At 45.7% G+C, this 57,671-nt stretch carries 60 protein-coding genes, 1 riboswitch and 1 other annotated feature (1 of these 62 cut by a window edge); of the genes, 43 read left to right on the plus strand and 17 right to left on the minus strand.

The window, feature by feature from the left end; translation table 11 throughout:
- From C0638_RS12730 to yunB, 12 genes are all read left to right on the plus strand, one after another.
- A protein-coding gene (locus tag C0638_RS12730) for a bifunctional transcriptional activator/DNA repair enzyme AdaA (protein ID WP_058710770.1) crosses the window boundary here: on the plus strand, window positions 1-343 show its 3' portion. Its footprint begins 263 nt before the window's first position; only the last 343 of its 606 coding nucleotides appear in the window; the start codon falls outside the window, past its left edge; the stop codon is at window positions 341-343.
- Window positions 324-857: a methylated-DNA--[protein]-cysteine S-methyltransferase gene (locus C0638_RS12735; protein WP_058710771.1), complete on the plus strand. Its 534-nt coding sequence runs from the start codon at window positions 324-326 to the stop codon at window positions 855-857. The genes C0638_RS12730 and C0638_RS12735 overlap by 20 nt, the downstream gene beginning before the upstream one ends.
- Before the next feature lie 14 nt (window positions 858-871).
- Complete coding sequence (locus C0638_RS12740) at window positions 872-1,687, plus strand: SPL family radical SAM protein (protein WP_058710772.1); 816 nt, start codon at window positions 872-874, stop codon at window positions 1,685-1,687.
- A gap of 61 nt (window positions 1,688-1,748) precedes the next feature.
- Window positions 1,749-2,366, plus strand: coding sequence for a DNA-3-methyladenine glycosylase family protein (locus C0638_RS12745; RefSeq protein WP_058710773.1), 618 nt, complete (start codon window positions 1,749-1,751; stop codon window positions 2,364-2,366).
- 19 nt (window positions 2,367-2,385) lie between these two features.
- Window positions 2,386-3,075, plus strand: coding sequence for a DNA alkylation repair protein (locus C0638_RS12750; protein ID WP_058710774.1), 690 nt, complete (start codon window positions 2,386-2,388; stop codon window positions 3,073-3,075).
- Window positions 3,076-3,145: 70 nt separating this feature from the next.
- Window positions 3,146-4,741 (plus strand): response regulator transcription factor, encoded by a 1,596-nt coding sequence (locus C0638_RS12755; RefSeq protein WP_058710775.1) that lies wholly within the window; start codon window positions 3,146-3,148, stop codon window positions 4,739-4,741.
- A 23-nt stretch (window positions 4,742-4,764) separates the two neighbouring features.
- The gene (locus tag C0638_RS12760) at window positions 4,765-6,621 is read left to right on the plus strand and encodes a sensor histidine kinase (RefSeq protein ID WP_058710776.1); all 1,857 of its coding nucleotides are present in this window, start codon (window positions 4,765-4,767) and stop codon (window positions 6,619-6,621) included.
- A gap of 98 nt (window positions 6,622-6,719) precedes the next feature.
- Window positions 6,720-8,081, plus strand: a complete 1,362-nt coding sequence (locus C0638_RS12765; RefSeq protein ID WP_058710777.1) for an ABC transporter substrate-binding protein — start codon at window positions 6,720-6,722, stop codon at window positions 8,079-8,081.
- A gap of 32 nt (window positions 8,082-8,113) precedes the next feature.
- Window positions 8,114-9,016, plus strand: a complete 903-nt coding sequence (locus C0638_RS12770; RefSeq protein WP_058710778.1) for a carbohydrate ABC transporter permease — start codon at window positions 8,114-8,116, stop codon at window positions 9,014-9,016.
- A 2-nt stretch (window positions 9,017-9,018) separates the two neighbouring features.
- On the plus strand, window positions 9,019-9,855 hold the full coding sequence (locus C0638_RS12775; protein ID WP_058710779.1) for a carbohydrate ABC transporter permease: 837 nt from the start codon (window positions 9,019-9,021) through the stop codon (window positions 9,853-9,855).
- An 83-nt stretch (window positions 9,856-9,938) separates the two neighbouring features.
- A complete protein-coding gene (locus C0638_RS12780; protein ID WP_058710780.1) occupies window positions 9,939-10,871 on the plus strand; it encodes an aldo/keto reductase in 933 nt (310 codons plus the stop codon).
- A gap of 196 nt (window positions 10,872-11,067) precedes the next feature.
- Entirely contained in the window at window positions 11,068-11,817 is a 750-nt protein-coding gene (gene yunB / locus C0638_RS12785) for a sporulation protein YunB (RefSeq protein ID WP_013372947.1), read from the plus strand.
- 46 nt (window positions 11,818-11,863) lie between these two features.
- Here the strand turns inward: yunB and C0638_RS12790 are convergent, their stop codons facing one another.
- Window positions 11,864-12,970 carry a M23 family metallopeptidase gene (locus tag C0638_RS12790; protein ID WP_102163522.1) on the minus strand — a complete coding sequence of 369 codons (1,107 nt, stop codon included), beginning with the start codon at window positions 12,968-12,970 and terminating at the stop codon, window positions 11,864-11,866.
- A gap of 243 nt (window positions 12,971-13,213) precedes the next feature.
- Here C0638_RS12790 and lipA point away from each other — a divergent pair, with 243 nt between their 5' ends.
- Both lipA and C0638_RS12800 read left to right on the plus strand, forming a co-directional pair.
- Complete coding sequence (gene lipA / locus C0638_RS12795) at window positions 13,214-14,116, plus strand: lipoyl synthase (RefSeq protein ID WP_016324696.1); 903 nt, start codon at window positions 13,214-13,216, stop codon at window positions 14,114-14,116.
- Window positions 14,117-14,140: 24 nt separating this feature from the next.
- Entirely contained in the window at window positions 14,141-15,004 is an 864-nt protein-coding gene (locus C0638_RS12800) for a YutD family protein (RefSeq protein WP_013372944.1), read from the plus strand.
- Between the two features lie 134 nt (window positions 15,005-15,138).
- Here C0638_RS12800 and C0638_RS12805 read toward each other — a convergent pair whose 3' ends face one another.
- Both C0638_RS12805 and ylbJ read right to left on the minus strand, forming a co-directional pair.
- Window positions 15,139-15,942 (minus strand): NAD kinase, encoded by an 804-nt coding sequence (locus tag C0638_RS12805; protein ID WP_013372943.1) that lies wholly within the window; start codon window positions 15,940-15,942, stop codon window positions 15,139-15,141.
- A gap of 66 nt (window positions 15,943-16,008) precedes the next feature.
- Entirely contained in the window at window positions 16,009-17,307 is a 1,299-nt protein-coding gene (gene ylbJ / locus C0638_RS12810; protein WP_090738322.1) for a sporulation integral membrane protein YlbJ, read from the minus strand.
- 388 nt (window positions 17,308-17,695) lie between these two features.
- On the opposite strand from ylbJ, the gene C0638_RS12815 reads away from it, so the two are divergent.
- Window positions 17,696-18,073, plus strand: a complete 378-nt coding sequence (locus tag C0638_RS12815) for a globin domain-containing protein (protein WP_013372940.1) — start codon at window positions 17,696-17,698, stop codon at window positions 18,071-18,073.
- A gap of 42 nt (window positions 18,074-18,115) precedes the next feature.
- Window positions 18,116-18,826 carry a DUF2225 domain-containing protein gene (locus C0638_RS12820; protein ID WP_017427265.1) on the plus strand — a complete coding sequence of 237 codons (711 nt, stop codon included), beginning with the start codon at window positions 18,116-18,118 and terminating at the stop codon, window positions 18,824-18,826.
- Between the two features lie 92 nt (window positions 18,827-18,918).
- Here the strand turns inward: C0638_RS12820 and C0638_RS12825 are convergent, their stop codons facing one another.
- On the minus strand, window positions 18,919-19,155 hold the full coding sequence (locus tag C0638_RS12825) for a hypothetical protein (RefSeq protein ID WP_013372938.1): 237 nt from the start codon (window positions 19,153-19,155) through the stop codon (window positions 18,919-18,921).
- Window positions 19,152-19,322, minus strand: a complete 171-nt coding sequence (locus tag C0638_RS12830) for a YycC family protein (RefSeq protein ID WP_080683342.1) — start codon at window positions 19,320-19,322, stop codon at window positions 19,152-19,154. The genes C0638_RS12825 and C0638_RS12830 overlap by 4 nt, the downstream gene beginning before the upstream one ends.
- A gap of 98 nt (window positions 19,323-19,420) precedes the next feature.
- On the opposite strand from C0638_RS12830, the gene C0638_RS12835 reads away from it, so the two are divergent.
- Window positions 19,421-21,208, plus strand: coding sequence for a M3 family oligoendopeptidase (locus C0638_RS12835; protein WP_058710784.1), 1,788 nt, complete (start codon window positions 19,421-19,423; stop codon window positions 21,206-21,208).
- Window positions 21,209-21,466: 258 nt separating this feature from the next.
- Complete coding sequence (locus C0638_RS12840; protein ID WP_013372935.1) at window positions 21,467-21,868, plus strand: hypothetical protein; 402 nt, start codon at window positions 21,467-21,469, stop codon at window positions 21,866-21,868.
- A gap of 124 nt (window positions 21,869-21,992) precedes the next feature.
- Here the strand turns inward: C0638_RS12840 and C0638_RS12845 are convergent, their stop codons facing one another.
- Entirely contained in the window at window positions 21,993-22,229 is a 237-nt protein-coding gene (locus C0638_RS12845; protein ID WP_013372934.1) for an alpha/beta-type small acid-soluble spore protein, read from the minus strand.
- Between the two features lie 90 nt (window positions 22,230-22,319).
- Window positions 22,320-23,285, minus strand: a complete 966-nt coding sequence (locus tag C0638_RS12850; RefSeq protein ID WP_058710785.1) for an aldose 1-epimerase — start codon at window positions 23,283-23,285, stop codon at window positions 22,320-22,322.
- 141 nt (window positions 23,286-23,426) lie between these two features.
- Window positions 23,427-23,684: a binding site (T-box leader), on the plus strand.
- Between the two features lie 55 nt (window positions 23,685-23,739).
- Here C0638_RS12850 and trpS point away from each other — a divergent pair.
- The gene (gene trpS / locus C0638_RS12855; protein WP_058710786.1) at window positions 23,740-24,729 is read left to right on the plus strand and encodes a tryptophan--tRNA ligase; all 990 of its coding nucleotides are present in this window, start codon (window positions 23,740-23,742) and stop codon (window positions 24,727-24,729) included.
- A 43-nt stretch (window positions 24,730-24,772) separates the two neighbouring features.
- Here the strand turns inward: trpS and C0638_RS25355 are convergent, their stop codons facing one another.
- Window positions 24,773-24,940, minus strand: a complete 168-nt coding sequence (locus C0638_RS25355) for a hypothetical protein (protein ID WP_016324694.1) — start codon at window positions 24,938-24,940, stop codon at window positions 24,773-24,775.
- A gap of 120 nt (window positions 24,941-25,060) precedes the next feature.
- Here C0638_RS25355 and C0638_RS12860 point away from each other — a divergent pair, with 120 nt between their 5' ends.
- Entirely contained in the window at window positions 25,061-25,282 is a 222-nt protein-coding gene (locus C0638_RS12860) for an alpha/beta-type small acid-soluble spore protein (protein WP_013311857.1), read from the plus strand.
- A 251-nt stretch (window positions 25,283-25,533) separates the two neighbouring features.
- On the opposite strand, the gene C0638_RS12870 is transcribed toward C0638_RS12860, so the two are convergent.
- Window positions 25,534-26,517 (minus strand): metal-dependent hydrolase, encoded by a 984-nt coding sequence (locus C0638_RS12870; protein WP_025674151.1) that lies wholly within the window; start codon window positions 26,515-26,517, stop codon window positions 25,534-25,536.
- Window positions 26,518-26,720: 203 nt separating this feature from the next.
- Between C0638_RS12870 and cyoE the strand changes: the two genes are divergently transcribed.
- Entirely contained in the window at window positions 26,721-27,665 is a 945-nt protein-coding gene (gene cyoE / locus C0638_RS12875) for a heme o synthase (protein WP_013372928.1), read from the plus strand.
- 90 nt (window positions 27,666-27,755) lie between these two features.
- Here cyoE and C0638_RS12880 read toward each other — a convergent pair whose 3' ends face one another.
- Both C0638_RS12880 and C0638_RS12885 read right to left on the minus strand, forming a co-directional pair.
- Window positions 27,756-28,097: a toprim domain-containing protein gene (locus C0638_RS12880; protein ID WP_040102932.1), complete on the minus strand. Its 342-nt coding sequence runs from the start codon at window positions 28,095-28,097 to the stop codon at window positions 27,756-27,758.
- A gap of 415 nt (window positions 28,098-28,512) precedes the next feature.
- The gene (locus C0638_RS12885; protein ID WP_040102933.1) at window positions 28,513-29,682 is read right to left on the minus strand and encodes an MFS transporter; all 1,170 of its coding nucleotides are present in this window, start codon (window positions 29,680-29,682) and stop codon (window positions 28,513-28,515) included.
- A gap of 223 nt (window positions 29,683-29,905) precedes the next feature.
- Between C0638_RS12885 and C0638_RS12890 the strand changes: the two genes are divergently transcribed.
- The 7 genes from C0638_RS12890 to C0638_RS12920 all read left to right on the plus strand — a co-directional run bounded on the left by C0638_RS12890 (window position 29,906) and on the right by C0638_RS12920 (window position 39,049).
- Window positions 29,906-30,388 (plus strand): hypothetical protein, encoded by a 483-nt coding sequence (locus C0638_RS12890; RefSeq protein ID WP_040102934.1) that lies wholly within the window; start codon window positions 29,906-29,908, stop codon window positions 30,386-30,388.
- A 16-nt stretch (window positions 30,389-30,404) separates the two neighbouring features.
- Complete coding sequence (locus tag C0638_RS12895) at window positions 30,405-31,556, plus strand: transglutaminase domain-containing protein (protein ID WP_040102935.1); 1,152 nt, start codon at window positions 30,405-30,407, stop codon at window positions 31,554-31,556.
- Between the two features lie 20 nt (window positions 31,557-31,576).
- Window positions 31,577-33,658 (plus strand): peptidoglycan D,D-transpeptidase FtsI family protein, encoded by a 2,082-nt coding sequence (locus tag C0638_RS12900; RefSeq protein ID WP_102163524.1) that lies wholly within the window; start codon window positions 31,577-31,579, stop codon window positions 33,656-33,658.
- 183 nt (window positions 33,659-33,841) lie between these two features.
- Window positions 33,842-35,920 (plus strand): peptidoglycan D,D-transpeptidase FtsI family protein, encoded by a 2,079-nt coding sequence (locus C0638_RS12905; RefSeq protein ID WP_102163526.1) that lies wholly within the window; start codon window positions 33,842-33,844, stop codon window positions 35,918-35,920.
- 81 nt (window positions 35,921-36,001) lie between these two features.
- Window positions 36,002-36,751 carry a Cof-type HAD-IIB family hydrolase gene (locus C0638_RS12910; protein WP_013372921.1) on the plus strand — a complete coding sequence of 250 codons (750 nt, stop codon included), beginning with the start codon at window positions 36,002-36,004 and terminating at the stop codon, window positions 36,749-36,751.
- A 50-nt stretch (window positions 36,752-36,801) separates the two neighbouring features.
- Entirely contained in the window at window positions 36,802-37,281 is a 480-nt protein-coding gene (locus C0638_RS12915) for a DUF456 domain-containing protein (RefSeq protein ID WP_013372920.1), read from the plus strand.
- Between the two features lie 133 nt (window positions 37,282-37,414).
- Window positions 37,415-39,049, plus strand: a complete 1,635-nt coding sequence (locus tag C0638_RS12920) for a putative polysaccharide biosynthesis protein (protein WP_102163528.1) — start codon at window positions 37,415-37,417, stop codon at window positions 39,047-39,049.
- An 18-nt stretch (window positions 39,050-39,067) separates the two neighbouring features.
- Here the strand turns inward: C0638_RS12920 and C0638_RS12925 are convergent, their stop codons facing one another.
- Complete coding sequence (locus C0638_RS12925) at window positions 39,068-40,357, minus strand: DUF2515 family protein (RefSeq protein WP_013372918.1); 1,290 nt, start codon at window positions 40,355-40,357, stop codon at window positions 39,068-39,070.
- A 235-nt stretch (window positions 40,358-40,592) separates the two neighbouring features.
- On the opposite strand from C0638_RS12925, the gene C0638_RS12930 reads away from it, so the two are divergent.
- The 8 genes from C0638_RS12930 to C0638_RS12965 all read left to right on the plus strand — a co-directional run bounded on the left by C0638_RS12930 (window position 40,593) and on the right by C0638_RS12965 (window position 48,671).
- Window positions 40,593-40,937: a thioredoxin family protein gene (locus tag C0638_RS12930; RefSeq protein WP_102163530.1), complete on the plus strand. Its 345-nt coding sequence runs from the start codon at window positions 40,593-40,595 to the stop codon at window positions 40,935-40,937.
- Between the two features lie 215 nt (window positions 40,938-41,152).
- Window positions 41,153-42,085, plus strand: a complete 933-nt coding sequence (locus tag C0638_RS12935) for a COX15/CtaA family protein (RefSeq protein WP_013372916.1) — start codon at window positions 41,153-41,155, stop codon at window positions 42,083-42,085.
- 130 nt (window positions 42,086-42,215) lie between these two features.
- Window positions 42,216-43,982, plus strand: a complete 1,767-nt coding sequence (locus C0638_RS12940; RefSeq protein WP_102163532.1) for a UbiD family decarboxylase — start codon at window positions 42,216-42,218, stop codon at window positions 43,980-43,982.
- 54 nt (window positions 43,983-44,036) lie between these two features.
- Complete coding sequence (locus C0638_RS12945) at window positions 44,037-44,756, plus strand: Cthe_2314 family HEPN domain-containing protein (RefSeq protein ID WP_102163534.1); 720 nt, start codon at window positions 44,037-44,039, stop codon at window positions 44,754-44,756.
- A 128-nt stretch (window positions 44,757-44,884) separates the two neighbouring features.
- A riboswitch (SAM riboswitch) is annotated at window positions 44,885-45,023 on the plus strand.
- Between the two features lie 136 nt (window positions 45,024-45,159).
- On the plus strand, window positions 45,160-46,191 hold the full coding sequence (locus tag C0638_RS12950; RefSeq protein ID WP_013372913.1) for a methionine ABC transporter ATP-binding protein: 1,032 nt from the start codon (window positions 45,160-45,162) through the stop codon (window positions 46,189-46,191).
- Window positions 46,178-46,846: a methionine ABC transporter permease gene (locus C0638_RS12955; protein WP_013311839.1), complete on the plus strand. Its 669-nt coding sequence runs from the start codon at window positions 46,178-46,180 to the stop codon at window positions 46,844-46,846. The genes C0638_RS12950 and C0638_RS12955 overlap by 14 nt, the downstream gene beginning before the upstream one ends.
- Window positions 46,847-46,920: 74 nt before the next feature.
- Window positions 46,921-47,763, plus strand: coding sequence for a MetQ/NlpA family ABC transporter substrate-binding protein (locus C0638_RS12960; protein WP_013372912.1), 843 nt, complete (start codon window positions 46,921-46,923; stop codon window positions 47,761-47,763).
- Window positions 47,764-47,906: 143 nt separating this feature from the next.
- Entirely contained in the window at window positions 47,907-48,671 is a 765-nt protein-coding gene (locus C0638_RS12965) for an SDR family oxidoreductase (RefSeq protein ID WP_025674135.1), read from the plus strand.
- Between the two features lie 90 nt (window positions 48,672-48,761).
- Here the strand turns inward: C0638_RS12965 and C0638_RS12970 are convergent, their stop codons facing one another.
- Window positions 48,762-49,007 carry a NifU family protein gene (locus tag C0638_RS12970; protein WP_013372910.1) on the minus strand — a complete coding sequence of 82 codons (246 nt, stop codon included), beginning with the start codon at window positions 49,005-49,007 and terminating at the stop codon, window positions 48,762-48,764.
- Between the two features lie 88 nt (window positions 49,008-49,095).
- On the opposite strand from C0638_RS12970, the gene C0638_RS12975 reads away from it, so the two are divergent.
- Window positions 49,096-49,353, plus strand: a complete 258-nt coding sequence (locus C0638_RS12975; protein WP_013372909.1) for a YuzB family protein — start codon at window positions 49,096-49,098, stop codon at window positions 49,351-49,353.
- Between the two features lie 113 nt (window positions 49,354-49,466).
- Here C0638_RS12975 and C0638_RS12980 read toward each other — a convergent pair whose 3' ends face one another.
- Complete coding sequence (locus tag C0638_RS12980; RefSeq protein ID WP_102163536.1) at window positions 49,467-50,534, minus strand: NAD(P)/FAD-dependent oxidoreductase; 1,068 nt, start codon at window positions 50,532-50,534, stop codon at window positions 49,467-49,469.
- Window positions 50,535-50,739: 205 nt separating this feature from the next.
- On the minus strand, window positions 50,740-51,846 hold the full coding sequence (gene mqnE, locus C0638_RS12985) for an aminofutalosine synthase MqnE (RefSeq protein ID WP_102163538.1): 1,107 nt from the start codon (window positions 51,844-51,846) through the stop codon (window positions 50,740-50,742).
- 372 nt (window positions 51,847-52,218) lie between these two features.
- Here mqnE and C0638_RS12990 point away from each other — a divergent pair, with 372 nt between their 5' ends.
- Complete coding sequence (locus tag C0638_RS12990; RefSeq protein WP_013372906.1) at window positions 52,219-52,578, plus strand: HesB/IscA family protein; 360 nt, start codon at window positions 52,219-52,221, stop codon at window positions 52,576-52,578.
- Window positions 52,579-52,772: 194 nt separating this feature from the next.
- Window positions 52,773-53,540, plus strand: coding sequence for an S-layer homology domain-containing protein (locus tag C0638_RS12995; RefSeq protein ID WP_058712378.1), 768 nt, complete (start codon window positions 52,773-52,775; stop codon window positions 53,538-53,540).
- A gap of 155 nt (window positions 53,541-53,695) precedes the next feature.
- Here C0638_RS12995 and C0638_RS13000 read toward each other — a convergent pair whose 3' ends face one another.
- Both C0638_RS13000 and C0638_RS13005 read right to left on the minus strand, forming a co-directional pair.
- Window positions 53,696-54,061 (minus strand): nuclear transport factor 2 family protein, encoded by a 366-nt coding sequence (locus tag C0638_RS13000; RefSeq protein ID WP_058712379.1) that lies wholly within the window; start codon window positions 54,059-54,061, stop codon window positions 53,696-53,698.
- An 80-nt stretch (window positions 54,062-54,141) separates the two neighbouring features.
- The gene (locus C0638_RS13005) at window positions 54,142-55,020 is read right to left on the minus strand and encodes a LysR family transcriptional regulator (protein WP_025674128.1); all 879 of its coding nucleotides are present in this window, start codon (window positions 55,018-55,020) and stop codon (window positions 54,142-54,144) included.
- Between the two features lie 148 nt (window positions 55,021-55,168).
- Between C0638_RS13005 and C0638_RS13010 the strand changes: the two genes are divergently transcribed.
- From C0638_RS13010 to C0638_RS13025, 4 genes are all read left to right on the plus strand, one after another.
- Window positions 55,169-56,098: a DMT family transporter gene (locus C0638_RS13010; RefSeq protein ID WP_058712380.1), complete on the plus strand. Its 930-nt coding sequence runs from the start codon at window positions 55,169-55,171 to the stop codon at window positions 56,096-56,098.
- Between the two features lie 84 nt (window positions 56,099-56,182).
- On the plus strand, window positions 56,183-56,797 hold the full coding sequence (locus C0638_RS13015) for a hypothetical protein (RefSeq protein WP_058712381.1): 615 nt from the start codon (window positions 56,183-56,185) through the stop codon (window positions 56,795-56,797).
- Window positions 56,798-56,878: 81 nt separating this feature from the next.
- A complete protein-coding gene (locus tag C0638_RS13020; protein ID WP_013372900.1) occupies window positions 56,879-57,205 on the plus strand; it encodes a hypothetical protein in 327 nt (108 codons plus the stop codon).
- A gap of 18 nt (window positions 57,206-57,223) precedes the next feature.
- Window positions 57,224-57,514 (plus strand): hypothetical protein, encoded by a 291-nt coding sequence (locus C0638_RS13025; RefSeq protein ID WP_058712382.1) that lies wholly within the window; start codon window positions 57,224-57,226, stop codon window positions 57,512-57,514.
- Window positions 57,515-57,671 lie beyond the last annotated feature (157 nt).

Below are 57,671 nucleotides of genomic sequence, written 5' to 3' on the forward strand. Positions count from 1 at the left end.
TGCAGAATACGTAGATTCGAACTATATGAAGGACTTAACATTGCACGTCCTGGCAGAGATAAGTCATGGAAGCCCGTATCATTTACATCGTACCTTCAAGCGAATCATGCATGTAACTCCGATGGAATATATACAGCGTACTAGGTTGGAACAAGCGAAGAAGCTGCTTATTTGCTCACATCAATCTGTTGCGGAAGTGGGGGAGAACGTAGGTCTGTCCAATATCCCTTACTTTATTACGTTGTTTAAAAAGAATACAGGTTACACCCCGTTGCAGTATCGCCAACTCGAATCCAAAGCAACTCAAAAAGGAGGTACACAGCATGGTACATCAAATGAATAAAACGATCTATTGGTCATTATTGACGCACGAGGATTGGAATTTATATATTGCAGCTACATCGGAAGGATTATGTTATGTCGGTTCGCTTAATCAGCCTATAGAGGAATTGATGGCATGGGCAGGAAGTCGATTTCCCGGCAGTCCTTTAGTTGAAGAGGATATCGTTTTACAGCTCTATGCCAAGGAGTTGATTGAATATTTCCAAGGGGAGCGCACACATTTTACATTCCCTTTTGACTTTCATGGAACTGCATTTCAAATGGCTGTATGGAACGCGCTGTGTAATATTCCGTATGGGGAGACACAATCCTATTCAGACATTGCCAACGCTATTCAAAAGCCGAACTCTGTTCGTGCGGTAGGTACTGCCATCGGTGCTAATCCGATTTTGGTCACCATCCCTTGTCACCGGGTCATTGGTAAGAATGGAGCTTTGACCGGGTATCGTGGGGGGCTGGACATGAAGGTGAAGCTTTTGCAGCTTGAAAAAAATCGCACACACAAATCAATATAGTAGTGAGGTTAGGTATGAAAAATGAGTATTACAAATCTCCCAAGACTCTTTTGAATAAAGGAACCGGCTTCTTGTCAGGGTATACACACTCGTTGAACCCATATACCGGCTGTACCTTTGGTTGCTCGTATTGTTATGTACGCCAATTGCCAGTCTCTACGTTTCGTAAGGAAGCCTGGGGAACATGGGTTGATATTAAAAAAGAAGCGGCAGATATTCTTCGCAAGGAACTTCGCAGGGCCAAATCCAAAGGTAAAGTCACAATTTTTATGTCGTCAAGCACAGATCCTTATCAGCCGGCCGAGTACAAAGAAGAGGTGACCCGATCTCTGCTGGAAGTGATGGTGAAAGATCCGCCAGATTTTCTCTTTGTACAGACGCGTAGTCCGCTTGTACGACGAGATGTTGATTTATTGCTCCAATTGAAGGAATGTGTACGTGTGAGTATCACGGTAGAAACAGACCGTGAGGATATACGCAAACATTTCACCCCGGAAGCTCCTCCCATCCAGGCTCGTCTCCAAACGCTGCAACTTTTAAAAGAGGCAGGTGTACCGACGCAAGCTACTATTGCTCCGATGCTGCCAAGCAGTGAGCATTTTGCAGACAAGCTTGTGCCTCTGGTCAACCGTGTCTGTATAGATGATTATTTTATGGGAGACGGCAGCGGGGGAAGGCGGACGCGTAGCTTGAACATTGGTGCGCTGTACGAGTCATTGGGGCTGGAGGAATGGTATCACCCTGCTGCGTATAAGGCGGTTTATGAGCGTTTTCTTCATGTTTTTCCGAAAGAACAGCTCTATGTGAGCAAAGAAGGCTTTGAACCTTGATATAAAAGCAACCTATGCCATTAAATGAAGAGTGTACCATACAAGGGGGGCGAGCGAACAAATGGAAACGGTCATGACCAAAAACTTTGACTATGGAGAAAAGGAAATCAACTACCTGAAAACGGTAGATACCGTACTTGGTGCCGCTATAACGCAAATGGGCAAGGTAGAACGCGTAATCATTCCCGACCTGTTTGCGGCGCTTGTTCATGCGATTGTGGGGCAGCTTATTTCGGCCAAGGCGGTTCAGACCATATGGACAAGGATGCATGAGAAATTAGGCGCGATCACTCCGCAAAATATAGCCGTTCAGACGGCTCAGGAAATTCAAAGCTGTGGCATAACCATGAAAAAAGCAGCATGTATCCTGAATATAGCCCAAACGATCGAGCAGGGATTGTTGGATTTACAGGAATTATATGAGCTTTCTGATACACAGGTGATCCAGAAATTATCCTCGCTACAAGGGATAGGCCCTTGGACAGCTGAAATGATGCTGATTAATTGCATGGAACGACCGGACGTCGTCAGTTGGGGCGATATGGCTATTCGGCGGGGAATGATGAAGTTGTACCATTTAGATACACTGACCAAGCAGCAATTTGAGGAGTATCGCCGAGCGTATTCACCTTATGGTTCAGTGGCCTCCATTTATTTGTGGAGCATTTCATTTCGTTAACAAACAGGGAGTGGAAAATATGGAGAAGACCATCAGAGAGCAGATACTGTCACAAGTGGATACGGATTTTCAGAAATTTACGGCTGCATTGCTGCCAACGATTAATAATGTGCTGGGTGTGCGTCTGCCGGTGCTGCGTAAGCTGGCTCAAGATATTGCCAAAGGAGATTGGCGACTTTATCTGGAGACCGCCGAAAGTGAGCACTTTGAAGAAGTGATGCTGCAAGGTATGGTGATTGGTTCTGTAAAAACAGATATTGAGGAAGTTTTGAGTTATACCGCCAAGTTTGTTCCTAAAATTGATAATTGGTCCGTATGCGATAGTTTCTGTGCCGGATTGAAAATCACGAAACAACATAAAGAAAGAGTATGGGATTTTATTCAGCCCTATCTGTTCTCTAAGAAAGAATATGAAATTCGGTTTGGGGTGGTTATGCTGCTGAATTTTTATATTGAAGAACAGTATATTAACCGGGTGCTTACTTTGCTAGATCAGACCCATCGAGAAGATTATTATGTACAAATGGCGGTAGCATGGGCAATATCAATCTGTTATATCAAGCTGCCTGAGGTAACGATGGCGTATTTAAGTCATAATGCATTAGACGATTTTACTTTCAACAAGGCTCTGCAAAAAATCACAGAATCATACCGGGTGGATCAGGCAACGAAAACGACCATTCGTAGTATGAAACGAAAAAGAAAATAGGATGGGTCCCCGCCTGTAAGTGTTATACTGAAAAAAACATACGTGTATAAGATCGACAGGAGGGGAGTCAGTGAATTCGATCCCGCTGGGAGTGCTGGTTGTAGATGATGAAACTAGGCAGCGCCGTGGGTTGGCTGCCATGGTCCGGGATTTACGTCCAGAATACGAGGTTTGGGAAGCCAAGAACGGGCAAGATGCTTTAAACATTTCATTATCCCAACCGATCCAGATCGTTTTTACAGATATTCAGATGCCGATTATGAACGGGATTGAATATCTTCAACAATTGAGGACATCGGGTCAGCATGAGACCAAAGTTATTTTAGTGACAGTCTACCAGGAATTTAGCTATGCACAGCAGGCGGTACGATACGGAGCGAATGATTATTTGGTAAAACCGGTGCAATCACAGCAGCTTATTGAAGTGATTCAACACATGGAGAAGATCATTCTAGAGGAGCAGGAAGTACTCGGTGAAAATCGAACAGCGTTAAATCAAATCGAGCAGAGCATGCCTGCATTTGTGGAGCATTTGTTTAGCAGATGCGTGACAGACAAGTTGCAGTCGAACGAGAAAAGCCTATTAAAAAGTCACTTTGGGTGGCAGGGGGTAGGTGAAGTTCTCGCATTGGGGGCATCTGCATCCCGCCCAGAGGATATTTATATGTGGGATAATAAGCTGCGAAACACGGTTGTTGAAATATTGCGGCCTTGGGCGTCTTCTGTCGTGTTCCCACTTGAAGTCCATAAAGACCATATGATCGCCGTGGTGAATTGGAGAGACAGGACTGAAGGCAAGGAGGCCAAAGGTGCACTTCAAGCTGGTCTGAAAAAGGTGGAGCAGCAGCAAGCTATCTCCATTTGGTTTGCTTGGGGTCAGCCTTTTGATTTTGATGAAATGCAAATAAGCCCATCTCACGAAAGGGCTGTTCGCCTGATCTCCATGCGTTTTTATACACCTCACATCAGATGTTTGAACCTTGTCGCTTCAGATGATGACCAGCCGGTACAGGAATTGAGCACTCATGAACAAATAGCCTTTCTAAAATTCGTTGAAAGCGCTATCTCTAATGGAAAGCCCGATCAGCTATTGGAATGGGTACAACATTTCATTGGACGAATGACGCAAGGGTACCCTCCACCTGATGCGCTTAAAGCTAAATTAATACACCTTCTCCTAGTTAGTTTACCACGGTTAAATATAGGGTGGAGTGAGGAAGTCTACTCACGTTACTCGGAACAGTTGAACCGAGCTGTCGAAGAGGCCACATGTCTTCAGAATCTTGAGGATCGTATTGCAGCATGGTTAAAAGAGCTGATTCTTGAGCTTGACGGCAGCTCCAAAGGTGAACCTATCATGAAAAAATGCAAGGAATTTCTGGATACACATCTACATGAAGACCTAAGTCTGGAGATTGTGGCCCGGCGCTTTCACTATAATGCGTCCTATTTTAGCATTCTGTTCAAAAACTATTTTGGGCTCTCGTTCACGGAATATATGGTGAAGCTCAGAATGCAAAAGGCTCAGCACTTACTGCTGCATACAGACGCCAAGGTCGCAGAAATTAGTAGACAGGTTGGTTATAAAGATATCAAATACTTCTTTAAAGTGTTCAAAAAAAACGTAAAGCACACACCTGAAGAATTTCGCAGAAAATTCAATTAATCGTTAGGTGAAAGGAAGGTACAATGCGCCAAGTCAAATATATATATCAAAAATTTTTGGACAGTAGCTTTCGTACGAAGTTGATGCTGTCCTATTTTTTGTTGTCTGGTTTTATCGTTTTGATCCTGGGCTTTGTCTACTTCGAAACCAGTGCGCGGAATATTACTGCAAACGTAACAGATGGCGTTACAAGTGTACTTCGAAGTAATAACCAGCTGCTGGATAACAAGCTGACAGCTATTCAAAAAACCGTAGATATGATTCCAATTGATCATGACCTTCTACAGACCATTACAGACGTGGATACTACGGATTCTTCATCGCTTTTACGAACTGATCGCAGTATTACGAAAATTTTGTACAGATACTTTGGCAATATGGAGGAAGTATACGCTTCTCAAATTATGACGCAAAAGTATGCATACGGAAGTACAGAGCGGATGTATATTCCCGTTCAGCCGTTTTATTCTTCTCCCTTGGCGACAACAGCGGTGCAAGCAGAGGGGGCTACCAAGTGGATTCCTGCCTATTCGTATGCCGACACCTTTCATCAGCAGGATTTAAAACAAGGTTCCTATGATTTTAGTTCTTTATTTGCTGTGGTTAAGCAGCTTCATTTGACTGCATTAGATGATGCTGGAACCTTTCATACGCTTCCTGAAGGCAAGGAAAAGCCTATACTTATATTGAATTTCCGGCCTGATTTGCTAAAGGTCGGTTTTGAAGATTATGCAGCCCGCAGCGGATTTGCACATCTATCCTACGGTATGATTCACGATAACAATGGGATAGTCATGAGTTCAGATCGACAGCAACAAGCGGGGGAGCCGGTGGCAGATTGGCTGAAGAAGGCCATTACTTCGGAACAAGGGACGAAAATGGTAAACGTTAAGGGTCAAAGCATATTACTGGTTTACGAAGCGATGAAGACGACGGGCTGGGTATCGTATATAGCCATTCCCATGGAAGATGTACTGGGACATCTGTCAACGATTCGTACCTACACCTTGTTTTTTTTAGGCATTATGATGCTCATTGCTGTTATCCTTGCTTATTTGCTGTCTGTATACATCAGTAAGCCCATTACAGATATGAAACAGGCGATGAAGGTAATGGAGAAGGGAGATTTTGATATTCGAATTCCTGAACGTGGCTATGATGAATTGGGGGACCTGGTGATCCGATTTAATCAAATGAATGAGAAAATTAAAGATTTGATCGAAGAAAATTACAAATCACGTCTGCGAGCCAAAGAGTCGGAGTTAATGGCACTTAATTTACAGCTTAATCCCCATTTTTTGTATAACACCTTAACGACAATGTATTGGATCGCACTAGAGCATAAACAACAGGAACTGGGCCAATTGATCATTAGTCTGGCGGAAATGCTGCAAATTACGACTCGAAACAAAAATGATACATGGAGCCTGGAAACCGATCTGAATTGGCTGGAAAAATACATTTACATTATGCAAAATCGCTTTGAGAACAAGTTCACGGTGGAATATGATATTGATCCCATTTTGCTTCAGATGGAGGTTCCCAAACTCTTCTTGCAGCCTTTTGTGGAGAATTCAATTATTCACGGTTTCGCCGAAATGGAATCAGGCGGTCAGATTAAGATCACAGCCTGGATCGAAACGCAATTGGTGTGTTTTAAAGTCGAGGATAATGGATTAGGAATTCAAGAAGATCATATATGCCGAATTCAAGCTGGAGAAATCCGGTCAACAGGCATTAAAAATGTAGACAGAAGAGTGCGGCTGTTATATGGGATGGAATATGGGATTGCGCTCCACTCGCCAGAAGGTAAGGGGACATTTGTCCTGATCCGAATCGGAGAAACGCATAGATCTAATCAAATGACACCAATCCAATGAGAGTACGACTTTTCAAAATGTAAGCGTTTGCTAGAATGGATTTAGTGACGAAGCAACAAACGAAAAGATAAAAAATAAACGGTTTGGGGGCGCTACTCATGTTAAAACGAAAGTTATGGATCGTCTGCATGTGCTTGATCGTTGGACTTATGTCAGCCTGTAGTTCAAATGAGAGCAGCAAGCCAGTAGATTTGCAGGGGCACGAGCAAGTGACACTGACCTATGCCAGCTGGGGGAGCACCAATGAAAAGAAGGTTCAACAGGAGATTGCCAAAAAATTCACAGAGAAATATCCGTGGATCAAAATCAACTATATGCACATCCCCGGGGATTACGTAACTAAATTAACGACGATGTTTGCCGCCAACCAGGCACCAGATGTATTTCCTATTTATAAAGCACAGGCTCTGCAATGGGCTGAACAAGGCAAACTATATAATTTAAATGAATTTTTGAAGGAGGATAAGGAGCTAACGAAGGAAAGCCTCATTCCTAATTCAGTTATCTATTGGGATAAGGATAAAGTGGCAGGGGTCAAGGTGACGGAGGAAGCCTTTGCGCTTTATTACAACAAGGATTTGTTTGATGAGGCTGGTGTTGCCTTGCCGCCAGTCAAAGCTGAAGAGGCTTGGACATGGGAACAATTCTTAGAGACAGCACAAAAGCTCACCATTGATAAAGCGGGAAATAATGCGCTCAGCCCCAATTTTGATGCAAGTAACATCAAACAGTATGGAGTTCGGTTTGACACATGGATGTGGCACCTGCTGGTTCCTTCCAATAACGCAAGTGTGATTTCCGACAAAGGGGACTCGCTTAACCTTGAAAACCCTGATGTGATTGAAGCCGTGCAAAAGATGGCGGATCTGATCAATGTGTATCATGTGGCACCGTCGCCGACGCAGTCCAAAAATATTCCTTCTCCGGCCGTAGCATTGCAAAGCAAACGTGTAGCGATGGATCTGGATGGGCAGTGGGTCCAATTGGATCTTGGAGAATCGAAGGTGAATTTTGGTGTAGGCGTGTTACCCAAACTGAAAAGCAGTAAAACAATCCTGTTTGGTGAACCGGAAGTGATTTCTGCCAAAACCAAACATCCGAAAGAAGCATGGATGTTTTATAAATTCTTGCTGGATGCTGAAAGCGGACTTGACATGCATTCCAGCGGATTGTGGATGCCTGTCATGAAAAAGTGGTACACCGAACCAGACTTGATTAGCAAATGGGCAGATGTCAAGCCAGGCCATGCGGAGGGATATCGTGATGCAGTCATGAACCAAACGTTGCATAACGGTGTCAATTCTTACGACTACTATCTGAAAAACTCGGAAAAAATCAATGCGATTATTAACCCGGCGCTAGATCAGGTATGGCTGGGCAAGAAAACGGTGGAGCAAGCATTTAAGGAGGTTTCCGCCAAGGCGAACGCTGAATTTAAGGGAACATATCCGAAAGAATAAGGTGAGGGTCTTGACAGAAAGAGAGGGATAGAATGCAATCGTTATCTTCTATTCGTAAGAAGGAAAATGGGTTGGGGTGGCTTTTTGCCGCCCCTGCTATTCTGGGCTTTGTCATTTTTGTTCTGGGACCGATGATCGCTAGTCTCTGGTTCAGTCTTGCCGATTACAAGGTTGCTTCACAGGCCCGTTTTATTGGTCTGGATAATTATGTACACTTATTTGACGGTACGGATCAATTTTTTTACAAATCCCTTGCGGTTACTTTTTATTATGTGTTTTTGAGTGTGCCCCTGCAAATTATAGTGGCTTTCTTTCTGGCCATATTGCTCAATCAAAAGGTAAAAGGTTTGGCTTTTTTCAGGACCGTTTTTTATCTGCCCACGATTGTCCCACTCATAGCATCGTCTATGATCTGGATGTGGCTGTTTGATCCGGACCTTGGCTTGCTGAATGTAGTGTTGCGTGCGCTGCATTTGCCCGAAAGTCAATGGATTTATAGTGAAGGGTCGGTAGTTCCTACACTGGTTTTAATGAGTTTGTGGACCGTTGGGGGAACAATGATTATTTTTCTGGCTGGCTTGCAGGATATACCTAGGCATTATTATGAAGCCATTGAAATTGACGGTGGGAGCGCTCTTCATAAGCTTATCTATATCACAATTCCATTGACATCGCCTACGATTTTCTTTAATACGATTATGGGCTTCATCGGTGGATTTCAGGTGTTTGTCCAGCCTTACGTCATGACTCAGGGTGGACCTAACAATTCCAGCTTATTCTATACATTTTATTTGTTCCGCGAGGCATTTACTTTTTCGAATATGGGTTATGCCTGTGCGATTGCTTGGGTGCTCTTTATTGTAGTTTTAACATTCACTGCCTTTCTGTTCAAGACGGCCCGAAAATGGGTGTATTACGAAGGCGGGGGGGCATGAGGATGAAAAAACATGGCTTGCGTTGGAGCAGAGTTTTTCTCTACACAGTGCTCATTGTGGGGTCACTTTTTTGCATGTTTCCTTTTTACTGGCTGGTGAGAAGCTCCATGATGGATTTAAGTCAGATTTTTTTGATCCCGCCGAAATGGATTCCCGAGCCTTTTGTATTCGAAAATTTTTTACAGCCATTTGAAGAGTTATCGTTTGGGCGCTATTTTGTGAACACATTTATCGTCGTTGCAGGTACTTTAGCGGGTGTACTTCTGTCGAGTACCCTTTCTGCCTATAGCTTTGCGCGAATGAGATGGAAAGGAAGAGATAAGGTTTTTGCCGTGTTATTAAGCAGTATGATGCTGCCGTTTGCGGTCACGCTAATTCCGTCTTTTATTGGTTGGCAGGCATTAGGCATGGTTAATTCCTACGTTCCATTGGTATTACCTTCGTTTTTTGGTGGAGGTGTTTTTAATATCTTTTTGCTTAGACAATTTTACATGACTCTTCCGCGAGAGCTGGATGAAGCTGTATTTGTGGATGGGGGCAACCATTTTACGATCTTTACTCGCATTATTTTACCTTTGTCCCGGTCAGCGATTTTGGTCATCGGATTGTTTACATTTTTGAACACATGGAATGATTTTATGGGACCGCTCGTTTATCTTAATGATGAAAGCAAATTTACGTTGGCGATTGGGCTACAGCAGTTTCAGGGAATATATTCGGCGCAATGGGGTGTTCTGATGGCCGCTTCTTTAATTGTCGTGTTGCCAGCTATCATTCTTTTTGCCATAGGACAGAAGTATTTTATGGAAGGCATTGCCTTAACGGGGATTAAGGGATAAGAGCAGCAGCCAGGTACGCACTTTGCTTTTTTTGGAATTTAATAATAAAATGGAAGTAACTTTCGAAAAGGAGATGACGTGAATTGGCAGAGCAAGTGCGTATTGGCAAAACAGATTTACATGTAAAACCAATCGGTTTGGGTGCGAATAAGGTAGGAGGACATAATCTTTTTTCCGGTTTGAACAATGAAACGGGCAAAGAAGTCGTTCGCACAGCTTTGGATAACGGCATCAACTTCCTGGATACAGCTTTTATTTATGGGCCTGAGCACTCAGAGCGGTTGATCGGTGAGGTACTTAAAGAGCGCGGCAAACGTGAGGAAGCTGTCATAGCGACCAAGGGAGCACATAAGTTTGTGAACGGAGAGGTTGTTTTTGACAACTCGCCTGCTTTTTTACGTGAATCCGTCGAATCCAGTCTGAAAAGATTGCAAACAGATTATATTGATCTGTTCTATATCCATTTCCCAGATGAAGCTACACCGAAGGCAGAAGCAGTCGGAGAACTGAAGAAGCTCAAAGACGAAGGTAAAATTAAGGCTATCGGTGTATCTAACTTTACCATTGAACAACTTAAAGATGCGAATAGTGACGGCTATGTAGATGTGCTTCAATCCCATTATAATCTGTTGCAACGGGAAGCTGAGAAGGATCTGCTGCCTTATACTAAGGAAAATGGCATTTCGTTTGTGCCGTATTTCCCGTTAGCTTCTGGACTGCTAGGTGGTAAGTATACGAAAGACATGACCTTCACGGACATCAGAGCGAAAGATCCATTGTTTCAGGGAGATGCATTTGCCCGTAATTTGGACAAAGTGGAGCAGGTACGTGAGATTGCCAATGCGTTGAATGCAGAGGTTGCTCATGTGGTGCTTGCATGGTACTTGACCCGCGATTCGATTGATGCCCTCATTCCAGGCGCGAAGGGACCGGAGCAGGTTCTGGCGAATCTGAAAACGCTGAATGTCCAACTGAGTCAGGCGGATATCGAAAAGATTGACCACATTTTCAAATAATAAGTTGAGTTGAACTGAATCGGATTTGAAATCATATATGTTTAACACCAGGAGGAGCTGCCGGACGGGCGGCTTCTTTTTCGTTTATTTGCGGCATATCCTTCTAAAGTAAGCTCATCGCTGCGGGGGGATCAGAATGAATAGAAAACCGCAATGGCACAGCAGACCGAGCAGAAGGCGACGCGGCAGGCGCAGAATGTGGCTCATTGTGGCATTGGCGCTGCTGGTAGGAATCGTACAGGTGGCCGCTTATGTGGAACAGCATTTGAAGCCGCCCATGATGCATCTGGCTAAAGTGCGGGTCAAACAAATGGCGACGGAGGCAATTAATTCAGCAATTACTGCGCAGGTAGAGCAGGGGAAGACTGCTGATAATTTGATCGAATGGAGAACGGATACACAAGGGAGAACCTCTGGATTTGTTCTAAATTATGCGGAGCATATGAGAATTACGTCAGACACACTCAAAGCAGTCAAGGCAACGATGGACAGTATGAGTCATTTTGACGAGAGCGTTCCGATTGGTCAGGCATTGGGGAGTCCGCTGCTGGCGGCTTATGGACCCAAGGTCCCTCTAAAGGTGGAGCCGCATGGAGCAATCAAGGTGGATTTAAATACACGTCAGCAGGATGCGGGCATAAACATGATCTTGGTGGAAGTGTACATTCGAATTACGACGGAAGTGTCTGTGGTTATACCGTTTGAGATGCAACCTCAGATTGTGGAGACGGAAATCCCGGTTTCTTATTTGTTGGTGGTGGGCAACGTCCCGATGTACTACTATGACAATCAGGGTAAACCCGTCGGCAAAAATGGTGCAACCGCTCCGCAGTTGGCACTGCCTTCCCATTCTATAGAGAGTAGCGGCGCTGTAGATTCCAGCATAGAAAGTGTTCCAGAGATACAGGAAGAACCCAATTCCCTCAGGCAGTCTCCAACGCCATAAACAAAGAGGGGATTGGTGTGAGATACTCAGGAAAAACCAAAGGGACCTATGAGGAGGTCCCTTTGGTTTTTCCTGATTTGAGCGCTTTACGTTCGCTCTGCTCCCACTGTCTCAATAACGGATATGGGTCAAAGGACCAGTCTGTCCAGCCATTGTCCCGGTATATACCATAGTGCAGATGTGGTGGAAACTTGCCTTGGGTACCCGGTTTTCCATAGCCCGAGCTTCCGACCCAGCCAACCGTCTGACCAGGCTTGACGATGTCTCCGTTATGAACGGTTTTATCAAAGCCGGAAAGGTGTGCATAGTAGTGATAGCGGTTGTTGAGATCACGAATACCGATTCGCCAGCCTCCGAAGGGATTCCAGCCTTTCATTTCAACCACACCGTAGCAGGTGCTGCGAACCGGAACTCCGTAGCCTGCAAACAGGTCAGTCCCTTCGTGTATACGGTAGCCGCCCCAGCTGCGACGGCTTCCCCAAGTGCTGCGGTAGCTATAAATGCTGCCTAGAGGCAGCGGAAAAGCTTGACTGACCAGATCAAGCTTGCCATACGTCTGATACAGCTTGGCAAACTGCTGAACTCTTTGAACCGAGCGGCTGTTATGGTAATATTCCCACACGGCAATACCAAATTCATCCTCGCTATTTCCATACTTTTCGAGATAAGAAGCGATGCTGAACAGCAAATCCTTGTCATTATTGCGGTCAGCGATTCCATCGCCTGAGCCGTCTTGTCCCAGCCCGGAAAATAGTTCGATGGAACGCGGATTTTGATCCTCGGAATCAGGGTTCAACAGACCGGACCATACTGGTCCTGTCACAAAAATACCTATGATCCGTTCCGCATGCTTGCGATCCTTGGGATGGGCCACCGTAAGTGTGCGTTCGTACTGGTCGATGGCAGCCAGTCTGTACCAAGGGACTCCTGTCAGGGCTTCGATGGAGTGATATAAAGCAAGTCTGGACGTATACAATGAAGACGAAGCGTGTGAAGCATCGATATTTGCTGTCAGGTTATTTCCGGCTGACGAGGACTTTGTGTGCTCTGCAGAGGCATGAGCAGGAAGCGGACAAGCCGTTGTCAGTGTAGTAGCGCACAACAGCAGCGATAACAGACGAACAGCGCGGACTGCCCGCGTAGGGTAAGGCACGTGAACCGACCTCCTATAAAAGGGCTTAACCGCCCGGTAAATTCTTGGCCCGTAATCGCGTAAATAGGGCGCTTTCGATTAGATTGAGCCATATCCGCCGCTTTTATCCATCTCAAGAGTTTACTTTTTCCGGCATCAATGTCATATCAAAAAGGGAACAATGAATGGAGGTTTTTCCATGGCTTTCATGCTATAATGTATGGCAATGACAGCTTAAGCACATCAGAAAGAAGGTCTATGCCATTGTCTAAAAAAGTGAAGGAAGCTAAGCCCGACTGGATTCGTATTAAACTTACGACAGGCGATAACTATCAGGAAATCAAGAGCATGATGCGTTCCAAGACATTACATACCGTATGTGAGGAGGCACGGTGCCCTAATATATATGAATGCTGGGCCAACAGGACAGCTACATTTATGATTTTGGGTGATATTTGTACGCGTGCGTGTCGTTTTTGCGCAGTAAATACGGGAATGCCTACGGAACTGGACTTGCAGGAGCCTGAACGCGTCGCAGAAGCGGCTGAGAACATGAATCTAAAGCACTGTGTCGTAACTAGTGTGGCACGTGATGATTTAAAAGATGGGGGCGCTACAATATTTGCAGAAACGGTTCGTGCGATTCGTCGCCGATTGCCTTTTTGCAGTGTAGAAGTATTGATTCCCGATTTTATGGGCGATATTGAGTCGCTGCGAATTGTCATGGATGCCAAGCCAGATATTCTCAATCATAATATTGAAACAGTGGAACGCATGTCCGACAAGGTTCGGGCTAAAGCGAAATACCATCGCTCTCTGGAGCTGCTTCAACGTGCAAAACAATTAAATCCGGCGATCCCAACGAAATCAAGCATCATGTTAGGTGTCGGAGAAGAGTGGGACGAGATCATACAAACCATGGATGATCTGCGCAAAGTCGATTGTGACATTATGACAATTGGTCAATACTTGCAGCCGTCCGAGAAACATTTATATGTGCAAAAATATTATCCACCGGAAGATTTTGCGAAGTTAAAGGAAGAGGGATTACAGCGAGGATTCAGCCACGTCGAATCCGGTCCGATGGTCCGCAGCTCCTACCAAGCGCATGAGCAGGTGAAGTCGGCCGCTCAGCATAAGGAAGAAAGCGCCCTTTCGCAGGTTTGATCCGGGAAAGGCGGTCAGAATAGCTTGTTTCAAATCGGTGGTAAAAACTATGAAGTGTTGCAGGATCACAAGAACGGGTGGAATCCCGAAGCCTTTCGTGATCGCTATAGTGAAGTGTTGGATCGCTATGATTACATTATTGGCGATTGGGGTTACAATCAGCTTCGCCTGAAGGGGTTTTATCGAGAGGGGCACCCCAAAGCCAATAAGGATACATCCATTGTGGTATTGGACGATTATATTAATGAATACTGCAATTTTGGCTGTGCCTATTTTGTGCTGCAAAAAAGCCGTGAAGTTGAAAATAAGAACGGCACCAGTGATGACTTCGTTCCTCCCGACATCCAGCAGTTGGTAGATGCTCAAAGGGAACAAGCGGGAACGTTAGATTCCGAAGAGCGCCAAGAGGTATCGCAGCCTTCAGCTGGACAAACGGAATGGCCGCAACCACAGCAGGATTCCGCAGCTACAGAGGAGTCACGAGTGGAACAGCCTTCAGAAGCCCGTGAACCACGCGAGTTGCAACGTAGGGAACCGAAGGATGCTCAGGAAGTACGTGAACGACAGCCACGTGAAGCTCGCGAAAGTCGGCCATCCAGAGAAGGACGTGAAGGAAATCGGCAGCGTGAAGCACGTGATTCCCGCCAGCCAAGAGAACCGCGTGAAGCAAAGGATGGGCGAAGTTCGGGGGAAGGGCAGCAAGCCCGTGAACCACGTAGGCAGCGCAATCCGCAAGGGAATTTCGATAAAAAAGAATCGCGTGGGCCACGTTATGATCGCCAGCCCAAGGAAAATCGGGAGGGACGGCAAGTTCGTGTCTCGCGTGAACCCGAGGGACAGCGTCAAAAAAATAAAACATTTACATCTCCACAACAAAACGGTTCCTGAATTTTCAGGAGCCGTTTTGTTTGTAAGTTCCTCCAAGGCTGCCAATGTTATGACCAACTTTTTGCCTATTTAAAGTGGGGATATGTCCTCCTGATCAATTAAAAAAAGAGCCGGAGTCGGCTCTTTTACAGGTTCTAATTGAGAAAAGCGTTGCGTACCCGATCCCAAAATGGGAAAGGACGGTAACGAGCGAAGCTGATCTTCTGACTTGCAACCTGACATCGAACAGAGATTAAGTCATCCACAGGAAAGTTCAGGTGATCTACTGTCAGTAGAAGACGCTGATCTTTCCGTGAAAAAATATCACAATGATGATGTTTTGGCAGTAGCAGTGGTGATCCCAGTGTCCGATACACACGGTTATTAATGGAAGCGATCTCAGTTAATTGCAATGCTTCGATGGTAGGGTGAACCATAGCTCCGCCAAGTGCCTTATTATAGGCGGTCGTTCCTGAAGGTGTAGAAACACATATACCGTCACCACGGAACATTTCAAAGGTGATATCGTTAATATCTACTTGGGCAACGACCGTGCCATCTACCCCTTTTAACGTAAACTCATTCAGGGCAATAAAAGAAGCATTGCCTGATTTCTTGTGAATTTCCAACTCAATCAGTGGATACTTAACGATTCTCGGGTTAAGCGGTCCCTCAGATCCGCTTTGGCTCATCAGGTGGATTAGCTCCTCCAGCTCGTCCGCACGCCAATCCGCGTAAAAGCCCAGATGACCGGTATGTACACCAACAAAGGCTATATCCGGAATGCGGTCAATGAAGGTATGAAACGCATGAAGCATCGTACCATCGCCTCCTATAGACACGACGATTTCCGGCGATTCGGCATCCAGCTTGAAATTCTTTTCTTGGGCAAGACGGTGAAATTGCTGACTCAAGTCCATGGAGTGCTGATCCCCGCGATCCAGAACATAATATCTCAAGATGAAAAGCTCCTTTGTCATGGGTATATACCGATCATAATCAATTATGAGCAAGAACACAATCGTTCATTGCCGGTGTATTCCTCTCAATCGTACGAATAAGCGATTTGTACCCACGCTTAACCAGGAGAGAGCCAGCATTCCAGTCAGTATACAAGCAAGAAGCAGCAGACTTTGCAGTAGCATAGCGGACGAGAAGCCAGGGGACCATGCGATATCATGTACCGGAGAAAAGACCGGAGAGCTTCCCTGTCCCATTAACGGGCGCCATAACACGAGAGCTAGCAGTGCGGAGATGATCCCATGCGCAGCCCGGGCCAGCAAAAATGGCATATAGCGGAGATTCGTCATATTTAAAATACTTGCAACCTGTGCATGGACCGATAGCCCGCCCCAGGAGAGAACAAAAGCTGCTGCAGCTACCTTGAACGGTAATGCCGCTGCTGCGGCTCCACCTGCAGCTTGCGCACCTAAAGTGACTTCAAAAATACCACCTACGATGGACTCTGTTAATGCAGGAGGAAGACCACAGGCAGACAATAAGCTAGCCGTAAGCAGATGTAGCCCGCTCATTAAGCCAGAGTTCGTCAAAGCTTCTAAAATGACGCAGAAGAATACAACCAGCCCTCCTACGACAATAATAAGGCGTAGGGAGGAAGCAATCGCCTGACGAAGCAACTCACCCAATGGACGTCCGTCTTCCAAACGTGCTGTATGCATAGCATATAACGCTTGGCGCAGTGGTCCAGGCTGCTTATTGCGACCTGTTGTTATTGTGTTAGCAGACTTCGACCAGGTTTTTTGAGGAGGCTGAGAACGTTCGCTGCGAATATCGTTTTTTTCTGAACGGGAACCATGAAAACGCATGAGTAGTCCGATGATGAGAACACCACCGTAATGGGCCGCTCCCAGTACGAGTGCAATTTCGGGTTGATGGAAGAAGCCAACCGAAACTGCACCGATCAGAAATATCGGATCAGAGGAAGTCGTAAACGCGACCAAACGTTCACCTTCAATGCGTGTGATCCATTTTTGCTCCCACAGCTTTGCGGTTAATTTGGCCCCTATAGGGTAGCCGGATGCACAGCTGACCGCAGCGACAAACCCCCCGCAGCCAGGTACACGGAATAGAGGTTGCATCAGTGGGTCCAGTAGCGCACCTATGAAATGAACAATTCCAAAGCCGAGAAGAAGCTCGGAAATAACGAAAAATGGAAATAAGGACGGGAATAGCACATCCCACCAGATGGCAAGACCGCGAAGCCCGGCATTCAGAGAAGATTGCGGATACACGGCCATCAGTATGAATAGGAATAACAGCATAAGGATGAGCAAAGGAAGCGAGAAACGGTGGTACAGCGACATGGAGGCCCCTCCTTTGGAGTTGTACTATTATACCTATGTCGGGGATGGACAAAGAGTACAAAAAAGTAAAGAAAACGATTACATGGAATGCTGTTTTTTTGTAAAGAGTATGTTAAAATAAAAAAACAACGATTCCATAACCTTAAGGATGGAGTGATCAGGATGAGTATCGTTGCCGGTCTGTTTGTATGTGCTTTTGTGTATGTAATTCGTGCCTCTCTCGTCCATCCCGGTGAAGAGGATTGGCGGAGTTATTAGTGGAATTCATGGAATGACGAAGCGATGTTGTTAAATTGATAAAATGACGCTTATTTTTAGCGTCATTTTTTGTTTTTTGTTATAATACGAGTGTATATTTATTACCATAGCACAGAAAGTTGGAGGAAAAGTGAATCCTAGCCTGAGCATTTATGACAACCTTGGGGGTGCAGAAGGTATTCGTGCTATTATTGAGGCCTTCTACCCGAGAGTTTATAAAGATCCGTTGTTAAGTCCCCTGTTTCCTAAAGACATGGAGCCGGTAAAGGAAAAGCAGTTTATGTTCCTAAGCCAGTTTTTTGGAGGGCCGTCCCTCTTTTCTGATGCATATGGTCATCCGATGTTACGTGCCAGACATATGAAGTTCCCCGTGACGGAGGAGCGAGCAGAGGCATGGTTGTCTTGTATGGCAGATGCGTTAACGGATACGGGAATTGAGGAGCCGCTTCGTTCCATCATACTTAGTCGTTTGTCCGGTCCTGCGCATCATTTTGTAAATACCCCGTAAGCTTTCGGGGATTGCCGAATTTTGGAGAGGGTTGTAAAAACATTGGAACTTGAACCGTTATATCAGATCAAAATCGTCTGCCCGCAGTGCGAACAAGAATTTCAGACATCCCGTGTCAGACCAAGCCTAAAGAAGGCTATTCGTACCGATTCAGATTTTTGCGCTTATTATAAGAACGAAAATCCGGATTTTTATGTCGTACGGGTCTGTCCTCATTGTGGATTTACTTCGACAGAGCACTCTACCGTTCAGTTAAGCGATCAGCAAACCAAGCTATTTAAGGATAAAATCGGTAATCGCTGGCAGCCTCGCGAATATGGCGGGCATCGTAGCTGGGAAGAGGCATTAGAAACGTACAAATTGGGTTTACTCTGTGCACAGGTCATCGGAGAAAAGGAACGCGTAGTAGCCAGTCTATTGCAGCATATTGCATGGATGTACAGATACCAGGGGAATGAGGAGCAGGAGCTTCGCTTTCTCAAATTTAGTTTGGATTCCTATGTTCGAGTCTATGAGCTGGAGGGCGTCGGTGCGAATAATGCCAAACTGCTTTATCTGATTGGTGAACTGCATCGACGTACGGGTAACTTTAACGAAGCAGTGCGCTGGTTTTCGCGTGTCATTAATGACAAGAAAATTATGGATGCAGCGATGATTAGAGCTTCTCGTGAACAGTGGTCTGTCCTACGTGAACAAATGCTGGCAAAAAACTTCCAGCTACCTGAGGAAATGCAGAACGCAAGCTCCTCTTGAAGTAATAAAGGTGTGCACTATGAGCGATCTAGGCTCATGGTTCACACCTTGTTTGTAAAACGAGTTATCTTATCTTGCAACTGCCTCATAAGTTAATGATGGCGCAACGTGGTATCTGACAGCAAATAATCGTCGTCACAATCCACCAAAGTAACCTTGTTATGGCAGCATGGAAACACAAGCAGCTTTTTCATGCCTTCATGAATGAGCTTAAGCTCTTTGGGCTTCAGGGGTAGCAAGACGTTATCATGATTGCAAAACGGACAAGACTGTACATAAACATCTCCCATGACAATGTCATAAGGCCAGGTTTTATCAAAAGGAATCATGATTTGTCCGATTCTCCGCCGTTCGAGCCAGCGGTTTCTTCTTTAGCCAGTTCGGCCAGCTTTTGCATCAAAATGTGCTGGGGTGTATGCATAAGGTGTTCCAGCGGAATGCCGAGTTTTTCGGATAATTTCACAGCCGTTTCCGGCGAAATTTGTAAGGGTCTCATCCTGTTTTCCTCCTAATTGTAGTGATTGTATCATCACGATGTAGCTTTATTGTATATGAAACCACATGAATTCGCCAAAAAAGAAAGGTGGAACTATTATGAAAACACCGTTAAAGCAAACATGGGATCTGGAATCTATTTTTAGCGGAGGCTCTTCCTCTGCCTCATTTCATGCATTTTTGGAAGAACTGGAGAGCAAGGTCCAACAGCTGCAATCCCAGCTTAAAGTAGCCAAAGTGCCACAAACGGTGTTGGATACCGAGCGTCTGGGTAGTGTTCTGAATAGCATACAGGAGCTGTTTAATGGAGCATCGCAGGCAGGTTCTTTTGTATCTTGTTTAACTGCTCAAAATCAGCATGACAAGCTGGCTGTTCAACTGGGGGCGCGTGTCAATTCATTATATGCCCAAGGGAAAAGTGCTTTAGTCGCTTTTCAGAACTTGCTGGCACAAACCAGTGAAGACATTTGGCAGAAGTGGATGGAGCGCGAAGCGATTAAGCCGATTTCTTTTGTCCTGACTGAATACCGGAACGAAGCGCGTAAAAAAATGGCTCCTGAGCTGGAGAGCCTTGCATTGGATTTGGCAGTGGATGGTTACCATGGCTGGGGTGACTTTTATGATACCATTGTCAAAAATATGACGATCCCTGTGCCTGAAAATGGTGAGATTGTAAACTTGTCTGTGGGTCAGGCAGCTAATAAGCTGGATGAAGCAGATCGCAGCGTACGTAAAGACGTATTTGCACGTTGGGAAGAGGCATGGACTCAGGTTGAGGACTATTGCGCCGATACACTGAATCATCTGGCAGGTTTCCGCCTCAAGCTATATGAAAACAGAGGCTGGACAGACGTGCTCAAGGAACCGCTGGAAATCAGCCGTATGTCAGCCCAAACGTTGGACACGATGTGGCAAGTGATTAATGAAACCAAGCCTATTGTAGTTAAATACCTGGAGCGGAAAGCCAAGCTTCTAGGCTTAGAAAAACTGTCCTGGCATGACATTGAAGCTCCGCTGGGAACATCAACCACTAAAATCCCTTACGACGATGCAGCCGCAACGATTGTTGAGCAATTTGGTAAATTTAGTTCGAGAATGGCTGACTTTGCCCAGATGGCTTTTGAGAAAAGCTGGATCGAAGCAGAGGATCGTCCAGGCAAACGTCCAGGCGGGTTTTGTACATCTCTGCGTCTAAGCAAAGAAACCCGTATTTTTATGACCTATGCCGGATCACCATCCAACGTTTCGACACTGGCCCACGAGCTCGGACACGGTTATCATCAGCATGTGATGAATGAATTGCATCCATTGAATCAAAATTATGCTATGAACGTGGCTGAAACGGCATCGACGCTGGCAGAACTGATTGTATCAGATGCTTTGCTGGAAGCTGCTGAGGGTCAGGAGAAGGTAGCTTTGCTAGAGGATAAAATTCAGCGTGGTGTAGCCTTCTTCATGAATATTCATGCCCGTTTCCTATTTGAAACCCGTTTTTACGAACTGCGGAAAAAGGGTGTTGTAGGAGCACAGCAATTAAGTGAGTTGATGGAAGAAGCGCAGCGTGAAGCGTTTTGTGGGGTTCTGGATGAGGCTCATCCTCATTTTTGGGCTTCCAAGCTGCACTTCTATATTACGGAAACTCCTTTCTACAACTTCCCATACACGTTTGGGTATATGTTCAGTGCAGGGATTTACGCTTTTGCGAAGGAAAATTCGGATGGCTTTGCCGACCAATATGATGCTTTGCTGCGTGATACAGGTCGCATGACAGTAGAAGAACTGGCCTCCAAGCACTTGGGTACCGATTTAACACAGGCTGACTTCTGGCGTAACGCCGCACAAGTTACTGTTCAGGATATTGAGCAATTTTTGCAAATGACAAAATAACCGAGTTATTTTAGAAGGTCTCCCGTAAGGGGGGCCTTTTTTGTGATTTTTGCAGAGGATGATGAATAAAGTCGCAAAATGTCGAAGTGTAATTGACACTACCTGTTAGCGAAATTTAAAATGATGGATATACTTAGAAAATAGTTATAAATACCCAATTATGTTGAATTTGATTGTAAGCTTAAAAACCTTCGCATATAATTGAGTCGTAAGACCTATTAAATATTTTAATACAAGGTATATAGGAGGGTTTTTTTAATGGATGAAGTAGGTCAATTGTCGTTGGCGAGGCAGATGGATATCGTTTTTAAAGAATTGGATAATGAACTGGCGGGTTTATCGTCAGGCATCGTATTTGTACAAATACGGAATAATGTAGTTGGTAAATTTGGGATTCGGCATAATCCAATTGCAGGCAAAGGAGGCACATTTGCAGCAGTAGAACCAGGCTTATCTGTACAGCATCGGGATCATTTTCGGCGTATGGCTCTGGAAACGCTAAATCACAAGCGTAGCTGGACTCATGGTGAGATTGCTTTCGATTTTGCCATCAGACAAGGAACAATCTTGGTAGATGCAACCTTAGAATCCAACTACAACATGGCGAATCTCATGATCCGCTATAACAAGCCTACATATCGCGCGGCTAAATCTGAATAATCATCGACATTAAAAAGAGCAAAGTAAAGAGCGGTCTTCTTATGAAGACCGCCTTTGTTATATACCCGTTATAACGTATTTTGGTAAATTACGATAACGGAATGCTCATGTGGAATAATGACGCTTATTGACCTGAACGACCGGATAATTGCTGTTCGGCCAGCTGTACTAAGCGTTTAGTGATATAGCCTCCCAGAGACCCAGCTTCACGGGACGGCATATCACCATAGTAACCGTCTGCCGGAATGGTGATGCCCAGTTCTTGCGCAGCTTCATATTTCAATTGTTGCAATGCATTGTTGGCTTGAGGAACGACTAGAGTATTGCTACGACGTCCTCTGCCTTGATTGGCTTCATACATGTGTAGTCACCTCCTTCGGCTGTGATGAGGTTAGTATGCGACAGAGTTATGAAAATATGCGCCGAAGGAAGAAAAGTGACTATAGGGAAATTACGGATATATGATATGAATCTGAGTTTTGAGGTCGATGGATTGTTGAGGCTCTAGACGGATCAACCCACCATCTCCGACTGGGTCTGGGAAATTGGGAGCATCAGATAGCCAGGTATAAGGCTCAATGCAAAGATACTGATCGCATTCCCCTTTGGTATATAGCACCCAATATTTAAAGTATTGCTCATCTGCTGTGTAGCGGATTTGATAGCCATCATCACGAGTCAAGGCAGCTTCAGCAGGGCCTTCCGTTGCTTGCAGCACAGTATCCAAATTTGTTCCTTTCAGAGATAGACCTGAGGAGAGCTGTTCCAAATGATCTAAAGAAGTAATGACACCTGTAGGCAGCTGCTCAATATCCTGTTCGTATACTCCATTCACCGGTAGCTTCAGGCGCCAGCGCTCAGGTTCTCCATCCACCATAAACCAAGTGTGGTATCCCAAGCCGAATGGGGCTGTTTTTTCACCTAGATTTGTGACGCGCAGCGTTTGACTTAATACGGTGCCCTGCAAACGATACGTCATTTCCAGCCGCAAAGCAATGGGGTATTGTTCCATCCAGTGCGGATCACTTTCTGTCAGAAGCTCGGTTGTTACGCTGCAACCATCTTCATCCTCTTCAATATCGCTGCAACGCCAGGATTGATTGCGATGCAGACCGTGTATATGATTGTCGTTGGCTGTATTACGGTCAAACTGATATGGGACGCCGTCAAACTCAAATTGTCCTTTGCGAATTCGGCCAGGAGGAATCAAAATAGGTAAGCCAAAATGATATGGCTTTTGTAAATAAAATGCCAATTCTTCCTCGCCAGGTCGACGTACGATATCCCGGTTCAGCTTCAGATCACGCACGGAGATAATATTATTCCCCAGACGAGGGATCATTGTAACTTCCAATTCACCACTATGTAAAACATACGTGTCGTAACCGTTCCAGTGTTCTTTGGTCACTTGTTTCATATTCATGCTCCTTTGTCCACTATAATCGGTTGAAGCTTCGTGTCATTATGATAACAGATTTTTGGTCATATGGCACAATCGTCATTTGACAATAACAGTAAGCGGAATTATCATTAATGTAGCTTAGAAAGAAATGACATGGATAACACGATGATGAGGACAAGTAAGCTTTTGCATAAGCTCTTCAGAAAGCCGGTGGTGGATGAGAACCGGTGAGTCTGCACTGCTGAATGGACCTTGGAGTGCCGCACAGAACAGGATTTTGCTTTCCTCAGTATGACGGCCGATTGCTCCCCGTTAACGGAGCTTTAAGATTGCAGCGGCCACGGGGGATAGCTCCGACAACTAATAGGCTGACGGCAATGAATAAGGGTGGTACCACGGTCTCGCGTCCCTTGAGGATGCGGGGCCTTTTTGCGTTCTAAAATATTGAAATAAACGGAGGAGGAAGAATATGAAAACCGTACTTTCAGGTATTCAGCCTAGTGGACAACTTACTTTGGGTAATTACATCGGCGCAATGAAAAACTTTGTGAAATTGCAAGAGGATCACCAATGTTACTTTATGGTTCCAGATCTTCATGCGATTACCGTACCGCAGGAACCAGCTCAATTACGCGAGCAATCGGAGGCGGTGGCGGCATTATTTATCGCAGCGGGTATTAACCCAGAGAAATCCAACGTCTTTTTACAATCCCATGTTCCTCAGCACGCTGAGCTGGGATGGTTGATGACAACACTGACGAATATGGGCGAGCTGGAACGTATGACTCAGTTTAAGGACAAGTCTGCTGGCAAGGATTCCGTAGGAGCAGGGCTGTTCGTATATCCGTCGTTAATGGCAGCCGACATTTTGCTCTACAATGCGGATCTTGTCCCAGTAGGTGATGACCAGAAACAGCATCTGGAGCTGACACGGGATTTGGCGGGCCGCTTTAATCACCGTTATGGAGATTATTTTACTGTTCCCGAGCCGTATATCCCTGAAGTAGGGGCGAGAATTATGTCCCTGGATGATGCATCCAAAAAAATGAGCAAGAGTAATCCGAATGCAGGCAGTTTTATTGCGCTGCTGGACGATCCGAAAGTTATACGCAAAAAAATCAGCCGCGCCACTACCGATTCGGGCAGTGAAGTTAAATATGATCCGGCCAATAAACCGGAAATTAGTAATCTAATGAGCATTTACAGCCAGTGTTCCGGTTTGTCGCTCCAAGAAGTGCAGGATCGTTATGAAGGCCAAATGTACGGGACATTTAAAAAAGAACTGGCAGAGACGGTTGTAGCTATGCTTGAACCGATTCAGCAGCGCTATCGCGATATCCGGGAATCCGGTGAAATTGGACATATTTTGGCCCGATCCGCAGAGCGTGCTCAAGAAGCTGCTGAAGTCACGCTGTCTGCTGTCAAAGAGCGTATGGGCTTTTTGCCACGTGTACGCTAGAGCCTATTGAAGACAAGACAGATGGGGTCTTCTACAAATTGACTTAAGAGCGACGTTGTCGGGCCTTGATTACGAAGCCCCAGCCGATATTGCCGACAGATAAAAGCCCCAGTAATATAGCAAGCCATGCAGAATAGCTGATGGATATAGCGGCTGCTGTCAGCAGGACAATGGATGAAACGGCGAACCATAGGGATAGACCTTTGCTCATGGTAAAAACCTCCAGCCTTCGAATGTTGAATTTCAGGAATAAGTAGATGTAAGTGAGCCATAATAATCTTGCAAGCTTGCAATGAACCTCACTCACAAAGAACTGAAAGGAGATTCAAATATGAGCAGACGTCGTTCAAACAACCTGCAAGTACCGCAGGCCAACGCCGCTTTACAACAATTAAAATATGAGGCAGCTCAAGAACTTGGCATCACCATCCCTCAGGACGGTTACTTCGGTAATGTCGTTTCCCGCGAAACAGGTTCTCTTGGGGGATACATCACGAAAAAGCTGGTCCAACAAGCAGAACAATCCTTGTCGGGCAGCAGCCGCTTGCAGTAATACACATAAACACTCCCATCTTGGAAGCTGTATTATGAGCAGCTGTGATGAAGGAAATCCGGAGCGATCATGCTCCGGATTTTTTTGCGCATGCTTATGACCATTGTGAATCACGTCAGTCTGCTTCGTCAAGAGGGCGCTTACATGAGATGCTTTTTTTACGGGAATGGTCAAAAAAACAGCAAGCCCCCGTTTAAGGGAGACTTGCTGCCTGTAATTCACTGCGGCTTATTGTTAGCTTGTAAATATTTTTAATTCGTATGCAGGGAAAGACGTTTTTGCATTTTTTCGTCACTGAGCCATCCGATATAACTGTTGATCAGTCCGAATTGCTTATCCATCGCGACCACCGCCACGAATGGATATTGCCTCCGGTGGCGATACCTGACGTCTCCCCATCGCACAATATAACCCCACTCCAGTTCTTCCACCTCGGCAACGGCAAAGGAAGAAAAATAGCGAAATGCTTGCACGTCGCGATAGGATGTAGAGGCTTCTACGGCTGGGTGTGTGGATGGAGTTGCGTGTTTCGTCCAAAATAAATGCTTACCATTTAATCCGCCAATGTCATAGCTTCCATTCTGATGAGCTTTTACCACATGCCACCGGTTCCATGATACCGTGGGAATGATATAATAGGTGTCGCCTTCCTGACGCTTGTTGTCCATATCACGTACCGCTTTTCTGGTAATAAAATGACTCCAGGTTCGCCAAATGTAATAGAGGCCAATAATGACGTACAGCGTAATAAATAAGGGAGCGGGCGGAACCAATCCGGTGACCCATAGCATTATCGCAGCAACATGAGTGCCGAAAATAAAGGGGTCAAAAATATGGATGATATTCCAAGATATCCACTTATTCGTGAACGGCCGAAATGCCTGGGTTCCGTACGTATTGAATAAATCTGTGAATACATGCAGGCAGACGGCAATCGTTACCCATAATGCTACATGACCCGGGGGCACATCCCTGAAGATCAGGCAAATCAGTCCCGTTATGGACAAGATCCATATCAACCAGAAGGGGATAGAATGCGACAGTCCACGGTGATTGCGAATATAGGCTGCATTATTTTTCAACCGAAGCAAGGTATCAAAATCCGGAGCTTGTGACCCTACGACTGTAGCGAGCAGTATGACTGCTGCTAGCTTGGGATCTCCGGCGACGACAGGATCAGTATAGGCCAGCCCGGCCAACCCGACTCCCATGACAAAGTGTGTGGCTGTATCCATATCTGTCGCTCCTTTTGTATTGTTTCCTGTACTTATTACTACCCAAATTTACTGTAAACGATCAACAGGGGTGATTTGCCATCTGAATTGTGAACGTTTTGTGCGTTTTCTGTCAAACTTTTTGGGGTAGGTATATGATAAAATTTATATCGGAGTTCAACTTACTCCCGAATTCATACATCTCTAAGGGGGAGTTACTCACAATGGATAATATTAGTTATAAGACTTCTTCGGATGCGGCTACCTATTCTGTAAAATCTAAACCACCCGGCAAGGCGGGCACTTGGAAAGATTTTATTACAGTTACCAAGCCAGGCATCCTTCGTACTAATCTGGTTGCAGCCTTCGGTGGTTTTTGGTTAGCATCGCAATGGGACGTTGACTATATAAAGTTAATTCTTACACTTCTAGGTACAATGTTGGTTATGGCATCTTCTTGTGTTTTTAACAACTACTTTGACCGTGAGTTGGATTTGAAGATGGAGCGGACACGTAATCGCTCACTGCCGACTGGGCGTCTGACCCCCACAACGGTGCTGTCATACGCTATTATTTTGGGCATCGTCGGATTGGCTGTTTTATTCTCCTTCTCTGGTGTGAAGGCAGGGCTACTGGGCATATTAGGTATGATTGTCTACGTTGGCATCTATACGCTCTGGTTGAAACGTTCGTCTACATGGAGTACATCCATCGGCGGTATTTCTGGGGCTATGCCTCCGGTAATTGGTTATGTGGCCGCATCGGGCCGTATTGATATGGGCGCTTGGCTCTTATTCGCACTACTGTTCTTATGGCAACCGCCTCACTTCTGGGCACTTGCCATTCGCAGAGTCGAGGAATATCGCGCAGCAGGATTTCCATTGTTGCCAGTCGTGAAAGGTATCCATCGGACTAAGATTCAGATGATTCCTTATATTGTGCTGCTGATTCCGGTACCCATCCTTATGTATGCTTATGGATATGCCGGTATGATTTTTATGATCGTGTCCGTGTTATTGTCCGTGCTTTGGGCGTTTTATGCCTTTAAAGGCTTTACGATTAAGGAAGAAGAAACGGATTCTTGGGCAAAAAAAGTATTTTTCTTTTCCATTAACCATTTGACACTCAGCTTCTTGCTGATGATTGTTGATACGGTTCATAAGTTCTAATACCAATCTTAGAGGGATTGGTGATGGTGCACTATAAAGCTGTCCAACAGGCATGAAATTGACCTGAGGACAGCTTTTTTATTTACAGGACTAAAGAACAGGAGGGTATATAATGTATTCCTCAAGCCCTGCTTTTTCCAACTGGGCAATCACATATTCATCCGGAGTACCTTCTACACCAGCATAGCCTTTGCGTGTATACATATGAAGTGCATCTGGAAAAGCGTCTGCAAGCACCCCTCTTATTTTTTTTCCTGAGCTGTCGTTGTCCATAAATAAATATATTTCGTCATGCTTAGTCCGCTGGCGGAGGGATTCCAATTTTATAGAGTTTAGTGTACCGAAGGTGCATAAAATGTTGACCTCCGGATCGAGTAATCGGCGGAGTTTACTGCGGTCATTTTTTCCTTCGACGATCACGGTTATCGCCATTTTGCTCACCCCTTGCTTGATGCCTGTGCTCGAAATTCCCCGGGAAATGAAAGAATATGTGTATAGTTTAGCTCTAAAAGGGGTTCTCATGCAAAAAACAACAAAACAGCCTGCCAGAAGTGGCAGGCATAGGTACATAGTCAGCATATTAGGGCATATCAGACATCAGATCCAGCAAGTACGAAGAATGATGACGAGCAGAACATAAAGAACAAGAATGGTACCAGTCGAAGTGCCGAAAACAGGGCAAGGGCTTACAGGATGACAGTGGCTCACGGGCTGCACCTCCCTTTGTAAATAAATTGTTCAGTCAAATTAGTCTATGTTGAGTAGGGGATTAGGTACTGTGCGTATGCCCTCTAGAACGTATTTTGGGCTTTAAAGGTAGTATCTTACCATGTCCCCTTAGTTGTAATTAGGAATGGTAAGGACCCGAGGCAGATAGTGGTGGTGTAGGAGATAATCGCTGAATGGGAACGAATAGCAGGCCAGTCATCAGAATCAGAAATGCGATAAAAAAAGGAGATATGTGATCCGGAAGCTGACCCGCCAGTACAGGCCCGGCAAAGGAGCCGATAGACGTTGCAATGGATTGCAGGGCAAAGGTTTTGCCCAATCGAGCACCTCCAATCCGTATGAAGAGAGAGGCCAGCGCTGGAAAAATGATGCCTTTGGCTGTTCCCAAAATAAACAGGATAATGCCTATTATCGCTTCGGGCGTAGTGGCGAGTGCGTAGAAGCTTAAAGACATCAGAATAATGCCGCAAAGTAGCCTTACCATCGGTGAATATTTGTTCAGAAAAAGCAAACTGAGCGTACAGAGTGCTCCCAAACTGATGATGGAAAAGAGCAATCCGGTGGACATCATGGACGCAGAACCGTTATTTCGTAATGGGATCTCGTAAAATAAAATGCCTTGTGCGCACGCCAAAACAAAAGGTAGAAGCAGGTAACGCCAATTGAATGGTAACCGCGTCTGTGCTGCCGAGAGTGGAGCAGGTGTCGTATGACCATCAGATAATTGGGCCTGTGGAGCGGATGCCTTTTTGGGTAAGGTGAAATAAGCCATAAGCCCCGTGATTACGAGAATGATACCAAGGGAACTAAATGTCTCGCTAAAGCCAAAGCTGGCAACGATAAATGCGCCTGCGGCAGGAGATAGAACAGAGGCCAACGTGTGGACGACACCATGTCCCGACATATATTTGCCCTGGGTAACCGGATGATCAGACAGTTGCGCCAGCATGGCCAGACAGGCTGGAGATAAAAAGGCCAACACATAGCCACTAATCGCACGCAGAAAAAGTAATTCCCACGGTGTATGGATGTACGATTGAATGATCAGGATGAGGCCTGCGGCTGTCAGGCTGAACATAATATATCGGCGACTGCCGTGTTTGTCGACTTTCGGACCTGCCATCAAGTTACCAGGCAGGTGAGTTAGAGAATAAATCCCCATCATCCAACCGATAAAGGTAGGGGCTGCCCCCAGAGAGATGGCGAATGGTGTCAAAATAGGATATTGTGCATGCAGATCAAAAAAGGCAATGAACAAGAAGAGATACAGCCAGAGGGCTGTTTTCATGTGAATGACCCCCCTTTCTTAATGTAAACTTTCATGTTACTTCGTAATTGGCCCTTCCTAAGTTGTACGCCAGATTGGACGAACATAGACCACTTTGTATGGACAAGAATTGAATGACAAGGTATGTATAAGACCTAAGCTGACAGGACATTGCGTAATCATGTATAATTACAGAGACAATTTTGCAATTTGAATCATGTAGTTGGAAACGGGAGTGTAGCGAATGGATAAGAACGTCTGGTCAGAGTTTTTGGAACATAATTGGCAGATCGTTCAGGATAACTGGCTGTATATAGTGATTGGGCTTGTCCTATTGTTAGTCATATTGAAGATTGTAAGAACTCTCGTAAAATGGCTGATCGTCATTGTTGTGATTGCAGGCTTGCTAGTCTACAGTGGTATTTCCTTTGAACAGGTTGGCAAGGTCGTGACTCAGGCAAAGGATGATGCAATTAACAAGGTTCAGAGCGAGGCTTTGAACATGATGATAAAAGAGGGGAAAAATGCCAAATACACCTCCAACGGAGATGGTACATTTACAGTGACCAGCTCCAACCTGGAAGTAAAGGGTCCGTTTGAGGGGGACAAGGTCAAGGTATGGTTTCAGGGAATGTCGCTGGGCGAATGGAGTATGAGTGACACAGTCAAGAAATATATCGAAAGCGCGAAAGACTTGGCTGCTGTACAGCAGCCACAGTCGCCGTAGAGACAGGAGGAACACAATGAATCCATCCTGGCTGGAGTCTATTCTTCATTGGAATGGCGTGACGGTGTTTCTGATCGCCATCGTAGCATTGTCGTTGATACAGGGGTGGAGGCGAGGGGCCTCCAGATCTGTAGGTGCGCTGTTTAGTCTCATTGTGGATGGCATACTCACTGTGGCGGGCATTTTGTGCTCGCTCGGGTTAGCCATGTGGCTTTCACCGAAGGTGCAACAATGGCTGGCAGCTTATATGGAGCATTTGCCACAGCGAAAACTAAGTGGGATTGAGCAATTCTATTATACGCTTGTGGCGGGGATAGAGGGTTTTCCGCTGCTGCGGTTCGCCGTATTGTTCATGCTCAGTTATGCTATTGCCCAGTTTATACTGCGTGCCATTTATGTGTTGATGGTAGGTGGCAAATCAGATTCCTCCCTCCATGAGCATCAAAAGAAATCGGGCTTTTTCAGCAGGGTGGCAGGGGCCGGCATAGGTACTCTTATTGGTGGAGCTCGCGCCATGATGATCATAGCCCTGCTGTTCATAGGCGTAAGTCTGTATCCAGACAGCGGGTTTAGCAGCTACGTACAAGCTTCGCCGATTTATAAGCAAGGTGCGCAATCGGTCATTGAGCCGTTGTCCGGGACTCTAATTAAGGATAAGCTGCCCGTATTTACGCAGGCTGTTACCAAGGAATTGAATGGTATCATGCAGCGCAAATATGAAATAATCGACCGGGACATTCCAAGCGATATCGTTCAGGCAGCGGCCAAGATTACAGAAGGGGCTAGCGGTGACGAGCAAAAAGCCAGAGCGTTGTATGAATGGGTAGGCACCCGTATTAGCTATGATTACAGTAAGGTGGAAGCCTATGAGCAACGTGGTGACTGGCATGAACAGACTCCCAGAGATACGTTTGATACACGTAAAGGAGTGTGCATTGATTATGCCCGCCTTTACTCAATGATGGCTCGTTCGCAGGGACTACAGGTCAAGGTTGTAACAGGCCTTGGATACAACGGACAGGGAGGATACGGGTCCCATGCCTGGAATGAGGTATATTTGAGCGGACAGGATCAGTGGGTACCGCTGGACCCGACCTGGGCACAAAGTGGAGACTGGTTTAACCCGCCAGGTTTTGCCCAAACACATATCAAGGATAAAGTGATTTAAGAAGGAGTGGAAAAGGGCACATGAGAAAGATGGACAACGAGCAAGGAAAAGACAATGAGACATCCGACCGAAAAAGATTTAGCTTCCGGATCAATCTGTTCTTTTTCAGCTCGTTCATTATATTTACAGTCATTATTGTAAGATTGGCGATACTTCAATTTGTAGATGGGCCTCAGCTCAAACAGCAGGAGGCCAGTAATGTTACCAAAAATGTACCACTTACGCCGATTCGCGGAACGATTTATGATTCAACCGGGCAGAACAGACTGGCGTATTCGACACCTGTACAATCGCTGTATATCACGCTCTCCAAGAACTATAGTGACAACATGGAGCAGTTGCGTAAGCCTGATAAAAAGCTGTTGCCTGAGCTGGAAAACATGACACAAAAGCTGGCAAATCGATTTGCCCAATATGGTAATAAAGATGAGCCAAAAATGACGGCAGAACAAATTATGGACGCTATGGATCGGAACTATCAGCGATTTAGCGGTTTTACGCCGCGTCTGATTAAAACGAATCTTAATAAAGATGAAGTTGCCTATTTTATGCAGCATAAAAGTGAGTTTCCGGGTGTAGATGTTGTAGAGGAAACAGTACGTCACTACGATCCTGATACGGTAGCTGTTCAAGCGGTCGGTTATATTAAAAGTTACAAAAGTGCGCGTGAAACATTGGATAAATATAAGAATATTCAAAAATCCATGTCAGCTGAAAATGATCCGGGCCTCATCTATATGGATAACGAATCTGTTGGCTTTGATGGACTGGAATATCAATATCAGGAACAGTTACGAGGGAAAAATGGTTATAAAACGGTTCCGATTGATCCGCGCAATATGCCGGAGGGTGTAGATTCTGTTACTCCTCCGCAAAAGGGGAACAACATTTATTCCACTATTAATAAAGAGATTCAGGTTAAAACAGAAGAAGCCATTACGGATCAATTGAGATGGCTCCATTCACACGCTGTGTCTGGCAAGACTCATCCTTATGCCAAAACAGGCTTTGCTGTAGCCATGGAAGTGGATACAGGGAATGTAGTCGCGATGGCCAGTATGCCGGATTATGATGCGAATTATTGGCAAACGGGTACGATTTCAAAAGACAAATATGAAGAAATAAAACATGTGTATCAAAACGCTACAATAAAGAACGTTGGCTCAGGCCAATCTGGACAACACCCAGATTCTACCGTGCTTCTCGGATCAACTATTAAACCGCTGTCTGTTCTTATTGGATTGGAAGAAGGACTATTTACAACAAATACGTACTATCAAGACACAGGAGCAGCTTATTTCGGACGGAACAACTCTTCACGGGTGCGGAACTCCTCTGGTCATGTGTACGGTTCAATGGACCCGGCTACCGCTATTCGTCATTCCTCCAATGCCTTTATGGTCGATATGGTTGGCAAGCGTTTATATAACAAATACATTAACAATGCCACAGAAGCTCAGGGCATTAACGTATGGGATCGTTATATGAAGGAGTTTGGATTAGGCGTTTCTACTGGAGTAGACTTACCAGGTGAGTTCAAGGGGCTTTTGGAATATACCGATAAAGGAGAATCAGCCCTTTCCAGACTGGCATATGCATCCTTTGGTCAACAAGGTAAATATACACCTATGCAGCTTGCCCAGTATACAACGATGATTGCAACAAAGGGCAAACGGATGGAGCCGCATTTGGTCAGTCAAATTAAAGATACCAACGGTAATGTAGTTCAAACGTTTAAGCCGAAGGTGCTAAATGAGGTGAAATTTCCTGATGCATACTGGAATGAAGTCATACGCGGGATGTCAACAGATGTTAGCGCATTTAACGGCTTTCCGTATGACTTTGCTCGCAAAACGGGGACATCTCAGCAGAGTGTAGGCAGAGAACTAAAAGATAACGGGGTATTTATCGCCTTTGCACCACGCCAGAATCCTAAACTTGCAGTAGCAGTTGTCATTCCTGAAGGAGGCTTCGGAGCTTGGAGCGCCGGACCTGTGGCACGTAAAATATTTGATGCTTACGACGAAGTGTACGGTCTGGACGGTGTTCCTAAGAAAAAGGATGCAGCGACAGCCGATTCTAATGCAGTCAAACAGCCATAATTATTTTATACAGATATTTTTTTCATGTAAGCTTTCCTTAGCCTTTTGGCTGAGGAAAGCTTTTTTTGTGTTCTTTATACGTTTTCTTACAAAATTGTCACCATGGATTTCATCGTTTCTTGCTTTCAATATGGTAGGATCAGGAATAGGAGACCTTATTGGAAGGAGTAATGACCAGCAAATATGGACAGAGGAAGTTTGGATAAAAAGTTTTCATTCAAAAAGAAAAATGATGAAGAGAATGCTGAATCACGAAAAAAGCGGACGGTTTTACGAACCAACCTACTGTTTTTTAGTGTTTTTGTGCTGTTTGCCCTGATCATTACCAGACTAGCTGTATTGCAGTTTATACAATCAGAGGAGCTGAAGGGCCAGCAGCAATCCATAAATACAAAAAATGTTCCCCTAACCCCGAGTCGCGGCACGATTTATGACTCCACAGGTACGTTTAAGCTGGCGTATTCGACTCCAGTACAGTCCTTGTATGTAACTTTATCTAAGGATTATAGCAAACGTACGGAGAAAGATCGCAAACCGGGGGAAAAGCTGCTCCCTGAGCTTAATGCTTTTGCTGCCAAGCTTGCTGCCAAATTAAACGAACTGGGTCGTACCGAAGGAGAGCAGCTTAATGCAGAGGAAATAAAAAAGCGACTGGACCCGGACTATAATCAATATAGGGGATTTACCCCACGTTTGGTCAAATCCGACCTGAGTCGGGAGGAAATCGCTTATTTTCTGGAACATCGGACAGAGTTCCCTGGTGTAGAGGTTGTAGAAGAAAGTGTACGCCATTATGACCCGGATCGGGTGGCAGTGCAAACGATTGGATATATGTACAAGTTCAAAGGAGCTCGAACGAACCGGCCCAAATATAAAGAGCTCTATGAAGCTAATTCGGAGGTCTTAAGACCGGAACAGGTATATTCGGAAAGCGAAATTGTCGGATATGATGGTTTGGAGCTTCAGTATCAAGATGAGCTGAGAGGAAAAAATGGCTATAAGACGGTAGAGGTTAACCCTCGCAGCATGCCGGAGGGCATTAGATCCCTTACACCTCCAGCGAAAGGTCATCATCTGTACTCTACCATCAACAAGGAAATTCAACAAAAAACTGAACAGGCGATTATGGATCAACTCCGCTGGCTTCGTACCCATGCCGTATCGGGTAAACTTCATCAGGATGCAACTACTGGCTTCGCTGTAGCGATGGAGGTAGAGACCGGGCATGTCGTAGCGATGGCCAGTATGCCGGACTATGACTCTAATGTATGGAAAACAGGAAGTGCATCGCCTTCAGTGTACGACGATATTCAGCATAAAATGGGGAACGGAACCATTAAATCTGTACCTAGTGGAAAAGTGGGTCCGCACCCGGAATCCTCGGTTCTGCTGGGTTCAACCATTAAGCCCCTAACTGTGCTGATTGGGTTGAAGGAAAATCTATTTTCGCCTGGACAAACTTATCAGGATACGGGGAGTGCGTACTATGGCAAAAATCGTTCCAGTCGGGTCGGGAATTCAGGCGGACATGTGTATGGTCCTCTGACACCTAGCAAGGCAATTGAGTTCTCATCGAATACATTCATGGTCGATATGGTGGGCAAGCCGCTATATGCTAAATACGGCAGCAATGCAGGGCTACATCAGGGAATTGATATATGGGACAAGTATATGAAGGAATTTGGACTAGGCGTACCGACGGAAGTCGATCTGCCCGGCGAGTGGGCAGGCAGACTGGAGTACACCAGCAAGCATGAAAGTGCACTAACACGTTTGGTACAGGCATCTTTTGGTCAACAGGGGAAATATACAGCGATGCAACTGGCTCAGTATACAGTTGTGCTGGCAAGCAAGGGCAAGCGAATGCAGCCTCATCTAGTCAGTAAAATTGTGGATGACCAGGGGAATCTCGTACGTGAGTTTAAGCCGAAGGTGCTGAATGAGGTCGCTTTTTCAGATACGTACTGGAATACTGTGATTCGCGGCATGGCTACCGATGTTAAAGCCTTTAACGGATTTCCCTATGATTATGCCCGCAAAACGGGGACTTCTCAGCAGGTGGTGGGACGTACGGTTAAAGATAACGGGGTGTTCATCGCTTTTGCTCCACGCCAAAATCCGAAGCTGGCTGTAGCGGTTATCATTCCTGAAGGGGGCTTTGGTGCGACGAGTGCGGGACCGGTTGCGCGTAAAATATTTGATGCGTATGACGAAGTATACGGGCTTGATGGTAATCCTAAAAAGCCTCTGGTAGCGAAATAAGGACTTGAATACTTTTGTGGGCTTCTCTTTTTCATGGTAAAATGTCGTTGGACATAAGGGACAACAGGAGGAAGAGAGACCATGGGAGAAAACCAATATAAATACAAACTGCTTGCGCTCGACATGGATGGAACTTTACTGAATGATAATCATGAAATAAGCTTGGAAACGATTAACTGGATTAATAAGGCGATTCAGGAAGGGATTCATGTATGCTTGTCCACCGGACGTGCAGCGATGCATGCTTTACCTTACGGTCAGCAACTCGGCCTGGAGACGCCAATGGTAACTGTAAACGGCAGTGAAGTATGGAAATCACCTCACGAATTGTGGCGCCGCTATTTACTTGATAAGGAGCTTATTCGCAAGATGCACCAGATTGCCGTAGAAACAGGCTCTTGGTTCTGGGCTTACTCAACCGAGGAGTTATACAACAGAGATCGTTGGCCGGACACATTGGACACACAGGAATGGCTCAAATTCGGTTTTAATACGGAAAATGACGAAATTCGCCATCAAATTTTGCTCAAGCTTCAGGAGATGGGAGGACTTGAAATTTCCAATTCTTCGATGACGAATCTGGAAATTAATCCGGCCGGTATATCCAAAGCCAGTGGCATCGCTGAAGTGTGCGACCTGCTCGGCATTACCATGGAGCAGGTGGTTGCCGTTGGCGACAGTTTGAATGACCTGGCTGTGATTCAAGCGGCTGGACTGGGCGTAGCGATGGGGAATGCTCAGGATACGGTAAAAGAAGCCGCTAATGTGGTTGTGGCTTCGAATAATGAGGACGGCATTGTAGAAGTGATTCGAGATTATGTGCTTGTGTAATAAAATGAATAGTGCACAAGCAAGATGAATAGACGAGAAGGAGGAGGCCCATGGACGTTGTAGGTTGGATTGTTGTCATTGTACTGTTCATTGTGGGCATGGCGGGAGCGGTGTATCCCGTATTGCCGGGGGCGCTCGCCATTTATTTTGCATTTTTTGTATACGGCTGGTTTTTCTCGTTTGCTCCATACAATGCTTTGTTTTGGATTATACAAACACTAATCGTCGTTGCCCTTTTTATTGCGGATTATGCTGTGAATGCGTGGGGAGTCAAGCGATTTGGCGGCTCGCGTTTGTCAGCGATCCTTAGTACTGTGGGAATCATAATTGGCCCCTTTGTTATTCCAGCATTCGGTTTGATTTTGGGACCATTTATCGGTGCTGTGCTGGGTGAGCTGATTGGCAAAGCCCCGCTGGATCGAGCTATAAAAGTGGGCTTTGGCTCCGTCTTGGGCCTATTTACTAGCACCGTGATGAAAGTAATTTTGCAGCTTGCCATGATTATTGTATTCTTGATTTGGGTGTTTTAACCAGAGATTCGTTTATTATGATTTGCAGAGACAGAATCGACATGCGGCTCCGCACCGGTGATGGCTCAGGCCATGACTGTTTGTTGCGGGGCTTTTGCATGCATGTGAACAGCAAGAAAGAAGGGAACGCATTTTGTCCAATAAAGAAACATTCCTTAAAGGTACGCTTATTTTAGCCGCTGCCGCTTTGGTGGCCAGAGTGCTTGGTCTGGTACAGCGCGTTCCATTGGAGCATTTGCTCGGCTCCGTCGGGAACGCCTCGTTTACCATTGCGAACAACGCTTATTTGATGCTGCTCACGGTCGCTACGGCCGGCATTCCCAGCACACTGAGCAAAATGGTTTCGGAACGCTACGCACTGGATCGGCCTGCGGAAGCGCGACGTGTGTATCGTGCGGCTTTGATATTCGCGGCCGTGGCCGGTGTTATCATTACGGCGCTGCTGTATTTTGGAGCGCCTTATTTTGCCGAGCATGTAGCAGGGGTTCCGCAGTCTGCTTTGGCTATTCAGGCTTTGGCACCCGCTTTGCTGTTGTTTCCTGCCATTGCGATGATGCGCGGATACTTCCAAGGACGCGGTAATATGACCGCAGGTGGTATTTCACAGATTGTGGAGCAGGTCGCACGGGTAGCCACCGCAATTCTGCTCGCTTTTATTATTTTGAAGCTTGGCTATGGAGATCGTGAGGTAGCGGCGGGGGCCTCCTTTGGGGGTGTCATGGGAAGTCTTGGCGCTCTGGGGGTGATGCTGTACTACACGGTGAAATTGCGTCGTCAGGATCGCCAAGATCGTCAAGAGCAATTCCAAGAGGAAAGCTCCGCGCTACCAATGATGCGCATTTACAAAGATATTTTCAAGCTCTCTATTCCTATCGTATTGTCGTCTCTGACGGTTCCGGCGGTTAATTTTATTGATACGTCGATTGTAGTTAGACTGCTGTCTGGACAAGTGGGATTGGATCAGGCGACTACTCAGTTGGGTTATCTAGGCTCTAGGGCACAGAGTGTGGCAGGTATCCCTCCGATTTTGGCCATTGCACTCAGTCAATCGCTCATTCCGATCATTTCAGCGGCTTTTGCCCGTAAGGATGAACAGCATTTACAAAATCAGATGACGCTGGCCTTGCGCATCTCTATTCTGACTGGAATGCCGATTGTGCTGGCTTTATGTGTAACTGCCTATTCTATTAATGGTCTGCTGTTCAGCTCGCTTGGAGGCAGCGGGATTATCGCTGTTCTGACACTCGGAACGATCTTTCAGATTACGATGATGACCTCTAATTCGATATTGATTGGTATGGGCAAGCCGCGTATTTCAATGGTCAATGTGATGGTTGGGATCGTCGTGAAGTTGGCAGCGAGCTGGCTGCTGGCTGGTTGGCTAGGGATTTACGGAATTATTGCCGCAACCGGATTATGTTTTCTCGTCATTACGTTGCTGAATTTACGTGTACTGAAAGGGATTGTTTCCTTCTCAATCATGGGTCGTCGCTGGGCAGGCTTCCTAACCGCAGTCGTTGTCTCGGGAGCTATCGGGTACGGAGTAAATGAAGCCTGCATTTTGCTGGTACATCTGATGCCTGCGCGTGTAGCCTTCTTGATTGCGTGCTGCATTGCCGGAGCGGTTGTACTGGTATGCTACTTGGTATTGCTGGTTGTACTGCGCGTATTGCGCAGGGACGAGCTGGGTAACTATCCGCGCGTGTTGCAGAAGGTATTGCGTCCGTTAATGCGCCTACAGCGTGAGTCCACTGAACAACGAGGCTAAAAAAGCCCTCTCATCTGTTCAGTGAAAGGACCTTAAGCTGTTATGAGCATCATGGGCCATTGCTGTTTTTTGAATGCCATGGCGATGCTCATGGCGCATGGCAAATAACAGAGGCCGTCTTGGTTCACTGATATGCCCAAGTGTAGAACCGTCCTGAAACCAGTCATAACGGGGAATCGGATCATAGGCTGTATCTGACCAGACGGCGTTCAGCTCCGGGCTGTACAGACGTTGACTTGGCGGGAGCCATTCATGTGCTAAAAGCGTTGCACTCTCTTCTGGAGAGCGCAGCGCTTTTTGTACATTTGGTGTGAATAGTCCGGGCCAATAGTCGCTGCGAGACCCGGTATGCGGCACGCTGGCAGCAAATGCGGATACCTGATCCAGTACCTGCTGATGGCCAAATAACATAGCGTAAAGACTTTTACCAAAACCGATCCGCTCATCCAGATGGCCGAAACGCTCCATGACAAGTCCGGCAAGCCCACCGTTTAGCCCAAGCGGAAATATAACCTGATTGAGCTGAAGCCAGTCATGCAAATAAAAGCCTGGCTTGTGTGTCACAAATTTTTGAAAGTACGGATTTTTCACGACCCGTCCTTCAATATAGTTTTGTTCATTAATAATGAGCGCCACCGTCAAAAGAGAACTATCCCGCCAAGCCCAGAAACGTTCCCAAAAGGGCTTCATGAATGGCGAAACGTGAAAATGAGGCAACAAATGGAAGCAACTCCGTCCCAAATGACGGCTGTGCATGTAAAGCTGCAACTGTGGATAAGCGTCTTGAAAAATAAGAGCGTTACAGCGCTCAAGTAGCCGATACAGCCACTCCTTTTCCTGTTCGCCGAACAGGTTGCCAATGAGCTCCCCCTTCAGGTCAGTCATATTATAGCCGCCATTACGAGAAACCAGATGGGCCAGTAATGCCCAGTGTAATTCCGGGTAGCCACGATAGCATTCAAGATAAGCGGCAGTGCGCGTGATGTTGCTGCGATTCTCCTGTGCTGTATCGTTCTTGATCCGCTCCAGCAGCTCACAGTCTGTTTCGCATAAGGGCATATTTAGAGAAGAGGGACGCGTAGCGGGTCCGTTCACCAGCATTAATGCTTCAGCTTCATTCATGGCGGCTTGTGCCGAATGATAATCCCACGGCAGATCACGCAAGGGATAGCGTAATTTACGGGATTCGGTCCAGGCCGCACGTTTGCCCTCCCATGCCTCCTCCGCAACACGCGGAACGGAACCCAGCAACTTTAGCCCCCCCTGAAGCTGTCGAGATGCGACATGGAGCCATTCGGTGAGAGACATGTTTAAATAACCTCCTTTCAAATGCAGGCATCCCCGTATTCCACCAAGTATGTTGGGTATGCTATTGGGATGTCGTCGCCTATGTGGATTCTTAAGTATATCTATAGTATGTCTCAATGAGAGGGCTTCCAATCGGCATGTGAGCATAATAGGGGAGTGTGCAAAAACTTCACTTGGCGTTACAATAGAAAGTACAGGATCTCCTGCACAAAAGAAGTTTAAGGAGGAATTATGTATGCAAAAAATCGTCTCTCATGAAGACTTTAATAAGGCAATATCCACTCCAGGTGTTACGGTAGCTGTGTTCAAGGCGGACTGGTGCGGGGATTGTCATTTTATTGATCCATTCATGCCTGATGTAGAGCAACAATATGCAGACAAGCTTACATTAATTGAGATTGATGTAGAACGGGCCGAAAGTGTCAGCCAAGAGCAAAATGTTCTAGGGATTCCTAGCTTTATCGCTTACAGTGAAGGGCGAGAACTAGTACGTCTGGTGAACAGATTGCGTAAATCCCGCGAGGAAATCGAGCAGTTTTTGGACCGGGCTGTAGAAGTCCATGCTAACTTGGCAAAATAACGGATAATAGTATGTATGAGGGCTCCGCAGGGAACCTTAATCATCAGGATATTCAGAAAGCCGCTTCCTTTCGAAGGAGGCGGCTTTCTTACGGACACGTTCACATTTTGTCAACAAAGCTCGTATGTCAAGGAACGATATATCAGTTATAATTACTTTAAGTGATCATTTCACAACATATAAAGTGAATAAATATTATATTTGGAAGGATACGGGTGAATTCATTGAATAACAAAATCAGAATATTAAAATGGCTGGCACTCGTAACATGTATTGTCATGTTTTTGGCTACCTTCGGTGGAGGTGTCGTGACGCGAACGGATTCGGGTCTCGGCTGTGGAAGAGAATTCCCACTTTGTAATGGTAAGCTGGTTCCGGCGCATACCATCGCATCCCTTATTGAGTTCTCTCATCGCTCCGTCAGTGCCATGGCCGGAATTCTTTCTATCGCCTCGTTTGTCGGCTTTTTGCTGTTTATGAAGCATCGGAAGGATTTACAGCTATTCTCCTTACTCACGCTATTGTTTGTTATCATACAAGGTGCGATGGGGGCATTGGCTGTCATCTTCTCCCAATCGGCTGCAGTCATGGGGCTGCATTTTGGCTTTGCGCTTATTGCTTTTGCCAGTGCGACCATGATGACGCTGGGGGCCTGGCAGGAGCATGCGGATTCACGCTACACTCCACGTCTGATTCCTGGGCGTGTCAGTCGGGGCTATCGTAACTTTATATGGCTATCAACGATTTATACCTATATTGCTGTCTATTCAGGAGCGTTGCTTAGTCATTCGGTCATCCAGAAGGTTGTAAATATTGGGGGTTTCATATCTCCACTGCTGCTTCATCAGATTTCAGCCGGTCTGCTGTTTGTCATTATTTTGGCTGTGGGTCACTACTCATACCGTTATCACCCGAATCACCGGGATATTCGTACCCTGGGTGTCGTATCGGTCGTATTGATTATTCTTCAAGTGGTGATTGGCATTATCTTGCTATACGTCAACAGACCTGAAATTTACATGTTTATCGTGCTGGGACATATGCTGGTGATTGCATCGTTGTTCTCCATTTTGGCTTATCTGAGCTATCGTGTATGGCAATTGTCACCGGACCGCAAGCTTGTTCCGACCCAAGCACAGCGTACCTAAGCATTTTGTAGATTATAATGAAGCGTATTTTTGCCCAAGAGGCTTTGGAACACGTATAATAACATCATAAGAAACAAACCAGGCCCACGAGTTTCTCGAGGGCTTGATTTGCTTAGGAGGAATCATCCAGTTGATCTACCAGAATTTGCGCCAATTTATTGAAGCGCTACGTAAAGAAAATGATCTTAAAATTATAGAAGCACCTGTCGATCCTTATTTGGAGCTGGCAGAGATCCACCGAAGAGTCATTGAGGAAGAAGGTCCGGCGCTGCTGTTCACAAATGTCAAAGGAACCCCGTTTCCTGTAGCTAGTAATTTGTTCGGTACGAATCGCCGTGTGGACATGGCTTTTGGCCCTCGTCCAGAGCAACTGATGGATGCAATTGTAGGTGCGACCAAAACGTTGCTTCCACCTACCCCCAAAGCGTTGTGGAATGAACGTGGGCTGATTAAGGACATGCTAAAAGTAGGACTAAAAACAGTATCTCATAGCGAAGCCCCTGTATTGGGCGTTCGCCGTACTGATGCTCCGCTGGCTCCACTGCCTAGAGTGACCAGCTGGCACGAGGATGGAGGACCGTTCATTACGCTTCCGCTCGTGTATACCGAAAAGCCAGGTCAGTCCAAGGATCATAATTTGGGGATGTATCGCATCCAGATTTATGATGATCAGACGACTGGGATCCACTGGCAGATCCATAAAGGCGGCGGCTTCCATTATCATGAAGCAGAGCTGCGTAATGAGCCGTTGCCTACGACGATCATCATCGGTGGCCCGCCTGCTCTGATTGCGTCTGCGATTGCTCCTGCCCCGGAAAATTTGCCTGAGCTATTGCTGGCTTCCCTTATTATGGGGGGCAAGCTGCCCATGACGGAAGACCCGCTCGGAGGTCATCGGATTCCGGCAGAAGCCGAATTTGCGATCAGCGGCTATGTGCCGCCTCATGAACGTCGCCCGGAAGGACCGTTTGGTGATCATTTTGGCTATTACTCATTACAACATGATTTCCCTGTGTTTCATGTCAAACATATGCATCACCGTAAAGATGCCATTTATCCGGCAACCATTGTAGGTAAGCCGCGGCAGGAAGACTACTATCTCGGCGAGTTTTTGCAACGTCTGTTGTCGCCCGCCTATCCGCTTGTAATGCCTTCCGTCAAGTCGTTATGGGCATATGCGGAAACAGGTGTACATGCGCTGGCAGCGGCAGTCGTACGTGAAAGCTACTCCCGTGAAGCGCTGGTATCCGGCTTTACCATTCTGGGTCAAGGCCAATTGTCGTTGACCAAATTCCTGATGCTGACGGATCGGGTAATCGATTTATCCGACTTTAACCTGTTGCTCGAAACCATTTTGGAACGATTTAATCCAGCCAGAGATTTGTTTATTTTCAACCATACGTCTCACGATACACTCGATTACACGGGCCGTAAGCTGAATCATGGCAGTAAGGCGATTTTGATGGGAGTAGGCGAGCCTGTGCGTGAATTGCCTCGCGTTTATGAAGGGGGCGATCTGCCGGGAATTCGTGACATCGAACCCTATTGTGGAGGATGCCTCGTTGTATCCGGCTCGTCCTTTGAGCAGGAGCCTGAACTCGCTGCGCGTGTATTGGAGCGATTAGCTGCGGGTGAGCAAGAGTGGCCACTTGTCTTTATCGTGGACGATGCCAAAGAAGTTGTTCGCTCCCAAGCTTCGTTCCTGTGGACGGTATTCACACGCTTTAACCCGGCTACAGATATGTACGCTGACAGCGAAGTGCGTTTACATCACCTGAACTATAAGCTGCCGATTGTGGTGGATGCACGTATGAAGCCGGGCTACCCTGATGAGGTCCTGCCGCGTGAGGATATTGTTAAGCTTGTAGATCAACGGTGGACCAGTTATTTCGCTTGACGCCTTAAAGCATCTTAACAGCCGGATTTTACAGATATGAAGGAGGCGTGAAGCATGATACGCAAGCTGTTGGGCGAGCCCCCGCGTGTAAATAATGGTTTCCTGCTGGATGCCATGAATAGCATGTCAGACATGTTACATTTGCTGGAACGACAAATCCAGGTCAGTGGTGATCCGACTCATGACTTTCGGAAGGCGGATATTTTGACGCGTGGTCTAATGTCGTCATTGGATGAACTGGAGCAGAGCCATCATGCTGCCGCCTTTTTTCGTATGAAAGTAAAAGCCGGATACGCTGAAGATATGAGCAAGGATGAAAAATCCGATTATGCCTTGTACGTATTCTTTTATAAGGATGGGTTTGTGCGGGTATTCTCTATTTTGGATAAGTTGGGTAACTGGATGAATGACCTATATGATTTAAAAACAGGGCAGTATAAGGCGCATTATTCGTATTTTACTGTGTTGCGACAGCTGAAGTATCTCAAAATGCATCCTATATTGACTGATAATTTAATTGATATCAAGGACACATATAACGATGCCATCAATCGCCTGCGTAAGCGGCGAAATACGGAGATACACTATATGAACACGGAAATGCAGGATGATCTCTGGCAACGTCACCGTGCTTTGTATGGCAAAATCCAACTGGAGGACCTCGATCACCATCTGGAAGATTTGCAGCAGGGCTTGGAAATGGTATGCCGGTCGCTATCAAACGCATTTTCTTATACTGCGAAACAATGGGAGAACCGGGCAGTGCGCCCATAATTATGACAGAAAATATCCTTTGACAAAGCAATGTAAACTATCTATACTGAAACCTAGTTTCAGAAAAATGCTTGAATTATTTTTTTATATAAACTAAACGGACAGCTAAAGCTGGAGTTTAACATATTTTCTTATCCAGAGAGGTGGAGGGACTGGCCCGATGAAGCCCGGCAACCCGTTCTTTCCCGGTGTAATGCACCGGGAGGGAACATATGGTGCTAATTCCTACAAAACCGCTAGAGTTATAGCGATTTTGGCAGATGAGAAAAGGTTCGCAAGGTGGGGCCCTTTTCATTCTGTGAAAGGGGCTCTTTTTTGTATAAATAAATAGCGATTTTATACAATCCTGAGAGATGACAACTGGTTAAAAGGGTAAGGAAGAAGTGAAGGGGGTCGCAGCACGTTGATAGAGCTTAAGCAATTAACCAAGCATTATGGTAAAGGCAACCGACGCGTTAATGCGTTGTCCGGGTTGAATCTTTCTATAAAGCGTGGAGAAATATTCGGGGTGATTGGTCATTCCGGGGCGGGCAAAAGTACGTTGATCCGCTGTATTAATTTATTGGAGCGCCCTACTTCAGGCGAAGTATGGGTAGATGGGGTTAATCTTGTCACTGTGAGTCAATCCCAGTTACAGAAGCAACGTCGAAAAATCGGAATGATTTTTCAACATTTTAATTTGTTGTCTTCAGCGACAGTGTATGACAACATTGCATTTCCATTGCGTCTGGTAAATACCCCTAAGCAGGAGATGGACAAGAAAGTTCGCGAGCTGCTGGAACTAGTGGGGCTCAAAGAACACAGTGGAAAATATCCGTCACAGCTCTCGGGTGGACAGAAGCAGCGGGTAGGAATTGCACGGGCACTGGCTAGTGATCCGCATGTGTTGCTGTGTGACGAAGCGACGTCTGCGCTTGATCCGCAGACGACAGGGTCTATCCTGAAATTGCTGTTGGATATTAATCAACGTTTTAATTTGACCATCGTATTGATTACTCATGAGATGCATGTCATTCAAAGCATTTGTGATCGAGTTGGCGTCATTCATCAGGGCGATATCGTGGAGCAAGGTCCGGTGGCGGAAGTGTTTTTGAAGCCACAGCATCAGGTAACTAAGGACTTTATCCAGCGGGAGGCAGAACATCCCGAGGAGTTACAAGCAGCGATTGCAGCTGCAGGTAGCGGGGAATCGGCACAGGTGGTACGTATCTCCTTCTTGGGCAGTAAAACTTATGATGCGATTCTGTCGCGTACGGCTCGAAGTACGGGTGTTGATTTTGCAATCTTGCAGGGAACCATCTCTACGATTAAAAATGTACCGTATGGACAGCTGATCGTTCGTTTTGAAGGAAACCATTCAGATATAGAGCATACGCTGCGCGAAGTATCTGGACAAGGACTTGATGTGGAGGTGATTGACAATGAGCGAACTTGATTTTTCGCAAGTGAGTTGGGAAGAGCTGGGGAATTCTACTCTGGAAACCCTTCAGATGCTCGGGGCATCTGCATTGTTCACCCTCGTTATTGGTTTGCCGCTCGGTATATTGTTGTTTCTGGCGAGCCGCTCCTCGTTGACTCTGATGAAGGTGATATACATTGTATTATCCTTCATCGTTAATATTTTGCGTTCCGTACCATTTATCATTTTGATCGTTGCACTTATTCCTTTTACACGATCGTTGGTAGGTACCTCGACCGGAGTGCTGGGAACCATTCCGCCATTGGTTATCGGGGCTGCCCCTTTCTTTGCACGTCTTGTCGAAACGTCTCTGCGTGAAGTGGACAAAGGTGTCATTGAGGCTGCACAAGCGATGGGAGCCTCGACAGGACAAATTATCCGGCGTGTGCTGTTGCGTGAGGCACTTCCGGGCCTGCTTGCCGCATTAACCATTACCGTCGTTACACTCGTATCGTACACGGCAATGTCCGGTATGATCGGGGGCGGTGGGCTGGGTACGCTGGCAATCAACTACGGCTATTATCGTTACGAAACGGCAGTAATGATCGTTGCAGTCGTACTGATGGTCGTATTGGTACAATTGCTGCAAATGGCAGGAGATCGCCTTGTGCGGCATTATACTCGGAAATAGGGAAAACATATAGATATCCTTATTGATCAGGACGTCTGATCCTGAATATTACAAATTATTGGAGGGGTAACAACATGAAGAAATGGGTATTGGCTGTATTGAGCTTGACATTAATTGCGGTACTGGCTGCTTGCGGTACAAAGAGCACTACATCGGATACAAACAATGCGGCCGAAAATACAGGCGGTTCACCACGTGAAGTCGAACTGAAAGTTGGAGCTTCTCCTGTGCCACATGCGGAAATTTTGGAAGCGATCAAGCCTCAGTTGGAAAAAGAAGGAGTTCGTCTTCAAGTCGTTCAGTTTAACGACTATGTACAGCCGAACGTGCAATTGTTCGACAAGCAACTGGATGCTAACTTTTATCAACATGTACCTTACCTGAATGTGATGAATAAAGAGCGTAAAATGGATCTGGTATCTATTGGCGCGGTTCATCTGGAGCCATTCGGTATCTACTCCCAAAAATATAAAAAGCTTGATGAACTTCCAGACGGTGCGACAGTAGCGATTCCGAACGATGCAACCAATGGAGGCCGTGCATTGCTGCTGTTGGAGAAACAAGGTCTGATCAAGCTGAAGGATGCAAGCAACATTGAAGCTACCGTAAAAGATATTACTGAAAATAAGAAAAACCTGAAATTCAAAGAGCTGGAAGCAGCTATGCTGCCACGTCAGTTGCCTGAAGTGGATATTGCGTTAATCAATACAAACTACGCTTTGGAAGCCAAGCTGAACCCGACCAAGGATGCATTGGCACTGGAAGACAAAGATTCTCCATATGCTAATGTACTGGTAGCACGTCCTGACAATAAAGATTCCGAAGCGATCCAAAAATTGTTTAAAGCTTTGCAATCTCCAGAAACTAAAAAATTCATTGAAGACAAATATCAAGGCGCAATTATCCCTGCATTTTAAGCAGAAAATAAGAAACCGCTGAACGTAAACCCCAGATTCTCTTGAACAAGAGGACTGGGGTTTCTTCTTGGCTGGAGTTGTAGGGATTGCTTAAATATTTTATACTTGGGGGTGACCGTTCTCTGTGAAGAGGAGGAAAACTGTTGAGAGACAAAGTCGCACTCATAACGGGCAGTGCCAAAGGTTTAGGTAAAATGACCGCTCTGCGTTTGGCTGATGAAGGTTGTGACATTGCACTAAATTATGTCCATAGCCAGGTTGAAGCCGAAGCGCTTAAGCAGGTAATTGAATCTAAGGGAGTACGCTGTCTATCTTTACAAGCAGATATCTCTGTTCAGGAAGATATCACGAGGCTGATCGGTGAAGTGCAGGATCGTCTGGGCGGGGTTGATATTATGGTGAACAATGCCGGACCCTTCATCCGGGAACGCCGTCTTTTTGCGGACTACAGTGTAGCTGAGATTCATGCCATGATACAGGGAAATTTGGTCGGTACCATGTTGCTGGATCATTTGGTATTGCCGCACATGCGTAGCCAGCAATGGGGACGTATTATTCATTTTGGCTTTGGTCATGCTGGAGAAGCAAGGGCTTGGCCGCATCGGGCTGTCTACGCAGCTGCCAAGGTGGGGCTGGTGTCTTTTACGAAGTCACTAGCTGTAGAGGAAGCTCCCTATGGCATCACGGTCAATATGATCTGTCCAGGGGATATCCGAGGAGCGAACAAGGAAAAGTCGATTGCCGATGTCATCGGCATGCAGGATAAAGAGACACCGCTTGGGCGTCCAGGAAGCGGAGAGGACATTGCGCGAGTGATCGCCTATTTGTGTGAGGAGCATTCAGATTTTATAACAGGCAATATTATGGATGTGTCCGGAGGATTGGACCCCATTCGGCCAACCATATAAGCTTGAGAGAGCTTCAGACGCTGTAATACAAAAAAGAGTCTTGAGCTTCGTTACCGAACTCAAGACTCTCTGATCATTATGCATCAAGCATTAGAATACTTGTACCACTTCTTGGACGCCTTCAACTTCTTCGAGAAGAGCGCGTTCAATCCCTGCTTTCAGCGTAATTGTAGAACTTGGGCAACTGCCGCAAGCACCTACCAGCTTCAGCTTAACGATGCCGTCTTCAACGTCAACCAGCTCAACGTCACCGCCATCGCGTTGCAGGAACGGACGGAGCTTATCCAGTACGTCTGCTACTTCATCATACATCTGAACGCTTTGTGCTTCGCTCATTAGAATTCAACTCCTTTCCTATACCTTGTTTATTATATTACAAAGCGGGCCAAATTAAAATGCCCGTCATCCAAAGCAGGTGAAAAAAATGTTAAGACCTATTATTGAATTTTGCACCAGTAACATGCATTTTGGTACTGATGAGATTATGGCTAAACTGGAACAGAATCCAGATTATGATGTGATTGAATACGGCTGCCTAAGCAATTGCGGTCAGTGTAACGCTGAGCCTTATGCGATGGTTAACGGTGAAATTGTATCCGCAGATTCAGCAGAGCTTCTGTACGAAGTGATTCTAAACAAAATTAAAGAAGCCGAAGCATGGGACAACCTGGATTTGGATTGAAAATAGAAGTCATCCGCAGGGCCAGCCTTCTCTTGTAGAAAATATATATTACTCATAGATGCAACAACAAAGAAGACCTGGAAGCAGGTCTTCTTTGTTTGTTGAGTATCCAATTAGCCAAAATGGCGTTTGGACTTCCAGAGCACACCGCTTTTCAGCAGACGTGGCACTCGTCCACGCAATGAGGTACTGCCCATAAAGCCATAACCGAATCCGGCCTTCTTGCCCAGCGCACCTAATGTACCGCGTAGCTTTAGAGGATGCGGGTGAGGCGTTTGGCCTTTCCACAGGTCGCGTACAATGTGGGCAATCTGCTCTCCTTGCACCTCTGCCGCCTGAGCGCTTGGAGAGTAAGGAAGGCTCGCACAGTCTCCGACGACGTACACTTCAGGATGATCTGGTATTTGATAATATTCATTTAGCACGATGCGACCCTGAGGGTCTTTAGGAACTGCTAAATCCTGTACAATTTTAACGGGCTGAATCCCAGCTGTCCATACAACCGCATCGGTCACAATTTGCTCGTCACGGTTGTAAATAGCTCCTGGCTCAATACGGGAAACCGCAACATGATTTAGTGCATTCACATGATGCTCCTTGAACCAGGCATGTACATACGCAGACAAACGTTGCGGAAATGCTGATAGCACCCGCTCGCCCCGATCCATAATCGTAATATTCAAATCCGCGCGGCTTTCACGTAACTCCGCAGCAATCTCGACACCACTTAGGCCGCCACCTACAATATGGACATGTCCATAAGGCCTGATTTCATTCAAGCGCAGATACGTTTGGCGAGTATGATTAAAGGACTGGATTGTACAGCTGTATTCTTCTGCCCCCGGTGTATTATGAAAGCGGTCGGTACAACCTAGTGCAATGACAAGCTGGTCATAGGGCAAAGGCTCACCGTCTTGAAAATGGACCATTTTATTCTCAAGATCCATCGATGTGACTTCTCCATATTTGCGAATAAGGCGTTGTTCATCGGGAAAATGTACCCGCAAATCAAAATCAGATACGGTACCTGCCGCAAGGGCATAGTATTCTGTTTTCAAGCCCTGAAAGGGCATTCGATCCACTAAAATAACTTGAATATTGTCGGGAATGTGTTTATCCAGCAATTCTTTGGCAATGGTAAGGCCGCCATAGCCGCCCCCCAGAATAACGAAATTTTTCATCAAAATCCGCCGTCCTTTCGTTACCGTGTCCCCGGCAATGGTCTGGTGTCTTGTCGATCTAGCCACAAGTTTTTGTTGTTGTAAAACCCGGAAAAGCGAGCCTGCCTTTGGCAGACAGACCAGTGTGTTCCGGGGCAGCATGAGGCTGCATGGTGTGAGTAATGGGGATAAAATGCACGCGGGAAATCTGAATCCGATGTTACACTTATTCGAAAACTTCGATTTCGTTATAGAAGGTGTCACGTTCTACAGGTATGCGTCCAGCACCTTTGACCAGCCAGATTAGCTCTTTACGTGTCAATCCGGAAGGGGTTAACGCACCTGCAGCATGGCTGATCTGCTCGCGCACAATCGTGCCATGGACATCTGATGCGCCAAAGGTAAGAGCAACCTGCGTCAATTGTGGACCAATATTAATGAAGTAAGCTTTAACATGGTCGATATTGTCCAACATCAAGCGGCTGATCGCAATAGTTTTGAGATCCTCGTAAGCAGAGTTGCGACGCATGATGTTGGCGTTTTTGCTTTTCGGCTGCATGGACAGTGGGATAAATACCATAAATCCGTTTGTTTCGTCCTGCAATTCACGAATTTGCAGCATATGCTCAATACGATCCTGATAAGTTTCGACTGAACCGTACAGCATGGTCGTATGAGTTTTCATACCGAGATTATGGGCCGTACGATGTACTTCAAGATAACGGTCCACATTGGCTTTGGTAACACGCATCTTCTTCCGATAATCATCAGATAAGATTTCCGCGCCACCACCAGTCAGAGATTGAAGTCCTGCCTTTTGCAGCTCTTGAAGAACTTCTTTAATACTCAAGCCGCTTATGCGTGTGAAAAAGTCAATTTCCGCCGCAGTGTATGCTTTCAGTGTAACATTGGGATACTTTTCGTTCAGCGCTTTCAGTGAATCTACATAGTATTGGAAAGGTACATGATTATTATGACCGCCGACGATATGGAATTCTCTTACGCCTGGATGGATATGTTGCTCTACATAATCAATCATTTCCTGTCCGGACAACGTATAAGAGCCTTCCTCCCCCTGATCCTTGCGGAAATTGCAGAACGCGCAGCGCGCTTCGCATACATTGGTGAAGTACAGGCTCATGTTTTCAATAAAATAAACCTTTTTTCCATTCTTGCGTAAATTAGCTTCGTTAGCCAACTGGCCCAATGTGAGAATATCGTCAGTTTCATACAAATATATACCATCTTCGAGGTTCAAACGAATCCCGTTTTGTACCTTTTCTACAATTTCCGCCATTCTGCGGTCTGTAAAAGGTGTAACTAATGTGGACATGCCTATTCCTCCTTCAAGTTGCTCTGTGCGAGGCTGCCCGCCAAATTAGCGGCACAAGCGCTTGATGCGCACAGGATGTCCCGTTCCGTCGGTAAGAATCCGGCAGCGCGGATATACGATATGTGAAAAATGTTACAATGCCAGGCTACAATGACGAATGTCTCTTAATTTCGCCTTTGAAATGACAAATTTCCGACAGTTTCTTTAACACACTCTTCACCTATTATAAACCTCACACCACTGGTGTTCAATACAAACGAGTAGAAAAAGAGGTGTTTAAGCCTGTAACGGAAGGACATTCCATGACTTGAGCACCTGCAAATAAGAGAGTATACTGAAGGGGAGCATGAAGTAAAAGAGGAGGATGGAGCTATGATTAACATCACCGATTCCGCTGCTGAACGCCTGAAAGAAATGCTGGAGCAGCAGGAAACGCCGAATATGTTTTTACGTCTGGGTGTTACGCCAGGTGGTTGTACAGGATTTTCGTACGCCATGGGCTTTGACGACAACGAGACGGATCAAGATATATATATGAATGTACAGGATATGAAAGTAGTCGTGGAAAAGGATAGTATCCGCTATCTGGACGGTCTGGAAATCGACTTTGAAGAGTCTGGTATGTCCGGCGGTTTCACGATTCATAATCCAAATGCTGTAGCTACGTGTGGTTGCGGTTCAAGCTTCCGTACAGCTACAGATGCAGGGAAACCAAACGAAGAGCCTTGTTAATTTTTCGAATGGTGGTCTGAATTATTCCTAAAGATATACGTTTAGGTTACGGATAACGGCCTTTGTAACGAATTTTACTCGTTGCGAAGGTCGTTTTTGTGTTTAGGTTCATCTTTTGCATAGGAAATACCGATATAACATTGAGTCTGGAGAACTATTTTCTACGTAAATTTACCTAAAGGAAGTGGAACAAGATGTTGAAAAAGAAATGGCTGATTACCCCTGTGGTTGCGGTGGCACTGTTGTTCAGTCAATCCGCAATGGCGGCAGTTACGTTTCCCGATGTGAATGGTACAAAATATGAATGGGCTGCCGAATCCATTCATTCGATGGTCGACAAAGGTGTTGTCAGCGGCTATACGGATGGGACCTTCAAGCCAGGCAAAACCATAACAAAAGCAGAATTTGTACATATGTTTCATAAACTTTTTACAGAAGTCAATTATTCAGCGGGTAAATCTTCAGAGTTTGTAGATGCACGCAAGCACTGGGCGAATCAAGATTTTGCAGCTATATTCAACGGGGATTATGTGTGGCCGTTTGCTGAAAGTGTAGGGGGCAAATATCCAAACTATCAATTCTATGTCAATCCTGACAAACCGCTGACCCGTTGGGATATGATGATGATTGCTTCTGTTCGAACAGATTATACCAATCAGACTCTTCATCCTGAGATTGCCGAAGTAATTTCCTCAGCTGCACAGTACAACGATATGAAAGTTCGCCAGGCAAATTACAATGACAAATTCTCAGCCTACTATCCGGTACTGTACATCGACACAACGGGAGAAGAGTACTCCTATGATGGAGATTTCCAGGATCAAAAGGCAGAAGCATTCTACACCCTTACCAAGATGGGCGTCCTTACCGCTGACAATGGATACCTTCGCCCAAAGGCACAGGTCACACGTGCTGAAGCTGTTACCCTTTTACAGCGTTTGTATGATGCTACAACCAAGTGACTTAACAAGACTGTAAAAATGAAGAGCGCTATCCCTAAAATGGTTAGTGCTCTTGTGTCTTACACCGTGCCATTGATTTAATTACGAAGATTCTTGCCGTAGCTGCTCACCTGACTTAGTCAGATTTCGCATCCATGGCGGATTCGCGACTAAGCTTATTTTACCGTGCTACAATGCCCTGAAATGATCTTCAACGCCCCGTCTATATTGTGCCAAACGCGTGTATAGCACATTTCATCTTCAATGGGATCATGGCCTACCGTTCCTCGTAAAGAAACGCGGGTCACCGTAACGACAGTATCATCCAGCGGAATTACTGATTGATTAAGAACTTGAATATCCGTAAAATGTAAAACACCCGAACGGTGGGCTTCCAGATCCGCTTCTTTGTTCAACACCTGTCCAAAGTGATTCACGAATATAAGCTTATCATGAATAAGCTCATCCAAGATCTTCACATCACTAGTCAACATTGCTTTACGCAGCTTTTCCTCGTATTCTATGATTTGATTTTCCTGCATATGAATAGACCTCCTTATGACAATGATTCAAGTAAGTAAAGGAAACATTATACACCTACCCATATCCCGTTACCATTGCTCTATTGTTTCAAATCCGTAAACAGCTCCTGCGCGGTTCGCACAAATAACTGTACAGCAAGTGAAGCATTGTGTAGAGAGGGGATAGCGATACCAATTTGACGCGTGATTAGAGGCGTGGTTTCCTTGACGGTCAGATCATGGGGGAACGTAGATAAGGCGAGAGAAGAGACAATGCCCATACCTAGTCCTTGTCGGACCATGCTGACCAGCGTGCTGATATTGTGAGTAATAAATTGTGCTTGCAACTGACTTTGTTCGCGTTCAAACCCTTCCATAATGGCGACCTCATGTCCACCTTTACAAAAGATCATCTCCTGTTGATTCAAGTCTCGGATGGCGATTTTGTCGTGCGATTGAAAAGGATGACCGTCAGGCAAGAGAATAATCATGTCATCCTGACATAAAGGAATTACATCTACCTCAGGGTCTGGCAACAGGATGATTCCCGCTTCAATTTCTCTGGTATGCACCCACTCCTTGACCTCATTGGTAGAGCCTTCATGTAAATCGAAAACAAGGTTCGGATAGTGCTGACGAATATGATGAATAATGGGGGGCAGAAAATAGGCTGAGGCAGAAGGAAAGGCACCAATCGTGATTGTACCTACGTCCAAGCCTTTTTCAGCGGCCACCTGCTGCTGTACTTTTTCCATGCTTTGCAGCATCATGCGAAATTGCAGCAGCACCTTGTGCCCAATATCTGTCAGCAGCACGCCTCTTTTTCGATCGCGCAGCAATAGCTGGACATCAAGCTCGTTCTCGATACTAGCGATGGCATGGCTGACCGCAGGTTGCGTCATATGCAGCTCATGGGCAGTTTGAGTAAAGTTTAGTGTTTCAGCTACGCGAACAAAGATCATAATCTGAGTTATAGTCATAAGTGAAAAGTTATCTCCCTTATTGAAAACATTCATTTTATTTATTAGTGACCACAGTATAAGCTAGTAAAGCAAAACTTTGCAAACGGCTATTCAGATTTTAGTCGTAAGCAATGCGCAATGAAATTTTAAGGAGAGAGAGACATCTATGAAAAAATTAACGCCTAAAGCTACGTTGTGGCTTGTCTTGATATTAGTGATGGTATGGGGGATCAACTGGCCGTTGACCAAGCTGGCTTTGCCAGATACGCCGCCGATATTTTTTTCGGGAATCCGCACGCTGCTGGGTGGTGTGATTCTGCTGTTGTTTGCTATGCGTAACCGGGAAGGTTTACGACTTAGACAAAATGCGTGGACTTATCTTGTGCTGGCTATATTTAATATTGCAGGCTACTATGGCTTGCAGACGGTAGGGTTGCGTTATCTGCCTGCTGGGTTGTTCTCCACTTTAGTATTCCTTCAGCCGATCTTGTTGGGATTATTCTCCTGGTTGTGGTTAGGAGAGCGTATGTTTCCCCTGAAAGTCATTGGACTGGTACTGGGTTTTGGCGGAGTAATCGTGATTAGCTCCGGTGGAATGACAGGTCATTTGTCTGTGCTGGGCATTGTATTGGGGCTAGCCTCAGGACTATGCTGGGCGCTCGGAACGATTTATATGAAGAAAAAAAGCAAACAACTGGATTCCATTTGGGCGGTGACGATGCAGCTTATTCTGGGAGGGGTCCTACTCAACGGAATTGGGTTTACGACCGAGAAATGGGGCGATATCCACTGGACAGCCTCCTTTATCGCGATTCTATTATTTATTTCAATATTCGTGATTGCGATGGGCTGGCTGATTTATTTTAAGCTAATCGACAACGGGGATGCGGGAACCGTCGGCTCATATACGTTTATGATTCCGGTACTGTCCACGATCTTTAGTATGGTCATGCTCAGAGAATCCCTCACTTTGACATTTGTAGTAGGGTTGGTGCTGATTGCAGTTAGTGTGTATTTAGTAAATACGGCTTCTCCCGGAAAACGAGCGAACCAAAGCTCGAAGGCTGATGAAACGAATTCCTGTACAAATGCTTAGAAATATAGGATTAGGAAAAATATACTAGAATATCAGAGGGGAGAATAGTAAAATATGACTATATAAATAGAGAGGAAGTTTGGTATGGGAGAGTTAAGCGGTCATACTCAGACTATGGAGTCGCAACCACAGTCTATTCGTAAGCTGGCAGTTGTGGCAACGGTCATTTCAGGAGTAGCTGTACTAGGCTGTATAGCCTTGGCGGTATGGAACTATAATCTGAATACAAAGGTCAATTCTTTAACTATAGCGAATGCATCGCTAAAACAGACAACGCAAGTCTTAACCAAGCAACAAAATGATACAGAGGCGCTACTGGGAAAAGTTAAATTAGCAGCCAACCTGTCATCCATAACGCATCTGTTAGAGCAGACATCTGTCGTTACTGATGATTTTGTATTGGAAAAAGTGACTTTTAATGTGGCAGAGGATGGAAAGTTGAAGGGTGTGCTACTGAATGTGAACAACCAACCTAATCTCGGTTTTGGCGGTGCTTATCAAGGTTATGGCAAATATAATATGTCTTCTGCTGCATTGACGAAGAAGGCAGAGGAAGTCATCAACATAGCTATGAAAGAGTACAATACATCTGACAAGCTTCCGGTATGGGATAAGAATACGAAGGTGGAAATAACGGTTCAAAATTATCCGCTTGGTAAGCGGGAAGGCGGCATTTTTAAGCTCACTGGTCAGCAATAGGAAGGAACTTAACGTTAATCCGATGCTGGGCATTACAGATCTTTGCCTTATGGAATGTAAATTGAGCGGGGGAGCTAAGAAATGGACAGATACACACCTACAGCGAGGGAACGCTGGCAGATGAAACAGAGTGAGCCGCAGCCGCAAGGCTGGGTGCTCGCTCTATTTGGCTGGATTTTTTCAGGTTTGGGGTTCGTATTTAGTTTTTTTGTCATTGGAGGCTTACTTGGGCTTATCGGCCTTGTTTTCGGAATTTTGACTAGAAAGATGGAACAAAGAAACACGCAGGGCATCCTGATTATCGTCATCAGCTCCGTCGCCATTGGCATTGGCCTGTTGATTTTTATGATTTTTTTCGCGCAAGGTTTTGTAGAAGGTCTGAGAGAAGGTTATAATGAGCATTATTAGGTCAGGGAGGTAACACCATTGAGCGTCATTGTTTCACAGCAAATCTCGGCAACGGGTGTGAAGGAATATACGAAGGTGACCAAAACATTTGATTCCCCTTTTACACCTTTGGTTGGACAGAAAATCAGGGATAGGGCATTTGGCGATATGCAATATTATGATGTCGAGGACGTATTTATTGATCTAGCGGAGAATGAGTACTGGGTAATTCTACCTGCCATTTTGCTGCATACAGATGATATTGAGGATATACGAGATGCTGTGCGTGAGTATCGTTCACACGGTTGGGAATGTACGAAACCTCTATAAATGCATACTGCTTAAGCATCAACGTGGAGACGTCTTTCTTTTGCCAGATAGGCGTTTTCTTGTGTATTTGTGTATAAACTATTCCTAATGATTGGCATGAAAAGAAAGAAATTATGCTGAAAATGCGCAAAATGTATCATTTTTTATCATAAAACGA

This window comes from Paenibacillus sp. lzh-N1, from assembly GCF_002872435.1.
GTDB classification, from domain to species: Bacteria; Bacillota; Bacilli; order Paenibacillales; family Paenibacillaceae; genus Paenibacillus; species Paenibacillus polymyxa_C.

Coding starts and splice junctions, on each gene's coding strand:
- C0638_RS12735 (WP_058710771.1), top strand. CDS start 324: ATGGTACATCAAATGAATAAAACGATCTATTGGTCATTATTGACGCAC.
- C0638_RS12740 (WP_058710772.1), top strand. CDS start 872: ATGAAAAATGAGTATTACAAATCTCCCAAGACTCTTTTGAATAAAGGA.
- C0638_RS12745 (WP_058710773.1), top strand. CDS start 1,749: ATGGAAACGGTCATGACCAAAAACTTTGACTATGGAGAAAAGGAAATC.
- C0638_RS12750 (WP_058710774.1), top strand. CDS start 2,386: ATGGAGAAGACCATCAGAGAGCAGATACTGTCACAAGTGGATACGGAT.
- C0638_RS12760 (WP_058710776.1), top strand. CDS start 4,765: ATGCGCCAAGTCAAATATATATATCAAAAATTTTTGGACAGTAGCTTT.
- C0638_RS12765 (WP_058710777.1), top strand. CDS start 6,720: ATGTTAAAACGAAAGTTATGGATCGTCTGCATGTGCTTGATCGTTGGA.
- C0638_RS12770 (WP_058710778.1), top strand. CDS start 8,114: ATGCAATCGTTATCTTCTATTCGTAAGAAGGAAAATGGGTTGGGGTGG.
- C0638_RS12775 (WP_058710779.1), top strand. CDS start 9,019: ATGAAAAAACATGGCTTGCGTTGGAGCAGAGTTTTTCTCTACACAGTG.
- yunB (WP_013372947.1), top strand. CDS start 11,068: ATGTGGCTCATTGTGGCATTGGCGCTGCTGGTAGGAATCGTACAGGTG.
- ylbJ (WP_090738322.1), bottom strand. CDS start 17,307: ATGTCGCTGTACCACCGTTTCTCGCTTCCTTTGCTCATCCTTATGCTG.
- C0638_RS12825 (WP_013372938.1), bottom strand. CDS start 19,155: ATGATTCCTTTTGATAAAACCTGGCCTTATGACATTGTCATGGGAGAT.
- C0638_RS12830 (WP_080683342.1), bottom strand. CDS start 19,322: ATGAGACCCTTACAAATTTCGCCGGAAACGGCTGTGAAATTATCCGAA.
- C0638_RS12835 (WP_058710784.1), top strand. CDS start 19,421: ATGAAAACACCGTTAAAGCAAACATGGGATCTGGAATCTATTTTTAGC.
- C0638_RS12840 (WP_013372935.1), top strand. CDS start 21,467: ATGGATGAAGTAGGTCAATTGTCGTTGGCGAGGCAGATGGATATCGTT.
- C0638_RS12845 (WP_013372934.1), bottom strand. CDS start 22,229: ATGTATGAAGCCAATCAAGGCAGAGGACGTCGTAGCAATACTCTAGTC.
- C0638_RS12850 (WP_058710785.1), bottom strand. CDS start 23,285: ATGAAACAAGTGACCAAAGAACACTGGAACGGTTACGACACGTATGTT.
- trpS (WP_058710786.1), top strand. CDS start 23,740: ATGAAAACCGTACTTTCAGGTATTCAGCCTAGTGGACAACTTACTTTG.
- C0638_RS25355 (WP_016324694.1), bottom strand. CDS start 24,940: ATGAGCAAAGGTCTATCCCTATGGTTCGCCGTTTCATCCATTGTCCTG.
- C0638_RS12860 (WP_013311857.1), top strand. CDS start 25,061: ATGAGCAGACGTCGTTCAAACAACCTGCAAGTACCGCAGGCCAACGCC.
- C0638_RS12870 (WP_025674151.1), bottom strand. CDS start 26,517: ATGGATACAGCCACACACTTTGTCATGGGAGTCGGGTTGGCCGGGCTG.
- cyoE (WP_013372928.1), top strand. CDS start 26,721: ATGGATAATATTAGTTATAAGACTTCTTCGGATGCGGCTACCTATTCT.
- C0638_RS12880 (WP_040102932.1), bottom strand. CDS start 28,097: ATGGCGATAACCGTGATCGTCGAAGGAAAAAATGACCGCAGTAAACTC.
- C0638_RS12885 (WP_040102933.1), bottom strand. CDS start 29,682: ATGAAAACAGCCCTCTGGCTGTATCTCTTCTTGTTCATTGCCTTTTTT.
- C0638_RS12890 (WP_040102934.1), top strand. CDS start 29,906: ATGGATAAGAACGTCTGGTCAGAGTTTTTGGAACATAATTGGCAGATC.
- C0638_RS12895 (WP_040102935.1), top strand. CDS start 30,405: ATGAATCCATCCTGGCTGGAGTCTATTCTTCATTGGAATGGCGTGACG.
- C0638_RS12900 (WP_102163524.1), top strand. CDS start 31,577: ATGAGAAAGATGGACAACGAGCAAGGAAAAGACAATGAGACATCCGAC.
- C0638_RS12905 (WP_102163526.1), top strand. CDS start 33,842: ATGGACAGAGGAAGTTTGGATAAAAAGTTTTCATTCAAAAAGAAAAAT.
- C0638_RS12910 (WP_013372921.1), top strand. CDS start 36,002: ATGGGAGAAAACCAATATAAATACAAACTGCTTGCGCTCGACATGGAT.
- C0638_RS12915 (WP_013372920.1), top strand. CDS start 36,802: ATGGACGTTGTAGGTTGGATTGTTGTCATTGTACTGTTCATTGTGGGC.
- C0638_RS12925 (WP_013372918.1), bottom strand. CDS start 40,357: ATGTCTCTCACCGAATGGCTCCATGTCGCATCTCGACAGCTTCAGGGG.
- C0638_RS12930 (WP_102163530.1), top strand. CDS start 40,593: ATGCAAAAAATCGTCTCTCATGAAGACTTTAATAAGGCAATATCCACT.
- C0638_RS12945 (WP_102163534.1), top strand. CDS start 44,037: ATGATACGCAAGCTGTTGGGCGAGCCCCCGCGTGTAAATAATGGTTTC.
- C0638_RS12955 (WP_013311839.1), top strand. CDS start 46,178: ATGAGCGAACTTGATTTTTCGCAAGTGAGTTGGGAAGAGCTGGGGAAT.
- C0638_RS12960 (WP_013372912.1), top strand. CDS start 46,921: ATGAAGAAATGGGTATTGGCTGTATTGAGCTTGACATTAATTGCGGTA.
- C0638_RS12970 (WP_013372910.1), bottom strand. CDS start 49,007: ATGAGCGAAGCACAAAGCGTTCAGATGTATGATGAAGTAGCAGACGTA.
- C0638_RS12975 (WP_013372909.1), top strand. CDS start 49,096: ATGTTAAGACCTATTATTGAATTTTGCACCAGTAACATGCATTTTGGT.
- C0638_RS12980 (WP_102163536.1), bottom strand. CDS start 50,534: ATGAAAAATTTCGTTATTCTGGGGGGCGGCTATGGCGGCCTTACCATT.
- mqnE (WP_102163538.1), bottom strand. CDS start 51,846: ATGTCCACATTAGTTACACCTTTTACAGACCGCAGAATGGCGGAAATT.
- C0638_RS12990 (WP_013372906.1), top strand. CDS start 52,219: ATGATTAACATCACCGATTCCGCTGCTGAACGCCTGAAAGAAATGCTG.
- C0638_RS12995 (WP_058712378.1), top strand. CDS start 52,773: ATGTTGAAAAAGAAATGGCTGATTACCCCTGTGGTTGCGGTGGCACTG.
- C0638_RS13000 (WP_058712379.1), bottom strand. CDS start 54,061: ATGCAGGAAAATCAAATCATAGAATACGAGGAAAAGCTGCGTAAAGCA.
- C0638_RS13005 (WP_025674128.1), bottom strand. CDS start 55,020: ATGACTATAACTCAGATTATGATCTTTGTTCGCGTAGCTGAAACACTA.
- C0638_RS13010 (WP_058712380.1), top strand. CDS start 55,169: ATGAAAAAATTAACGCCTAAAGCTACGTTGTGGCTTGTCTTGATATTA.
- C0638_RS13015 (WP_058712381.1), top strand. CDS start 56,183: ATGGGAGAGTTAAGCGGTCATACTCAGACTATGGAGTCGCAACCACAG.
- C0638_RS13020 (WP_013372900.1), top strand. CDS start 56,879: ATGGACAGATACACACCTACAGCGAGGGAACGCTGGCAGATGAAACAG.